Source organism: Roseibium sp. (genome assembly GCF_965232425.1).
GTDB lineage: Bacteria > Pseudomonadota > Alphaproteobacteria > Rhizobiales > Stappiaceae > Roseibium.
On sequence record NZ_OZ246971.1, the window covers coordinates 5,682,118 to 5,738,956 of the forward strand.

The 56,839-nt window shown below is 59.0% G+C and carries 54 protein-coding genes, 1 tRNA gene and 1 pseudogene (2 of these 56 running past the window's edge); 36 read left to right on the top strand and 20 right to left on the bottom strand.

Features of this window, described 5'->3' with window-relative positions; all coding sequences use genetic code 11:
• The 4 genes from ACO08A_RS25970 to ACO08A_RS25985 all read left to right on the top strand — a co-directional run.
• On the top strand, positions 1–510 hold the 3' portion of the coding sequence (locus ACO08A_RS25970) for a hypothetical protein (RefSeq protein ID WP_422038740.1). It extends 87 nt beyond the left edge of the window; the window shows 510 of its 597 coding nt (coding positions 88–597); the start codon falls outside the window, past its left edge; it ends in the stop codon at positions 508–510.
• Positions 511–796: 286 nt separating this feature from the next.
• Positions 797–2,095, top strand: a complete 1,299-nt coding sequence (locus tag ACO08A_RS25975; RefSeq protein WP_422038741.1) for an NAD(P)/FAD-dependent oxidoreductase — start codon at positions 797–799, stop codon at positions 2,093–2,095.
• Between the two features lie 20 nt (positions 2,096–2,115).
• A complete protein-coding gene (locus tag ACO08A_RS25980) occupies positions 2,116–2,937 on the top strand; it encodes a DUF1365 domain-containing protein (protein ID WP_422038742.1) in 822 nt (273 codons plus the stop codon).
• A gap of 19 nt (positions 2,938–2,956) precedes the next feature.
• Complete coding sequence (locus tag ACO08A_RS25985) at positions 2,957–4,186, top strand: class I SAM-dependent methyltransferase (RefSeq protein WP_422038743.1); 1,230 nt, start codon at positions 2,957–2,959, stop codon at positions 4,184–4,186.
• A gap of 23 nt (positions 4,187–4,209) precedes the next feature.
• Here ACO08A_RS25985 and ACO08A_RS25990 read toward each other — a convergent pair whose 3' ends face one another.
• Together ACO08A_RS25990 and ACO08A_RS25995 are read right to left on the bottom strand one after the other, a co-directional pair.
• Positions 4,210–5,052 carry an SDR family NAD(P)-dependent oxidoreductase gene (locus ACO08A_RS25990; protein ID WP_422038744.1) on the bottom strand — a complete coding sequence of 281 codons (843 nt, stop codon included), beginning with the start codon at positions 5,050–5,052 and terminating at the stop codon, positions 4,210–4,212.
• Between the two features lie 58 nt (positions 5,053–5,110).
• Complete coding sequence (locus ACO08A_RS25995) at positions 5,111–5,755, bottom strand: ChrR family anti-sigma-E factor (RefSeq protein WP_422038745.1); 645 nt, start codon at positions 5,753–5,755, stop codon at positions 5,111–5,113.
• A gap of 315 nt (positions 5,756–6,070) precedes the next feature.
• Here ACO08A_RS25995 and ACO08A_RS26000 point away from each other — a divergent pair, with 315 nt between their 5' ends.
• From ACO08A_RS26000 to sseA, 6 genes are all read left to right on the top strand, one after another.
• Positions 6,071–7,105 carry a cysteine synthase A gene (locus ACO08A_RS26000; RefSeq protein WP_422038746.1) on the top strand — a complete coding sequence of 345 codons (1,035 nt, stop codon included), beginning with the start codon at positions 6,071–6,073 and terminating at the stop codon, positions 7,103–7,105.
• Positions 7,106–7,131: 26 nt separating this feature from the next.
• A complete protein-coding gene (cls, locus tag ACO08A_RS26005) occupies positions 7,132–8,646 on the top strand; it encodes a cardiolipin synthase (protein ID WP_422038747.1) in 1,515 nt (504 codons plus the stop codon).
• A 453-nt stretch (positions 8,647–9,099) separates the two neighbouring features.
• The gene (locus ACO08A_RS26010) at positions 9,100–9,999 is read left to right on the top strand and encodes an NAD(P)/FAD-dependent oxidoreductase (protein ID WP_422038748.1); all 900 of its coding nucleotides are present in this window, start codon (positions 9,100–9,102) and stop codon (positions 9,997–9,999) included.
• A gap of 115 nt (positions 10,000–10,114) precedes the next feature.
• Complete coding sequence (locus tag ACO08A_RS26015; RefSeq protein ID WP_422038749.1) at positions 10,115–10,831, top strand: alanyl-tRNA editing protein; 717 nt, start codon at positions 10,115–10,117, stop codon at positions 10,829–10,831.
• A 22-nt stretch (positions 10,832–10,853) separates the two neighbouring features.
• Positions 10,854–11,327: a GFA family protein gene (locus ACO08A_RS26020; protein ID WP_422038750.1), complete on the top strand. Its 474-nt coding sequence runs from the start codon at positions 10,854–10,856 to the stop codon at positions 11,325–11,327.
• Between the two features lie 9 nt (positions 11,328–11,336).
• Positions 11,337–12,182 (top strand): 3-mercaptopyruvate sulfurtransferase, encoded by an 846-nt coding sequence (sseA, locus tag ACO08A_RS26025; protein WP_422038751.1) that lies wholly within the window; start codon positions 11,337–11,339, stop codon positions 12,180–12,182.
• A 110-nt stretch (positions 12,183–12,292) separates the two neighbouring features.
• Here sseA and ACO08A_RS26030 read toward each other — a convergent pair whose 3' ends face one another.
• From ACO08A_RS26030 to ACO08A_RS26045, 4 genes are all read right to left on the bottom strand, one after another.
• Positions 12,293–13,096 (bottom strand): amino acid ABC transporter ATP-binding protein, encoded by an 804-nt coding sequence (locus ACO08A_RS26030; protein WP_421982893.1) that lies wholly within the window; start codon positions 13,094–13,096, stop codon positions 12,293–12,295.
• 66 nt (positions 13,097–13,162) lie between these two features.
• Positions 13,163–14,314, bottom strand: a complete 1,152-nt coding sequence (locus ACO08A_RS26035) for an amino acid ABC transporter permease (protein WP_422038752.1) — start codon at positions 14,312–14,314, stop codon at positions 13,163–13,165.
• A 12-nt stretch (positions 14,315–14,326) separates the two neighbouring features.
• Positions 14,327–15,532: an amino acid ABC transporter permease gene (locus ACO08A_RS26040; protein WP_422041819.1), complete on the bottom strand. Its 1,206-nt coding sequence runs from the start codon at positions 15,530–15,532 to the stop codon at positions 14,327–14,329.
• Positions 15,533–15,760: 228 nt separating this feature from the next.
• Positions 15,761–16,780, bottom strand: coding sequence for an amino acid ABC transporter substrate-binding protein (locus ACO08A_RS26045; protein ID WP_421982891.1), 1,020 nt, complete (start codon positions 16,778–16,780; stop codon positions 15,761–15,763).
• A gap of 465 nt (positions 16,781–17,245) precedes the next feature.
• Between ACO08A_RS26045 and metC the strand changes: the two genes are divergently transcribed.
• Complete coding sequence (metC, locus tag ACO08A_RS26050) at positions 17,246–18,424, top strand: cystathionine beta-lyase (RefSeq protein WP_422038753.1); 1,179 nt, start codon at positions 17,246–17,248, stop codon at positions 18,422–18,424.
• Between the two features lie 74 nt (positions 18,425–18,498).
• Here the strand turns inward: metC and ACO08A_RS26055 are convergent, their stop codons facing one another.
• From ACO08A_RS26055 to ACO08A_RS26070, 4 genes are all read right to left on the bottom strand, one after another.
• The gene (locus ACO08A_RS26055) at positions 18,499–18,813 is read right to left on the bottom strand and encodes a lipid-A-disaccharide synthase N-terminal domain-containing protein (RefSeq protein ID WP_306145069.1); all 315 of its coding nucleotides are present in this window, start codon (positions 18,811–18,813) and stop codon (positions 18,499–18,501) included.
• A 62-nt stretch (positions 18,814–18,875) separates the two neighbouring features.
• Positions 18,876–19,637, bottom strand: a complete 762-nt coding sequence (locus ACO08A_RS26060) for a glycosyltransferase family 2 protein (protein WP_422038754.1) — start codon at positions 19,635–19,637, stop codon at positions 18,876–18,878.
• On the bottom strand, positions 19,637–20,545 hold the full coding sequence (locus tag ACO08A_RS26065; protein WP_422038755.1) for a phosphatase PAP2 family protein: 909 nt from the start codon (positions 20,543–20,545) through the stop codon (positions 19,637–19,639). Before ACO08A_RS26065 ends, ACO08A_RS26060 begins: the two co-directional genes overlap by 1 nt.
• On the bottom strand, positions 20,529–22,385 hold the full coding sequence (locus ACO08A_RS26070) for an ArnT family glycosyltransferase (RefSeq protein ID WP_422038756.1): 1,857 nt from the start codon (positions 22,383–22,385) through the stop codon (positions 20,529–20,531). The genes ACO08A_RS26065 and ACO08A_RS26070 overlap by 17 nt, the downstream gene beginning before the upstream one ends.
• A 178-nt stretch (positions 22,386–22,563) precedes the next feature.
• Here ACO08A_RS26070 and ACO08A_RS26075 point away from each other — a divergent pair, with 178 nt between their 5' ends.
• Positions 22,564–23,403: a phosphodiesterase gene (locus ACO08A_RS26075; protein WP_422038757.1), complete on the top strand. Its 840-nt coding sequence runs from the start codon at positions 22,564–22,566 to the stop codon at positions 23,401–23,403.
• The gene (locus ACO08A_RS26080; RefSeq protein ID WP_422038758.1) at positions 23,400–23,948 is read left to right on the top strand and encodes a CAP domain-containing protein; all 549 of its coding nucleotides are present in this window, start codon (positions 23,400–23,402) and stop codon (positions 23,946–23,948) included. The genes ACO08A_RS26075 and ACO08A_RS26080 overlap by 4 nt, the downstream gene beginning before the upstream one ends.
• Before the next feature lie 453 nt (positions 23,949–24,401).
• Here ACO08A_RS26080 and ACO08A_RS26085 read toward each other — a convergent pair whose 3' ends face one another.
• A complete protein-coding gene (locus ACO08A_RS26085; RefSeq protein ID WP_422038759.1) occupies positions 24,402–25,787 on the bottom strand; it encodes a YcaO-like family protein in 1,386 nt (461 codons plus the stop codon).
• 386 nt (positions 25,788–26,173) lie between these two features.
• Between ACO08A_RS26085 and ACO08A_RS26090 the strand changes: the two genes are divergently transcribed.
• On the top strand, positions 26,174–26,353 hold the full coding sequence (locus ACO08A_RS26090) for a hypothetical protein (RefSeq protein WP_422038761.1): 180 nt from the start codon (positions 26,174–26,176) through the stop codon (positions 26,351–26,353).
• 65 nt (positions 26,354–26,418) lie between these two features.
• Complete coding sequence (locus tag ACO08A_RS26095; protein ID WP_422038762.1) at positions 26,419–26,718, top strand: hypothetical protein; 300 nt, start codon at positions 26,419–26,421, stop codon at positions 26,716–26,718.
• Here ACO08A_RS26095 and ACO08A_RS26100 read toward each other — a convergent pair.
• A complete protein-coding gene (locus ACO08A_RS26100) occupies positions 26,710–28,044 on the bottom strand; it encodes a tetratricopeptide repeat protein (RefSeq protein ID WP_422041850.1) in 1,335 nt (444 codons plus the stop codon). The two genes, ACO08A_RS26095 and ACO08A_RS26100, sit on opposite strands and share 9 nt — an antisense overlap.
• A gap of 9 nt (positions 28,045–28,053) precedes the next feature.
• Positions 28,054–28,704 (bottom strand): annotated as a pseudogene (locus ACO08A_RS26105) (AfsR/SARP family transcriptional regulator); the annotation flags it as partial.
• A 180-nt stretch (positions 28,705–28,884) separates the two neighbouring features.
• Between ACO08A_RS26105 and ACO08A_RS26110 the strand changes: the two are divergent.
• From ACO08A_RS26110 to ACO08A_RS26125, 4 genes are all read left to right on the top strand, one after another.
• Complete coding sequence (locus ACO08A_RS26110; RefSeq protein WP_306145079.1) at positions 28,885–29,133, top strand: hypothetical protein; 249 nt, start codon at positions 28,885–28,887, stop codon at positions 29,131–29,133.
• 1,023 nt (positions 29,134–30,156) lie between these two features.
• A complete protein-coding gene (locus ACO08A_RS26115; protein WP_422038763.1) occupies positions 30,157–31,908 on the top strand; it encodes a B12-binding domain-containing radical SAM protein in 1,752 nt (583 codons plus the stop codon).
• A gap of 473 nt (positions 31,909–32,381) precedes the next feature.
• Positions 32,382–34,502, top strand: coding sequence for an autotransporter domain-containing protein (locus ACO08A_RS26120; protein WP_422038764.1), 2,121 nt, complete (start codon positions 32,382–32,384; stop codon positions 34,500–34,502).
• Positions 34,503–34,724: 222 nt separating this feature from the next.
• Positions 34,725–35,276, top strand: coding sequence for a hypothetical protein (locus tag ACO08A_RS26125; RefSeq protein WP_422038765.1), 552 nt, complete (start codon positions 34,725–34,727; stop codon positions 35,274–35,276).
• Positions 35,277–35,620: 344 nt separating this feature from the next.
• Here the strand turns inward: ACO08A_RS26125 and ACO08A_RS26130 are convergent.
• Positions 35,621–35,697: transfer RNA gene (locus ACO08A_RS26130), tRNA-Arg, on the bottom strand.
• Between the two features lie 142 nt (positions 35,698–35,839).
• Complete coding sequence (locus tag ACO08A_RS26135) at positions 35,840–36,145, bottom strand: ETC complex I subunit (protein ID WP_319387289.1); 306 nt, start codon at positions 36,143–36,145, stop codon at positions 35,840–35,842.
• A 323-nt stretch (positions 36,146–36,468) separates the two neighbouring features.
• Between ACO08A_RS26135 and ACO08A_RS26140 the strand changes: the two genes are divergently transcribed.
• The gene (locus tag ACO08A_RS26140) at positions 36,469–36,702 is read left to right on the top strand and encodes a hypothetical protein (RefSeq protein WP_422038766.1); all 234 of its coding nucleotides are present in this window, start codon (positions 36,469–36,471) and stop codon (positions 36,700–36,702) included.
• 44 nt (positions 36,703–36,746) lie between these two features.
• Here ACO08A_RS26140 and ACO08A_RS26145 read toward each other — a convergent pair whose 3' ends face one another.
• Both ACO08A_RS26145 and ACO08A_RS26150 read right to left on the bottom strand, forming a co-directional pair.
• The gene (locus tag ACO08A_RS26145) at positions 36,747–37,787 is read right to left on the bottom strand and encodes a PLP-dependent cysteine synthase family protein (RefSeq protein WP_422038767.1); all 1,041 of its coding nucleotides are present in this window, start codon (positions 37,785–37,787) and stop codon (positions 36,747–36,749) included.
• A gap of 217 nt (positions 37,788–38,004) precedes the next feature.
• The gene (locus ACO08A_RS26150; RefSeq protein WP_422038768.1) at positions 38,005–38,802 is read right to left on the bottom strand and encodes a hypothetical protein; all 798 of its coding nucleotides are present in this window, start codon (positions 38,800–38,802) and stop codon (positions 38,005–38,007) included.
• Positions 38,803–39,342: 540 nt separating this feature from the next.
• On the opposite strand from ACO08A_RS26150, the gene ACO08A_RS26155 reads away from it, so the two are divergent.
• Entirely contained in the window at positions 39,343–40,143 is an 801-nt protein-coding gene (locus tag ACO08A_RS26155; RefSeq protein ID WP_422038769.1) for a creatininase family protein, read from the top strand.
• Here the strand turns inward: ACO08A_RS26155 and ACO08A_RS26160 are convergent.
• The gene (locus ACO08A_RS26160) at positions 40,120–41,091 is read right to left on the bottom strand and encodes a LysR substrate-binding domain-containing protein (protein WP_422038770.1); all 972 of its coding nucleotides are present in this window, start codon (positions 41,089–41,091) and stop codon (positions 40,120–40,122) included. The genes ACO08A_RS26155 and ACO08A_RS26160 overlap by 24 nt on opposite strands.
• Before the next feature lie 172 nt (positions 41,092–41,263).
• Between ACO08A_RS26160 and ACO08A_RS26165 the strand changes: the two genes are divergently transcribed.
• The 6 genes from ACO08A_RS26165 to ACO08A_RS26190 all read left to right on the top strand — a co-directional run bounded on the left by ACO08A_RS26165 (position 41,264) and on the right by ACO08A_RS26190 (position 47,398).
• Positions 41,264–42,274, top strand: coding sequence for an ABC transporter substrate-binding protein (locus ACO08A_RS26165; protein ID WP_422038771.1), 1,011 nt, complete (start codon positions 41,264–41,266; stop codon positions 42,272–42,274).
• 152 nt (positions 42,275–42,426) lie between these two features.
• The gene (locus ACO08A_RS26170) at positions 42,427–43,188 is read left to right on the top strand and encodes an ABC transporter ATP-binding protein (protein ID WP_422041820.1); all 762 of its coding nucleotides are present in this window, start codon (positions 42,427–42,429) and stop codon (positions 43,186–43,188) included.
• The gene (locus ACO08A_RS26175; RefSeq protein ID WP_422038772.1) at positions 43,185–44,099 is read left to right on the top strand and encodes an ABC transporter permease; all 915 of its coding nucleotides are present in this window, start codon (positions 43,185–43,187) and stop codon (positions 44,097–44,099) included. The genes ACO08A_RS26170 and ACO08A_RS26175 overlap by 4 nt, the downstream gene beginning before the upstream one ends.
• Positions 44,099–45,403 carry a cytosine deaminase gene (locus tag ACO08A_RS26180; protein WP_422038773.1) on the top strand — a complete coding sequence of 435 codons (1,305 nt, stop codon included), beginning with the start codon at positions 44,099–44,101 and terminating at the stop codon, positions 45,401–45,403. The genes ACO08A_RS26175 and ACO08A_RS26180 overlap by 1 nt, the downstream gene beginning before the upstream one ends.
• 2 nt (positions 45,404–45,405) lie before the next feature.
• Complete coding sequence (locus ACO08A_RS26185) at positions 45,406–46,812, top strand: FAD-binding oxidoreductase (RefSeq protein ID WP_422038774.1); 1,407 nt, start codon at positions 45,406–45,408, stop codon at positions 46,810–46,812.
• Between the two features lie 4 nt (positions 46,813–46,816).
• Entirely contained in the window at positions 46,817–47,398 is a 582-nt protein-coding gene (locus ACO08A_RS26190; RefSeq protein ID WP_422038775.1) for an NAD(P)H-dependent oxidoreductase, read from the top strand.
• 48 nt (positions 47,399–47,446) lie between these two features.
• On the opposite strand, the gene ACO08A_RS26195 is transcribed toward ACO08A_RS26190, so the two are convergent.
• Positions 47,447–47,851, bottom strand: a complete 405-nt coding sequence (locus ACO08A_RS26195; RefSeq protein ID WP_422041821.1) for a RidA family protein — start codon at positions 47,849–47,851, stop codon at positions 47,447–47,449.
• Between the two features lie 221 nt (positions 47,852–48,072).
• On the opposite strand from ACO08A_RS26195, the gene ACO08A_RS26200 reads away from it, so the two are divergent.
• The gene (locus ACO08A_RS26200; protein ID WP_422038776.1) at positions 48,073–48,501 is read left to right on the top strand and encodes a hypothetical protein; all 429 of its coding nucleotides are present in this window, start codon (positions 48,073–48,075) and stop codon (positions 48,499–48,501) included.
• Between the two features lie 123 nt (positions 48,502–48,624).
• On the opposite strand, the gene ACO08A_RS26205 is transcribed toward ACO08A_RS26200, so the two are convergent.
• Entirely contained in the window at positions 48,625–49,575 is a 951-nt protein-coding gene (locus ACO08A_RS26205; RefSeq protein WP_421982867.1) for a LysR family transcriptional regulator, read from the bottom strand.
• Between the two features lie 98 nt (positions 49,576–49,673).
• Between ACO08A_RS26205 and ACO08A_RS26210 the strand changes: the two genes are divergently transcribed.
• The 8 genes in view from ACO08A_RS26210 to ACO08A_RS26245 are tightly spaced (at most 52 nt apart) and all read left to right on the top strand, a layout consistent with a single transcriptional unit that may run on beyond the window.
• Positions 49,674–50,549: a dioxygenase gene (locus ACO08A_RS26210; protein ID WP_422038778.1), complete on the top strand. Its 876-nt coding sequence runs from the start codon at positions 49,674–49,676 to the stop codon at positions 50,547–50,549.
• Entirely contained in the window at positions 50,546–51,607 is a 1,062-nt protein-coding gene (locus ACO08A_RS26215; protein ID WP_422038779.1) for a maleylacetate reductase, read from the top strand. The genes ACO08A_RS26210 and ACO08A_RS26215 overlap by 4 nt, the downstream gene beginning before the upstream one ends.
• A gap of 24 nt (positions 51,608–51,631) precedes the next feature.
• Positions 51,632–52,912, top strand: a complete 1,281-nt coding sequence (locus ACO08A_RS26220) for an ABC transporter substrate-binding protein (RefSeq protein ID WP_422038780.1) — start codon at positions 51,632–51,634, stop codon at positions 52,910–52,912.
• 52 nt (positions 52,913–52,964) lie between these two features.
• Positions 52,965–53,684 (top strand): ABC transporter ATP-binding protein, encoded by a 720-nt coding sequence (locus ACO08A_RS26225; RefSeq protein ID WP_422038781.1) that lies wholly within the window; start codon positions 52,965–52,967, stop codon positions 53,682–53,684.
• On the top strand, positions 53,684–54,391 hold the full coding sequence (locus tag ACO08A_RS26230; RefSeq protein WP_422038782.1) for an ABC transporter ATP-binding protein: 708 nt from the start codon (positions 53,684–53,686) through the stop codon (positions 54,389–54,391). The genes ACO08A_RS26225 and ACO08A_RS26230 overlap by 1 nt, the downstream gene beginning before the upstream one ends.
• Complete coding sequence (locus ACO08A_RS26235) at positions 54,388–55,251, top strand: branched-chain amino acid ABC transporter permease (RefSeq protein ID WP_422038783.1); 864 nt, start codon at positions 54,388–54,390, stop codon at positions 55,249–55,251. The genes ACO08A_RS26230 and ACO08A_RS26235 overlap by 4 nt, the downstream gene beginning before the upstream one ends.
• 11 nt (positions 55,252–55,262) lie before the next feature.
• Positions 55,263–56,336, top strand: a complete 1,074-nt coding sequence (locus ACO08A_RS26240; protein ID WP_422038785.1) for a branched-chain amino acid ABC transporter permease — start codon at positions 55,263–55,265, stop codon at positions 56,334–56,336.
• 1 nt (position 56,337) lies between these two features.
• A protein-coding gene (locus tag ACO08A_RS26245; RefSeq protein WP_422038786.1) for a VOC family protein crosses the window boundary here: on the top strand, positions 56,338–56,839 show its 5' portion. Its footprint extends 77 nt past the window's final position; the window shows 502 of its 579 coding nt (coding positions 1–502); its start codon is at positions 56,338–56,340; its stop codon lies beyond the right edge, outside the window.

The following is a 56,839-nucleotide window of genomic DNA, read 5'->3' on the forward strand; positions in this document are numbered from 1 at the left end:
GAGACCATCACCCTGCCGGAGGACCGCCTTGCGGTAACCGTTGCGTCTGCGACGGTTGACCAGAAGGATCCGCTGGAGAGTGAACTGACCATCTGGGTTGGTGAAATCGAACTCGACGGCAAGAACACCGTGTGGGTGGAACTCATCGATTCCTACGGAGAAGTTATTTACGATTCCGAGGTCAATCAGAACGAGACGCATCTGCTGCCGGACGGGCGTGCTGTTGTCGTGCGTTCGATGGATCAGGAGACCGTGGTTGCCGGCAAGGACGAGTCGCGTCTCGTTACCGAAGGCGCTCTCATGGTGACCCGCAGGGTTGTCAATGAAGGCGCGGACGCAACGACCGTCGAACTGATCGAAACCGAAAACGAACCGGTCGAGCGCGGAACGATGTTGCAGGTCGCAGACTTCGGCCAATCGGTCTGGAACAACATTGTCGCGTTCTTCGATGCCGCCAGAACCCGCGTGGAGATTGCCTGGAACTGGCTGGTTGATACGCTGCAGGCCTGACCGGACTATTTCTTTTTTTCGTGACGAAATTCACGGGCCCGCTTTCCGAGCGGGCCCGTTTTGCGTCTGCCAATGGCGCGCTGTTGCGTACAAGCGAACCGGCCCGGCATGTTTCGCATGACGCCCCGGCATCACCATCCGGTTTTGCCGGGCAAAAATAATTATTAATTTCATCGCTCTGCGTGATCCGAGCTGATTTCTGCGCCGTAACTCCTTTTACAAAAGCAATAAAATCTCGCCTGGCCGCAAGTCCTTGCGGACTGCCCAGACTCGAAAAGGAATGAACATGCGGATTGCCGTCATCGGCTCCGGGATCTCCGGAAACAGTGCTGCTTGGGCCCTCAGTGAACAGCACGACATCGTGCTTTACGAAAAACGAAACCGGGCCGGAGGCCATAGCGCGACAGCCGACATTGACTACGACGGAACGCCGATTTCGGTGGACACCGGCTTCATCGTTTACAATGAGCGCAACTATCCGAACTTTACCGCGCTGTTGAACCACCTCAACGTTGCCACCGAAGCAAGCGACATGAGCTTTGCGCTTTCGGCCGACAATGGCAGTCTCGAATGGTCCGGCGACTCGGTCAACACGGTGTTTGCGCAACGCTCAAACCTGTTGTCGCCGCGGTTCCTTTTCATGCTGAAGGACATGTTCCGCTTCAACAAGCGGTCCGTTGTGGATCTGCACGCAGGCAGGCTGACCGGAGAAACCCTCGGGGGCTACCTGGAAAAGAACAGGTATTCACCAGGGTTCATAAATGACTATCTGCTCGCGATGGGGGCCGCGATCTGGTCAACCCCGATCAACGAGATGCGTTCCTATCCCGCAGAAAGCTTCGTCGCGTTTTTCGAAAATCACCGCCTTCTGTCCTTCGAACCCACACTTTGGCGGACGATCTCAGGCGGAAGCAGGAACTACGTCAACAGGCTGCTCGCCCCTCTGGCCGGAAAGATCAGGCTCGCGGCGCCCGTCGTCGAAATCACGCGAAAGAACCAGAAAGTCCTGGTGAAGGACGCGAGCGGCCACAGCGATGTCTTCGACCACGTTATCCTGGCAAGCCACACCGATCAAAGCCTTGCCATGCTCGGAGACCCGAGCCCGCAGGAACGGGAGATCCTCGGCGCTATCAGATATCGTCCGAATGAAGTCTACCTTCACCGCGACGAACGCCTGATGCCTAAGCGGAAAAAGGTCTGGTCATCGTGGAATTACATGTCCGACCGCGATGCGGGCGAAACACGTGACGTGACGGTCAGCTACTGGATGAACCGGCTCCAGAACATCGACCGCAGCAAACCCGTGTTCGTGACCCTCAATCCTTTCGAAGCGCCCTCCGAGGACAAGACGTTTGCAAAATACATCTATGATCATCCGCAGTTCGACGCCGCGGCACTGCGTGCCAAGAAACGCATGGAAGAAATCCAGGGTGTGAACAACACCTGGTATTGCGGTGCATGGAACGGTCATGGTTTCCACGAGGACGGCCTCGCATCGGGCCTTGCCGTGGCAAAGCGGCTCGGAGCGCAGCTGCCATGGGAGAAGGCACCGACTGAAACGGCGTATCTGGAAGCGGCGGAATGACCCGGCAAAACCGGAATACCATGAGCGATAACGGCGAAGCGCCGGACGGTCCGGCGTCCATTTACTCCGGTCAGGTAATGCACCACCGCATGAAGCCTGCAGAACACAGGTTCAGCTACTCCGTGTTCTCACTGCTGCTTGATCTCGACCAGCTCGGAAAGGCCCGCAAACTTTCCCGCTTCTTTTCCGTGAACCGGTTCAATCTCCTCTCGTTTCACGAGAAGGATCACGGCAAGCGCGACGGCTCCGATCTCAGGCGGCATATCGATAGCTTGCTCGGCAAGAAGTCGGTCAAAAGGCCCTCCAGGGTGCTGCTTCTCGCGTATCCGCGGCTGCTCGGCTACGGGTTCAATCCGCTGAGCGTCTATTATGCATATGACGACGACGATCAACTGACGGCAATCGTCTACGAGGTGCGCAATACGTTTGGCGGGCTGCACACCTACGTCCTGCCGATCGAAACCGGTCAGATGAGCAATGCAGGCGTGCGACAGAGCCAGTCCAAGGAGTTTTACGTTTCGCCGTTCATCAGCATGGAGCAGCACTACCATTTTCGCATGCTGCCGCCCGGCGATGCGGTCAGGGTCAGGATTCTCGAAACGGACGCCAAAGGACCACTTTTGTCTGCGACTTTTTCCGGGTCCGGTACGCCGCTGACATCCCGTGCGATTTTCAGGGAATGCGTCCGCGTCCCCTTCCTCTCGGCGAAGGTGATTTTGGCAATCCATTGGGAAGCCTTTAAAATCTGGCTCAAGCGTGTACCATTCCATCCCCGGCCCGTTGACCGTTCAAGTCAGGGCCGGTTGGGAGAGCGGCCGGTTTCACTGGCTTCGGACAAGTGACATTTCAAGAGGTTTTGCGATGAGTGAGCCTGTTGCACTAACCAGACATAATCTGCGTAAACAACTCAAGGGCGCCCCTCGCCTCGCGCGCATGGCTGCCAGCCTTGCCTTGCGAATCCGCTACGGGTCGCTGGAAATCAGTTTTCCCGACGGCAGGAAATTCAGCATCCAGGGCCGCGAGGACGGACCTCACGGCGTGCTCGACATTCACGACTGGCGGTTCTTCCGCATGGTGGTCAAGGCGGGTGATGTCGGGGTCGGCGAAGCCTTCATGGCCGGTTACTGGTCGTCGCCGGATGTAACGACGTTCCTGGAAGTGTTCTGCATCAACCAGGAGTCGACCCTTGAGGCGATCCAGGGTCGGCCGCTGACCCGTATCCTGCTTTCGGTCCGGCATTGGCTCAACGCCAACACGCGCCGGGGGTCGAAACGGAACATTTCTGCGCATTACGATCTCGGGAACGCCTTCTACAAGGAATGGCTTGATCCCTCGATGACCTATTCGTCGGCGATCTACAGCAACGAAACCAACAACCTGGAACAGGCTCAGGCCGAAAAATATGCGTCGCTGGTGAAGCAGACCGGCATCGAGCCTGGCCATTCCGTTCTCGAGATCGGATGCGGCTGGGGCGGTTTCGCTGAACACGTGGCAAAGACGGTCGGCGCGCATGTCAAGGCGCTGACGATTTCCCGGGAACAATACGATTATGCGCGCGAGCGCATCTTCAACGCCGGTCTCAACGAAAAGGTCGACGTGGTGTTTCAGGACTACCGCGACGAGCGCGGTGTGTACGACCGGATCGCATCAATCGAGATGTTCGAGGCCGTCGGGGAGAAATACTGGACAACCTATTTCAGCCAGCTCTCCAACTGTCTCAAGCCGGGCGGCAAGGCCGGGCTTCAGATCATCACGATACAGGATACGATGTTCGAAGACTATAGGCGCGGCACCGATTTCATCCAGCGCTACATATTTCCAGGTGGCATGCTGCCGCCGCCCGGCAGGCTCGTCGACATCGGAAAGTCGCTGGGTCTGGACCTCGCCGAACAGAAGATCTTTGGACAGGACTATGCGCGAACGCTCGCCGAGTGGCGGCAGCGGTTCCGCCAGGCGTGGCCACAGATCCGGCCGATGGGATTCGACGAGCGCTTCAAACGTCTGTGGGAGTTCTATCTTCACTATTGTGAAGCCGGATTCCGCGCCGGAAATATCGACGTGCGCCAGATGGTCTACGTCAAGGCTTCCTGATCAGTCGGGCAGCCCAGAAATTCTCAGGCCGGCTCTTCAGCCGGCCTTTTACTTTCCAAGCGTGTGCGCTTTTTCTTGTTCCACCCGGTCGATCTGGACACAAGGGCGAAATAGGCGCGGTAGGGCAGCATCCTGAGTACCTTCAGTTGCCTGACAAAGGCCCCTGGAAACGCGATTTCGAATTTCCAAGGGTGCTGAAGACCCTTGATGATTTCCCCTGCAGCCTCTTCTCGCGTGATCAGATGCGGCATCGGAAACGGATTGGACTTGGTGGCCGGCGTATCGACAAAACCGGGATTGACCAACTGAATGCGAATGCCGGCCCGGTCGAGATCGAACTTCAGCGACTCGGCCATATTGATCAGACCTGCCTTCGACGCGCCGTAGGCGGCTGATGTCGGCAAACCGCTATATCCCGCGACCGAGGACACGATCGCGATCTGCCCGCGGGACCTCAGTTTCATCGCCTCGATCGCCGGCAGCAGCACATTGACCGTGCCCATCAGGTTGACGTCAAAACTCTTGCGAAATGCATCGACATCCGCGTCCAGGCCATCCTGCGGAAGATAAATGCCCGCATTTGCCACGAGAAGTGCGACGCCCCCCAAATCTCTCTCGATCGAGCGGCAATGCTCCGCCATCAGCGACGTGTCTGTTACGTCGCCGGGATAGGCAACAATCTCTCCAGGGAGGTCCCGTGCAGCTGCGCTCAGCCCTTCCAGCGCATCCTTGGAGCGCGCCGTGGCGGCAACGCGCCAGCCTTCTTTCGCCAGTGCGAGGGAAAGTGCATAGCCGATGCCGGAGCTTGCTCCCGTTATCCAGGCAGCTCCGTGTGTGGGGTGTGCAACGAATTGTGTCTGAGGCAATACGATCTCCTTGGCCTGTACTGATTATACGCACAGGCCCCGGAGTGCGGATTTGTGATTACCGCATAAAAGGTGCAAACCAGCGGCCGACCGGTCCGGTCAGCTCAAGACGCCCTGCGGTCACCGCAAAGCAAATGCAGTCTTCGCCTTCGTCGGCAATCGGCTTGTGATCGACATCGCCATCGGCAAAGGCAAGATCGCCGGACACGAAGTGCCCGTCTTCGTCAGTGAACCCGCCCTGCAGGACAAGTGTCAGTTCCGTGCCGTGGTGCGTGTGCGAGGGCATGGCCCGGCCAGCGCGCACCCAGATCAAGCTGCTCGCGCAACCGTCGATTTCGCCGAACTTGCACTCTTTCACGCCCGGAAGCAGCGTTTTCCAGGGCAACCCTTCCATCGACCGTCCGACAATGCTCTGCAGTGAATGCGGGACATTGCTGCCGCTCTGCACCAAAGGCGTATTATCGTTCGAAAGAGGAGCGTCGTCACTGAAGATTGCCGAAAGCATGGAGTCCCGGTCGTCGAATGCAACCGGATCGGCGTCACTCAAGCTGACACCACCGAGGCTTTCCAGCGACGAGACATAGCCCCGGTTCTGGTCGCTCAGTTCCAGATGCGCTCCGACAAGCGCCTGCGCCGGGTAGGACAGCGTACCGGCCGCATAGCCAGCAAGCAGTTCGTCCATTCCGGTCACGTTCTTTTCCATTTCCGCTCTCATTTAACTCCAAGCACCCGATTAGCTTTACTGCCGGTACGTAGTGCAACGTTGTCCGGATCATGTTCTACACCAAAAATATTCCAATTTAAAATTTCATCCAGTGGTTTTGCAGAACAACTCCATGCTCACTTTCAATGGATTAGCGGAAAATCCATCGCAAAACGGTTGCCGGTGCTGGCATTCGAAGGCCAAGCACTTAAATTGCAAACTTGATCCTGGATGCTGCTGCCTTTAGCGTCCCGGTCCTATGAATACCATTTGGCCTTTTCCCGCTCGATGGCCAGATCAGCCAGGAATGAAAAAATGACAGTGTCCGCTTCCGTTGTCGACGCGATTGGCAATACCCCCCTGATTCGCCTGAAAGCCCTCTCGGAGGAAACAGGCTGTGAAATTCTTGGCAAGGCCGAATTCATGAACCCTGGACAGTCCGTGAAGGACAGACCGGCGCGGCAAATGATCCTTGAAGCCGAAGCACGGGGCGATCTGAAGCCGGGTGGCGTGATCGTCGAAGGAACCGCAGGCAATACCGGGATCGGCATTGCCCTTGTCGCCGGCGCGCGCGGTTACAGGACAGTGATCGTCATTCCGGAAACACAGAGCCAGGAAAAGAAAGACATGCTGCGTCTGTGCGGCGCAGAGCTTGTTGAGGTTCCCGCAAAACCTTTCAGGGATCCCAACAACTACCAGCATGTCGCCCGCCGTCTGGCCGAGGAAATGGCCAAGAGCGAGCCCAACGGGGTCATTTTCGCCGATCAGTGGAACAATCTCGATAACAAGAAGGCGCACTACGTCACCACCGGGCCGGAAATCATGGCTCAGACCGGTGGCCGTGTGGATGCCTTTATCTGCGCCGTCGGCTCCGGCGGCACACTGTCTGGCGTTTCCCAGTACCTTCAGGAAAACAAGCCTGGTGTCGTCATCGGCTGCGCCGATCCGCGTGGTGCAGCGATGCAATCGCTCTTCACCACGGGGGAAGCCGTCGCGTCCGAGGGGGGATCCATCTCCGAGGGAATCGGGCTTGGCCGCAAGACACCGATCGTTCAGGACGTGAAGGTAGATTACGCCTACACGATCGCCGACGAAGATGCGCTCCCGCTGGTTTTTGACCTGGCCGAAAATGAAGGCCTGCTTCTTGGCGGCTCAAGCGCGATCAATCTCGCCGGCGCCCGGCGGCTGGCGAAGGAAATCGGTCCCGGAAAAACAATCGTGACCATCCTTTGCGATCACGGAACCAGGTACCATTCAAAACTCTACAATCCGGATTTTCTCAGATCGAAGAATCTGCCGGTGCCCGATTGGCTCGAAAAGCAGACAACACTTCAGGCTCCGTTCGAGTGAGCCCGAACAACATGGTTTGAAATTCCATGGGGCAGGATGACCCGACCCTTGCGCAGGACGGCGCAGACGCACAGGCCGTGATCCAGGACGCCGTCACCGATGTCGGCATTCTCGACATGATGGCGAACAATCTCGGTCTCGTTGCCGCCTTCGTGGTGCTCATGTACGCCACCGCCATTATCTGCGCCGTCCGCGAAGTCATGAATTCAACGACCTCGCAAGGGTCCGTTGCCTGGCTGCTGTCGCTGTTTTTCCTGCCCTACCTGACCGTTCCGCTCTATTTCGTCTTCGGCTGGAGGTCGTTTTCGGACTACGCGAAGATACAGGCATCGCTGGGACGTGCCGAAAGAGCACGACGCGCGGACGAACTCGGGCTTACGGATCACGAGGAAACCCGGGACTGGCCCGTGCTGACACGTGTCGCCGGCGTCCCGTTTCTCGCCGGAAACACATCGGAGCTGCTGATCGACGGCGATGCGACCTTTTCCGCGATCAAGGATGCGATTGCGGCCGCCGAAAGCAGCATCTTCTTTCAGTTCTTCGCCATTCACGACGACAAACTCGGGCGCGAAATGGCGGACGCGCTGATCTCGCGTGCCAGGGATGGCGTCAGGGTTCAGTTTCTTTATGACGACGTCGGCAGCCATTCGCTGTCCAGAGCCTTTCTCAATCGCCTCAAGGATGCCGGGGTCGAGGTGTGCGGTTTCAACGAAAACCACAAGTTCCTGCGGCTTCTCGGTCCGATGCGGCTGAACTACCGCAATCACCGGAAGCTGGTCGTCATCGATTTCCGTACCGCATTCGTGGGCGGCCACAACGTCGCCGATCAGTATGTCGGACGCGATCGCTGGTTCGGTCACTGGCGCGACACCCATGTGAAGGTGGAAGGCCCTGCGGCGGTTGCCTGCGCGCTGTCATTCGTTGAGGACTGGCTGTGGGCAAGCGGCGAGCGCATCGACCTGCCGCAGGTTCGCGACATTCCGATGCCGGGCGACGAGTCGGTTCTGGTCATGCCGACCGGACCTGCGGACAAACTCGAGGAGTGCGCCATCGCGTTCGTTGAGGCCGCTGCGCGTGCGAAGGAGCGGCTGTGGATCACGACACCCTATCTCGTTCCGTCGCTCGACGTGCAGACGGCACTTGCAGCCGCGGCCATGCGCGGCGTCGACGTGCGTATCCTGCTGCCCGAGAAACGGGACCACTGGACAGTGTGGCTCGCAACCCATGCTTACGAAGACACGCTCGTTCAGCGCGGCGTGAAGGTCTACCGGTACACGGACGGTTTCCTGCACCAGAAAGTAACCTTGCTCGACAATGACCTGGTCTCGATCGGAACGGTGAATTTCGACAACCGGTCCTTCCAGATCAATTTCGAACTGACCCTGTGGTTCACGCATGAGCGGATGATCCACAACGTCGAGGCGATGCTGGAGGCGGATTTCGAGAAGGCAAGACTGACATGGCCGGACGCATTCCGCTCCAGAAGCTACGTCTTCCGCGTTTTCGCCCAGGGTGCCCGGCTGTTGTCTCCGATCCTCTAGGGTCCCGCCCGAGGTCTCACGCCGTTCGCCCGGGGTGATGATGATGGGACAATGGGTTCTTCAACCAAATCCCTCAGTCAAGCAAGTTTCGCCAATCCGGGCCTCATCCTGAGGAAGGCCAAAGGCCTGTCTCGAAGGATGGGCGTCATTTGCTGAGTGCGCGGCCCATCCTTCGAGACAGCGCCAAGGCGCTTCCTCAGGATGAAGTTTTCTTCTGCACACGGGTCATCCCGGCCGAGCGCAGCGCATGCCGGATGATCGAACGTATATTTCGTTGCGGTCACGATCCCCATCTGCATTCTTATGATCAGGAAAGCAGTCGCTTTTGCCGGTGTTCGCAGGCAGTCACGCTTGTCCGGGTGTACCGTCGGCCGGATGCCTGCGGGTGCCACGCAGGTCCCGCGCTGAAGCTTTTCGTCGTCGGGCCAAACAGCCGAGCCAAGAGGAACATGCATGGAAAAGAAACAAGTGGCCATCATCGGCGGCGGACCGGCGGGCCTCGCGGCGGCACTGACGCTGTCACGCTCCATGATGACATCGATCGTCTTCGATGCTCCGACCCCCGCCAGAAACGCGGCCTCGCCTTTCGTGGCCGCTTTGCCGGGGTTGGACAAAAGCGCGCCAGGTGACGTCCGGAAAGAGATTCGTGACGATATCGGCTCCTATCCCTATGCCGTCATCGAGGACGTTGGCATCAGCAAATTGAAGCGTGCGCCGGACGGTTTCGAGCTGCTGCGCCATGACGGATCATCCATCCGGGCAAAGAAGGTCCTTCTGGCAACCGGAATGATCGACATCCTGCCCGATCTGCCGGGACTGGAGACCTGCTGGGGCCAAAGCGTCATCAACTGTCCGTTCTGCCACGGGATCGAATGGAAAGACGCGCGCTGGGGTATCTTCGCGCATCGCGCCGAGGTGCTCGATGCCGCGGAGATCTACCGCAACTGGACGCCGAACCTCACCTATTTCATTGCCCCCGGGCTATCGCCGAGTCCGGACAGGCGTCAGCAGATCCGGGACCTCGGCGCCGAAATCATCGATGGACTGCCGCATCGGCTGGTTTCGGAAAACGGCAACCTGCAACGCGCGGAACTTCCAGGCGGTGCGACGACGGACCTGAATTGCCTGCTGGTGTTTCCCCATCAACGTCAGACCAGTCTGGTGGCCGCGCTGGATCTGACAATGACGGATGCGGGCTACGTGGCCGTCGACGACGGATTTCGCACGTCAGAGCCCGATATCTACGCCGCCGGGGACCTCACCTATCCGGGGCACCAGAATACGCCGACCGCCCTGCACATGGGCAACATGGCGGCCGCGACCATCGTCATGGACCATTGCTTCGGCACGTGATTTCAGATCCGCAACAAAGGTCGACGGATCACGTCCGGGTCTATAGGCTGCGGGACTGTTTCACCCTTCCAGCGGGCTGCTCACCGGCCCGTAACACGATGCCCCGGAGACGACCATGACCACGCCCCTGTTTCGTGACGACGCCTACCTGCGCACGTGCGAAGCAAAGGTGACGGGCGTCAACGAGCGCGGCGGCCTCCTGCTCGATCGAACCGTCTTCTACGCCACCGGCGGCGGCCAGCCCGGCGACAGCGGGCACCTTGAGCTTGCCGACGGCACACAGATCGAGATCGCGACGACCGTCTATGACGCCGACCGGGTTTCCATTGTCCATGTACCTTCGGAGGGCCAATCCCTGCCTGAACCGGGCAGCGAGGTGATTGCGCATGTCGATTGGGCGCGGCGCTACAGGATGATGCGAGTCCACACGGCGCTGCACTTGCTCTCCGTCGCCCTGCCCTTTCCCGTCACTGGCGGCCAGATCGGCGACAAGGAAGGTCGTCTTGATTTCGATATGGGCGACGAAACAGTTGACAAGGACAGCTTGCACAAGGTGCTCAACGAGCTTGCGGCCGGCGATCACGAGGTCAGTACCGAGTGGATCACCGACGAAGAACTCGACGCCAATCCGGCGCTCGTCAAAACCATGTCCGTCAAACCGCCCAGAGGGTCCGGCAGGGTCAGGCTGGTCCGGATCGGAAAGGATGTCGACCTTCAACCGTGCGGCGGTACCCACGTTTCCAGAACCTCGGAAATCGGGGAACTTTCGATCGGCAAAACCGAGAAGAAAGGCAAACAGAACAGAAGGGTTCGCATAGGTCTTGCGGACTGAAGGGCATAGAGGAGGCAAGATCATGCACCTTTCCGGCAGTTGTCATTGCAAGGCGATCCGGTTTGAGCTGGAGAGCAAGACCCCCTACCCCTACATGCGTTGTTATTGTTCCATCTGCCGCAAGGTTGGCGGCAGTGCCGGTTATGCCATAAACCTCATGGGCGATGCGGACAGTCTGAAGACGACAGGAACTGAGGCGAAAGCCGTTTATCACGCAGAGATCGACGGTACACAGAGCCCTGCCGAACGGCACTTCTGCACGCGATGCGGGACGCATCTCTGGGTCTGGGATCCACGCTGGCCGGATCTGGTTCATCCGCATGCCGGTGTCATCGACACCCCCTTGCCAAAGCCGCCTGAAACCGTCCATATCATGCTTGACTACAAGCCCGATTGGATCGAGGTGCCGCTCGGCATCGGGCACGTCCACTTCAAGAATTATCCCGATTTGTCCATCGAGGAATGGCACAAATCCAAAGGGCTCTACCAGAGTTGAGGAGTTTCAATGTCCGACCACCCGCTTGTTTCGACCCAATGGCTGGCCGATCATCTCGACTCCCCGGATCTGGTGGTCGTCAACGCCTGGATGCCACCGGTCACGCATCCTGATGCGCCGCCGGTTTACCCGAACGCGCACATCCCCGGTGCGGTATTTTTCGACGTCAACGAAATCTGCGACAAGGACAGCGACCTGCCGCACATGCTGCCTGCGCCGCATGTGTTCTCCTCTGCCATGCGCAAGCTCGGGATCGGCGACGGGCAGACGATCGTCGTCTATGACGATTTCGGTTTCTATTCCGCACCACGGGTCTGGTGGACCCTGCGCACGATGGGTGCCGACAGCGTCTATGTGCTGGATGGCGGCTTTCCGAAGTGGCGCGCAGAAAACAGGCCCTTCACGGACGACGTTCCGCGCAAGCCGCAAAGCCACTTCACGTCCCGGCTCAATCATGGCGCGGTCGCCAATCTGGCGCAGGTCAGGCGTTCGAGCGAGACAGGAGACCGACAGTTGCTGGATGCCAGGTCCGCAGATCGCTTCGCCGGTACCGCACCCGAGCCCAGAGCGGGACTGCGTCAGGGCCATATGCCGAATGCACTCAATCTTCCCTTCACGCAGCTGATCAAAGAAGACGGAACATTTCGCGCACGCGCCGACCTCGAAGCGATCTACAAGGACGCCGGTGTCGATCTGCAGAAACCGATTACCACGACCTGCGGCTCAGGCGTGACGGCCGCGATCCTCACCCTGGGACTGACCGTCCTAGGCGTCCGGGATGTCAGCGTCTACGACGGCTCCTGGACCGAATGGGGCGGCCGCGACGACACGCAGGTCGTGACCGGGGAACCATGACGGCCGTCAGACGAACGCCGTCCGGCGGACGCTCCACGAGAAAGCAGAAAAGGCCCTGGAACGCATGTTCCAGGGCCTTTTCTGTTGTTTGTTGTTGGTGACGCAGCTGATCAGTGATGCAGAATCTGGCTCAGGAAGAGCTTCGTGCGCTCGTGCTGCGGGTTCACGAAGAAGTCTTCCGGTTCGTTCTGTTCAACGATCTGGCCGGCATCCATGAAGATCACGCGGTTTGCGACCTTGCGGGCAAAGCCCATCTCGTGGGTGACGCAGAGCATGGTCATGCCTTCCTCGGCAAGACCGACCATCACGTCGAGAACTTCCTTGATCATTTCCGGGTCGAGGGCCGATGTCGGCTCATCGAACAGCATGATCTTGGGGTTCATGCACAAGGAGCGCGCAATCGCAACGCGTTGCTGCTGACCGCCGGAAAGCTGACCCGGGTATTTCAGGGCCTGCTCGGGGATCTTCACGCGCTCAAGGTAGTGCATCGCGATATCTTCGGCTTCCTTCTTCGGCATCTTGCGCACCCAGATCGGTGCCAGTGTGCAGTTTTCCAGAATCGTCAGATGCGGGAACAGGTTGAAGTGCTGAAAGCACATGCCGACTTCGCGGCGGATTTCGTCAATCTTCTTCAGATCGTTCGTCAACTCGATACCGTCAACAAGGATCTGGCCGGCCTGGTGTTCTTCCAGCCGATTGATGCAGCGGATCATCGTCGATTTGCCGGATCCCGAAGGTCCGCAGATAACGATCCGCTCACCACGCATCACCTTCAGATTGATGTCGCGGAGGACGTGGAAGTCGCCGTACCACTTGTTCATGTTGTTGATTTCGATCGCAACATCCGTGTCGGACACTTGCATTTTCGAACGGTCGGCGGAGAGCTCTTCCGCGTTTACTGCATTTTCACTCATGGGTTCACTCCAAAATTTCGAAGGACCGGAGCGCTGCGGCCGTCCGCGCGCTCCGGCTGCAGTTCGTTAGCGTTTGTGTCCGGTATGAAGCTTGTTCTCCATGAAGATGGAGTATCGCGACATTCCGAAACAGAACACGAAGAATACGATCGCCGCAAACAGATACCCGGTGTGGCCCTGACTTGGCGTTGACCAGGTGGGATCCGTGAAGGACGACTGGATCTGGCCGAGAAGATCGAACATGCCGACGATCAGCACCAGAGTGGTATCCTTGAACAACCCGATGAAGGTGTTGACGATGCCCGGGATCACGAGTTTCAGCGCCTGAGGCAGAATGATGAGATACATCATCGGCCAGAACCGCAAACCCAGCGCCATTGCACCTTCATACTGTCCTTTTGGAATGGCCTGCAGACCACCGCGCACGACTTCCGCCATGTACGCTGCGGAGAACAGCGTCACGCCGATCAGAACACGCAGCAACTTGTCGAACGTCACGCCTTCGGGAAGGAACAGAGGAAGCATCACGGACGACATGAACAGCACCGTGATGAGCGGCACGCCGCGCCAGAACTCGATGAAGATGATCGAGACCAGCTTGATGATCGGCATCTGGGACCGCCGGCCGAGCGCCAGTGCAATGCCCAGTGGCAGGGATGCGACGATCCCGGTCACCGCGATCACAAGCGTGACAAGCAGACCGCCCCAAACCGCGGTTTCAACGATCGGCAGCACGACCGTGTCGCCGATGACGAGACCGGTGAGCAGGAAGTACGCCACGATCGGGAACACCACCAGGAACAGGATCGCGTTGGTTCGCTTGAATGGTGCGCTCGGGATGGCAAGTGGCACCAGGAGCAGAGCGAAGAGCGCATAGACGATATCGACGCGCCATGTCTCGGCGGACGGGTACCGGCCATAGATGAATTGCGGGAAATATGCCTCGACATATGCCCAGCAAGCGCCCCCGTGACCGCCGTCCTGCGGCAGGCAGGCCTCACGGTTGTCCCCCGTCCAGACCGCGTCAATGAACGCGAACTGGATAAAGGGTGCGATGATCCAGTAAGCGAGCAGGATACCGATAAACGTCAGGATCGTGTTGAATACTGAGGAGAACAGGTTCTTGCGCATCCATCCGATAGCACCGGTGGTGGACACCGGCGCCGGCAATGTCGGTGCTTCTTCCGTTCTCATCTGAAAGATATCAGTGTTAGCCATGATGTGCGCTCCCTATCTTTCCACGAGCGCCATGCGCTGGTTGTACCAGTTCATGAAGGCCGATGTGATCAGGCTGAGAGACAGATAGACCGCCATCCAGATACCGATGATTTCGATTGCCTGACCGGTCTGGTTGAGCACGGTGCCTCCCACCGACACCAGGTCGGGAAACGCGATCGCGACCGCGAGCGACGAGTTCTTGGTCAGGTTCAGGTACTGACTTGTCAGCGGCGGAATGATCACGCGCATTGCCTGCGGGATGATCACCAGGCGCAGGGTCGGTCCCTGGCGCAGACCGAGGGCATGCGATGCCTCCGTCTGTCCATGGCTGACCGCCTGGATACCCGCGCGAACGATTTCCGCAATGAAGGCAGCGGTATAGATCGCCAGCGCAGCCGTCAGAGCGAGAAATTCCGGAATGAGGTTCATCCCGACACCCAGTTCGAAGCCTCTGCGCAGTGCCGGTCCCGTCTCAACGAAGTTCGGGTGTTCCAACGTCATCGGCATGCCGGTAACGAAATAGGTGATCACAGGCAGGCCGATGATCAGACCGAGACCGGTCCAGAAAACCGGGAACTGCTGACCTGTTTCCTCCTGACGCTTGCGTGCCCAACGGGACACGAAGACGGAGGCGACGATCGCGATGATCAGCGCATAACCGATGAATTCCGCACCTGGCTCCCAGATGGGTTTCGGACCGCGCAAGCCTGCGATGTTCAGATGGAAGGTGTCGAAGAGCGACCACTTTTCCCGCTTGCCGGGAACTGCGCGCAGAACCGCGAAATACCAGAAGAAGATCTGCAGAAGCAGCGGAACGTTCCTGACCAGCTCGACATAGCAATAGGCGATGCGGCTGATGACCCAGTTGTTCGAAAGCCGCGCGATACCGACAAGGAAGCCGATGATCGTCGCGATGAAAATGCCGACGACCGCAACCAGAACCGTATTCAGGAAACCTACGAAGATGGCTTGTCCATAACTCGACGTTTCCGTGTATGGTACAAGCGACTGAATAATGCCGAAGCCGGCAGTATTCTCAAGAAATCCCCAACCCGAGGCAATGTTCTGCCGTTCCAGGTTGGCGATAGTGTTCGTCACGATGATGTATCCGAAGGTCAGCAGCAGCACTATCAGAAGGATCTGATAGAAGTATCCGCGGACTTTTGGATCGTTCATCAGCGAAGCACGCGCCGGCGCCCCCGCCGAGTCCTGCTCCATTACTGACATAGAACCTCGCCCAAGTTCACGAAAAGAGCCCGGCCTGTCGCCTCGCCTCTTTCACGTTTTATCTGCTTCTGCAACACGCTGGTGCGTGCTCCCTATCGGCTTATGAAGCAGGTGTTCCCCCACGCGTTCACCGGTTATCCGGTTTGTGATGCGCGGATTTGTTTTATTGAGGGTCCCGGCAAATTGCCGGAACCCCTTTTTCCTCACAAGGAATGAGGATTAGCGTACCGGCGGAGCGTAGAGGAAACCGCCATCGCTCCACAGTGCGTTCACGCCGCGGGAAATACCGAGCGGAGTGTCCGGACCGACGTTGGCGTTGAAGCTTTCTTCGTAGTTGCCGACGTTCTTGATGACGTTGTACGCCCAGTCGTTGGACAGGCCGATGCCTTCACCGAAAGCACCTTCAACGCCCAGCAGACGCTTGACCGAAGGATTGTCGGAGCCCTTCATGTCATCGACGTTTGCGGAGGTCACGCCCATTTCTTCGGCGTTGATCATCGCGTTGAGAGTCCATTTAGCGATGTTGAACCACTCATCGTCGCCCTGGCGGACAACCGGACCAAGAGGCTCTTTGGAAATGATTTCCGGCAGAACCATGTGATCGCCCGGGTTGGTCAGCTTCAGACGCTGTGCATACAGGCCGGAGGCGTCCGTGGTGTAAACGTCGCAACGACCGGCATCATAGGCAGCCACAACTTCGTCGGCCTTTTCGAAGGCGACGATTTCGTACTGCATGTTGTTTGCACGGAAGTAGTCGGCAACGTTCAGCTCGGTCGTCGTACCGGTGTTGGTGCAGACAGAAGCGCCGGACAGCTCAAGCGCGGATGTCACGCCGAGATCCTTGCGGACCATGAAGCCCTGACCGTCGTAGTAGTTCACGCCAGCGAAGTTCAGGCCAAGCTGGGTGTCACGGGACATCGTCCAGGTGGTGTTGCGCGACAGAACGTCGACTTCACCGGATTGCAGAGCCGTGAAGCGCTCCTTGGCGGACAGCGGAGTGAATTTTACAGCGGAAGCGTCGCCGAATACTGCTGCGGCCATAGCGCGGCAGAGATCAACGTCGAGACCGGTCCAGTTCCCCTGAGCATCCGGATTGGAGAAGCCCGGCAGACCCTGGCTCACACCGCACTGGATGAAGCCTTTCGCCTTGACATCTTCCAAGGTTGTCGCACCCGCAGCTGTCGAAGCAGCGACGCCCATTGCAGCGCCGAGAACGAGTGGAAGGATTTTATTGGACATGGATATGCAGCCTTTTTTGTTACCCATACTTTTTTTTAGTGTTGGAACTCAGCGGGAGGCCTCCTCTGCGTCTCGTTTGCGGACGAGCGCTTGCCACAGCGCGGCTTCCTCCAGATTTCTCCCGTTCCACCCAACGCGCCCATACGATGGCATTTGGCTGTTCGGGTCAAGTACTTGCTGTCATTATCTCGTCAAATTTCGCAACAGAACGTCCAAATGGGGCGGCCGAGTATGCACAAATAGCGAACATGGCTATTTCGAAATCATTCAATGCTCAAAAAGAGTTCATCCCGATTTTCTCCCGCGCCGCACAGCGTTAACCTTAAAACAAGGTTATCAATAGACCCGACGGCCAAACGGCCATCCAGGCACCCCGTTGACAGGTGCCGGACGTGGCTGGAATAAGCCTTCCTTAGCGGGTACAACCCCGAGATCACTCCCCCTCAAATCCGAAATCTTTCGCTCATGTCTGACATCGATCCCAAAACACCCATCAAAACCGACACGAAGCTCGCGCATGCGGGGCGCGATCCCGCCAGTTTCCATGGTTTCGTGAACCCTCCGGTCGTGCACGCATCGACCGTGCTGTTTCCAGATGTCGAAACCATGCGTCCGGGCGGGCAGAAATACACGTATGCAAGACGCGGCAATCCCACGACCGATTCCCTAGAAGAGGCGGTCAAGGAGCTAGAAGGTGCTGAAGGCGTCCTTCTCGCCAACTCAGGACTGAATGCCGTGTCCCTGGCCGTGCTGTCCTGCGTCAAATCGGGGGACCACATTCTGATCACCGATACCGCCTATCATCCGACGCGGCATTTCGCCGATAAAGTGCTGCCGAAATTCGGTGTTGAGGTCGACTACTACGATCCGGCGCTCGGTGCAGACATCGCAGCACTGTTCAAGCCCAATACAGCCGCGGTCTTTACCGAAGCCCCGGGGTCTCTCACCTTCGAAATGCAGGACATTCCCGCGATCGCCCAGGCGGCGCACGCGGCCGGGGCGTTGGTGCTCATGGACAACACCTGGGCGACACCGCTTTTCTGTAAGCCGCTTGCGCTCGGGGTGGACCTGTCGATCCAGGCCGGTACCAAGTACATTGTCGGCCATTCGGATGCGATGCTGGGTACAATCGCGGCCAGTGAACGTGCGTGGGAAGGCCTACATGAACTGCACGGTGCCATGGGCTGTCACGTAGCGCCGGATGACGTCTATCTCGGACTTCGCGGTCTTCGCACGCTGTCCGTGCGTCTCGAGCGGCATCAACGCAACACGCTCGACGTCCTGGCCTGGCTGCAGGACCAACCCGTTGTCGCCCAGGTCAGATATCCGGGACTGGACACCGATCCCGGCCATGCGATCTGGAAACGCGATTTCAGCGGCGCTTCAGGCCTCTGCGCCTTCGACTTCGTCGCCGGAACCACACGCGATCAGGCAAACACTTTCCTGAACGCGCTCAAGATCTTCGGGCTCGGGTATTCCTGGGGCGGGTTCGAAAGTCTCGCCATTCCGGTCAAGCTCAAGGGATCGCGCTCCGTGACACCGGTCGACGAGAGCCGGTGTTCGATCCGCCTTCATATCGGCCTGGAGGATCCCGAGGATCTCATCAACGATCTGAGCAAGGCCCTCGATAAGGCCTTCGGATAACGCTCCTGGCTGCGTCCGCCGGCAAGGCGGCCGCTCCGCGCCTGATCCGAACGGGCTGATTCAGCCGACTGGTCTCAGATGGTGGGGTCTTCGCGCTTTTCCTTGAAGATCAGCCACAGGTTTCTGAAGTAGATGATCAGACCAAGCCCCTGCCCGGCGATGAAGACCGGGTCCTGGCGCTGAATTGCGTAGATCAGCAGCAGCGAGCCGCCGGCGACGGAAAAGAACCAGAAGGCGACCGGGACAATCGACCGACCGACGCGTTCCGACGCGATCCATTGTATGACGAACCGCATCATGAACATGGCCTGGGCGAAGAAACCCAGGATGATCCAGAAATCGAATTGCTCGACGAAAACAGCGTAGATCCAGTCGTAAAGAGCACTCATTGGCAGGTCCAATTGGTCCGGTCGGGAATGAAACCCGTCATGTTTGATGTTTCAGAAACCGGTCACGTCAGTGGCCGGACGGACGGCACTTTCTTGCGCCGGCGCCTGAGCCACCAGACGCCGAACAAATCAAGCACACCGACCAGCGCGCGGTCAAAAATCCCGTATTTCGATGACCCGTGGCGTCGCTGCCTGTCCTGAACGTCGATGTGCACGACATCAAAACCTTCCCGGATGACAAGAGCGGGCAAGAACCGGTGCCAACTGTCGAAGTAGGGCAATTGCAGGAAGACATCGCGGCGCAGCGCTTTCAGGCCGCAGCCGCTGTCCCGCGTCTTGTCCTTCAGGATCGCACCGCGGATCTTGTTGGCGAATTTCGACGCGTAGCGCTTCGCCAGGCTTGCCTTGCGGCCGAGCCGCTGTCCTGCAGCAAGCGCCGTCGACGCGCCCGCCTGTTCGAGCGCGTCGACAAGCTGCGGAATATAGGCGGGATCGTTTTCACCGTCTCCGTCGATCGTGGCGACAACATTGCCGCGGGCGTAGTGCAGGCCGGTTCTGACGGCGCAACTCTGTCCGCAGGAGGTCTGATGCCGCACAGGCCTAAGCCAGTCGTGCGTTGCCGCGTAATCCTGCAGCACGATATCGGTTCCGTCGGAGGACCCGTCGTCGACGACAATCACTTCAAAACTGCGTCCCTGGAGCGCTGCCTCTATCTCGTCGAGAAGGATCGGAAGGTTCTGCGCTTCGTCCTTGGCGGGAACGACCACGGTCACGGCAAGGGTCCCCGTCTCTTCCGCCAGACCTTCAATAAAACTCTTTGGCATCAAGTTGTCCGATCTGTCTCTTCCAGCCGCAAGGGTTCGACCGGCACCCTATGCAAACCGCGTTGGCCGCGCAGGACCCTCCAGACCGCACGCACGCACGCGCGCGCTGACCTGGCATTCATGTTCGGCTCGATCTTTCCCGCGGACGAAAGGTGGAACCCGACCCTGCGGCGCGCCATGGCCCTGACGGTAAAGAAGGTAAAGGTCACGCCCAGAAGTGTTCCGGCGATGACATCGCTCGGATAGTGCGCACCAACCATGACGCGGCTGAAGGCAAGCCAGAACGCGGCAACCACGATCAGCCAGCGATAGGCCGGGAAGATGAAGGCAAGCGCCGTGGCAAGTGCCGCCACCGTCGTCGAGTGGCCGGACGGGAAACTTGTATAGGTGCCGTCGAATGCCAGAAAGTCGAAACGCACCGGCCCGACCTGTTCATAGAGCTTCGGCCGCGCCCGTCCCAGAGACCACTTGAAGGCGATCGCGAGAAGACCCGTTGCAGCCACGGAATAGAAAATGAACGCGGCATAGGTAAAGAGCGACCCGATCGCCATGCGTATCCGGAAGGCGTAGCGGCCGGCGTCCTGCGCCAGCAGAAAAAGACATGTCAGGCCCGTCGAGATCAGGATCCAGTCCGCTTTGCCGAAGTCCGTGAACGCCCGGAACGCGTTTCTGTATTCGTTCGGCAGGGAGCGCAGCCAGGGATAGGTCGGCACGTCAAACACGACGACCGCAATCCCGACAGTCAGCAGGAGAATGGCGAAGATATCCTGTGGCCGTTGCCCGGGCGGCAGAGGATCCAGGCTATGGCGCGCCCGTTCTCTGCGGCCGGAGAACAGCATCTGTGCCCGGCGAATGTTCCCGCGCATGCGCGCCAGTATCCGCCAGACGTTGTTACTGCTGTTCGACATTGCCGTTTTCTTCTGCACCCGTTGTCGCGCCGGCTTTCTGATATAGAGCTATATCAACGTCGTCGCCGCCATTGATGTTGAGGCCGTCTACCCTCTTTCGGACCTCGGGCACAAGACCAATCTCCTTGGCCGCCTGCAAAAACGCGGTTTCTTCCCTGCTTTCGATCGCGGCAACGCGGCATGCGCCGCCACCGTCCGGCGATGCTTCGGCAAGAAACTCCGCGGCGCCTTTGGGTGAAATGATGCGCGTGCCCGTCCCTTCCAGGAAAATGAAGCTCGGTTCGTGAAACCCCGAGGTGACGACTTCCCTGCTGGCGCTGCAGCCGGGTATCTCGTCGATTGCGGCAACAAGGCGCGGGCTGACCCAGATAGGGGTCAGGGCGGGACCAACGAAGCCCCAGAACCCGATCGCGATGCAGACAGCACTTAGCGTTGCCGCCGGAAAGGCGTGAAGCGCAATCCCCTTGCTCAGCCTGGATGCGGCCGCAACACCGAAAACCGCGCCGATCGCCATGATGACGGCCCCCGGTGGCGACGGCCAGACTCCCAACACGAACGGCCCTGCAAACGATATCACGGCAAGACCGACTGGTGGAAGCGCCAGCAAAACCACGCCCACCCGCTTCATCCACTTGCCGGCCGCCTCCCCGGCGCCTTCCATGAGAGCAGCAGCCACAGGCAACGCGAGCGCCGGCAGGATCGGCAAGGTGTAGTGCGGCAACTTCGTGGCCACCAATTCAAAAACGACCCAGGTCGGAACGAACCAGGCCAACGAGAACACCACAAGCGGGCTTGAGCGTTCTTTCCAGATCAACGGAAGCGAAATCAGGAAAAACGCCGGCAGCGGCCAGAAGATGCCGAACATGGCGCCCAGATGGGTCAACGGCGGAGCACCGTGTCCTTCCTGACCCTGCCCGACCTTGCCGAGAAGGTCCCGGCCGATCGCCTCGGTGAAGAACGTTCCGTCCGTCGCAATCCAGATGGCGACGAACCAGGGCGAAACGAGCAGCAGGAACCAAAAGAAACCGAGCAGCGGAGACGCGGCCTTGAACCATTTCACCTTCCTGCCTGCGATCATGAGCCCCGCGACGGTAAAGCCCACAACCATCAGTCCGACCGGCCCCTTGATCAACACGCCCGCGGCGAGCGCGGTCCAGAACAGGAAGCTCAACCCCCACATGCGCTGATCGGCGTCCCTGAGCCAGATCCGCGCAAGCGCGCCTTGTGCGACGATGACCGTCGCAAACAGCATTGCGTCGGTTTTTGCGAGCCGGGCTTCGACACCGACGATGATCGCAAGCGCCACGAAGCCGCCGACGAGCAATGACCCGGAAGGACCGAGAAAGGCACGGGCCATCCAGAAGGACGCAAGTACGCTGAGCACGGCGCCGATGATCGACGGCAGCCGGTAGACCCAGAGCGGCGCATCGACGCCATGTCCGGTCAGTTTCACGGCAGCGGCCTGCAGCCAGTAAATGCCAACCGGCTTCTTGTGACGCGCCTGCTCCTGGAACCGGATATCGATGTAATCCTCCGTCTCAAGCATCTGCTTGGTCGCCTGGGTGTAGCGCGGTTCATCGCGGTCAAGCGGAGGCACCGTCCATTGGCCCGGCACGAACAAGAGGAGCGACAGGAGCAAAAGAAGAAAGGGTGCTGTCAGGTCATGACCGAACACCTTGAGCCAGAACGGCTTGCGCAGCGTCCCGGACTGTGTGGCGGCGTCGTTCTGCGCGGAGACGTTTTCGTCTGCAGCTCCCGGATCGGTCCGGGGAGCGCCGGTACCTTGATCTCCAGCCGTTTCAGCTTTGACTTGTGTGTGAACCTTCGTATTGTCGCTCATACCTGCCACAAATGCCGTTTGCCAAAATTCTGACGTGTGCGGAAAACCGCCTGCGCGCTTCCGACACTGAGCTTCTCCTACATGAGCTTTCGGAAAAGGGAAACAAGTGCTTGCTCTCATCAAGAGCTAAGCTATCGTTCCGGAGGTTTCTTGACAGCTCCGATTCCCGGGATTCCAGATGACCCATATTGCACAGATAACTGATTTGCACCTTCGTCCGAGAGGTCTGGCCTGCTACAGGGTCTCCGATACCAACATGATGGCGGAACGCGCCGTGAGGTCGCTGCTTGCGTATTCACCCGGGCTGGATGCGGTCATCATGACGGGTGATCTCACGGACCGCGATGATCCGCGCGAGTACGCCGTTGCCCGTGCGCTGCTCGAGCGCTTCGATATCCCGGTCTTTCTGATGCCGGGCAATCACGACAGCAGCGACGGCATGCGCCGGGAGATGGCGGGCTTTCCGGGCATCGGCGAAACCAGTGACGGCAAGATCCATTACGCGGCGATGGTCAACGACGTCCGTATCATCGCATTGGACACGCACTTGCCGGGCCGCCCTCACGGACAACTCGGCCATGAGCAGCTCTCGTGGCTGCAAGAAACGCTTTCCGGAAATGACGCACCGACGATGATCGCGTTGCACCACCCTCCCGCACTGTCCGGAATCGCGCACATGGACGCGATGGGTCTTCTCGATGCACCGGCGCTGGCAGAAGTGATCGCGCCGCATCCCCAGGTTCAAAGACTGCTGTGCGGTCACCTGCACCGGCCGATCATCGCCGAATTCGCCGGCAAGATCATGACACTTGCCCCCAGCACCGGCCATCAGGTCGAACTCGACCTGTCACCGGACGGAGCGGCCATGTTCCGCTTCGAACCGCCAGCCTATTTCGTACACTACCACAGCGAAAAGACCGGTCTCGTAACCCACATGGCCTATGTCGAGAACTTTCCCGGCCCCTATCACTTTTTCGCCGATGAAGGCGTTTCCTGGCCGGGAGACGAACCCAGATGAGAGCCCTGGACGTGTTCGCTCCCGGACTGAAACTCCTCTTGATCCTCGCCCTTGCGGTTTCACTCAATGCATGTGGCGTCCTGCCGGGCGGCGGGGAGCTCGAAGACGACGTAGTGCTGACAGATCAGCCTGTCGACAAGAGCCAGCTGCTGTCCCTGATCAACACCTACAGACGCCAGAACAACCTGCCCGCATTGAAACATGATCCCGTCTTGGACGAGGTCTCGCAAAAAATGGCACGCCACATCGCTGAGCGCGACAGCATGGACACGTGGCAGCACAGTTCCTTCGGCCTGTCGCAGAGGCTGAGCAAGGCCAACTACGGAAACTATGCGGGCGCGGAAAATCTCGGTGCCGGGTATGCGGACCTGCCAGCTGCGTTCAGAGGCTGGCAAGGGTCCCAGGGCCACAACAAGAACCTGCTCAATCCCTACGTCACGCGCGTCGGTGTTGCCCGAACAAACAGGAATACCGGCAAGTGGCGTAATTTCTGGGTTCTGACGCTGGCACGGCCGACATCAGACGGGCGCCCCGCTGTCAGGTAAAAAATGGGCGGGAACTTCCCGCCCAGTCTCTTCCAGAGATCGAATGACCCAGTCATCATCCGAACATGACAATAAAACATGAGTTTTATTGTCATGTTTAGGTAGCGCGGTTCGGCGACCGTGTCAAACGTGGACCTCCTCTAATGCTGCCCGATGGTCCGGCCCCTAACCCGATATGGATCTCGCGAGGCGACCCCAGTCAGTGAACTTGTAATTCCGGCTGAGGCGAAACGGAAGGCCGGAACCCGGTAGCCACACGATTCTCTTTCTCTTTTTGTCTGTTGCCACACGGGGTACTGATTCCCGGTTTCGCCGCATACGCGGCAAATCAGGACGACAAATCCGGCAAACAATCCTGCAACCCAACTTGACGCTGGACGATCATCATTGTTTCTCAGAGACATAAGTTCGACAGTTCTTTCCAAACGGGACAGCAGCAGACCTCGTCCGGTATCAGAACGGAAACGGACGGGTCTCGAATTCGGATTCGGTGGCCGGATGATCGCGCAAGCCGCGTTCGACGACACCCTGATACAGTCTGTCTTTGCCGAAACGCGGCTCCCAGCTGCACAGATCCGGGGAAATCAATTTGATGCAAGGGATCTCCAGGTCGGATCGGGTCGCATCGAATTCCCAAATGTCGATGCCCTTGGCGGTGCAGCTGTCGAGAAGGTCGCCATATGCGAAGATGGTTTCCGGGTCTGGCGGCGCGCTTGAACCGTCCGCCCTCAAAAGAAAATCGTCGAAAACCGACCTGTCCCGCGCATACGAGAGATGTTTCGGCAGCTTCTGCGGTTCACGCGTTCCGGCGTCTTGAGGCCCATAGGCCCTCTCCATCAGGTCCAAGGCATTTTTTGATTGAAGCATCTCGGTGACCGCCGATTTGCACGTTGAAGCGAGATCCCAGCCGGCAGCGGAACCGAAAGCCGTCCTGCGACCGTCGGCTTCACAAGAGACGGCCAGTGCGATATGAACCTGAAGGTCGGTTGCAACCGAGTAGAGTCCCCAAAATCTCTGGCTTTCATCGAGATGCGCGGACACCTGTTGCGGCAAAACAGAAGAAACTAGCCCCTTTTTGATCCTTGTTATCCCCAGGCGGTTGTACCATGCCTGAGCAACCGCATCTCGCTCGACCAACTCGAGAAGCGCACGTTGCCGCGCACCGTCACGATCTCGCCAAACCGCAGCGCCCACCGTCGAGGCGAACCCTCCCGGACGGCCTGTGATCAGCTCGAATTCACCGAACAGAACACTTGCGCTCGGACAGGAAGCAGGCACCCCATCCCTCAATCGCCGCACGTTTACCGCCCTTGTGGAGAATTGCTCCAGATCGGGAACATCGGGAGCCGCGCCCTCCTCCTGCCCCCCGACCTGACGCGCAACAACCTTCTGCTGCCGCGCGCTGTACCCGAGCACCTTCGTTATTTCGATCTGTGATTGCAATGTTAAGTCTATTTCAACTCTGGAATCCAGCTCTCCCAGAGAACAAAGACTCAATCGCTCAGACAGTTCGCCCAAACAACTTAAAGCTGCACCAGAAGATGTATCCGATTGACCGCCCGCGGGTATCGTCGTTACCGCCGCACTGCGCCGCATCGCCGGATCACGCGCCAACTTTACCGTACCGGTGCAAAATTTAACAGGACAGCCCCTTACCTGCATCGGACCCAGCCGGACGTCGAAACGGGACAATACCGGTACGAACAAATCGAGGTCGGGATCGACTTGAAATCGTCCGGATCCGGACGCATCGCCGGCACGAGATGCAAGACCTGAGCGTACGAGGTCCGACCAGCAATGATCGGGCAATTCGATCTCGGTTGGCACTTTCCCTGCCATCGGCATCCACCCCCGTTCCGGTTCACTCGAACTTGGCGCCAGCGCCCAGCCTAACGCACACACTCTACCTTAAATTGTATTTCATGTAAAAAAACATCGTTTCTATTGAAGTACTTTTTTTATTGGCTCTATATTTTTAGTTGAAAGCAGCAAATAGACAGTAAAACCAATTTGTTTTGGTTTTTTACGTCGCTTTTTCTTGCTCTCAGATTGACATTGTGACCATCCAACTACCCACCGTGTCAAAATTCAACTTTAAATACAGGAGCTTCACCATGCACGCTACTCTCACCTCCCGCAAAGAAGTGGAAGTTGGAGCGAAACTCGGCGCCATCATTCAAGATGCTACAGCGCGCAAACAGCTTATTGAAAGCCCGGAAGCTGTGTTGAGCGAGATCGGAGCCAATTCCGACGTCCAGATCCATGCCGACACGGCTGACCTGGTTCACCTTGTCATTCCGGCAGAAGTTGATCAGGCCCGCGTTGCAGCCGGCGATGAGGCCTATTTCGAAGAACTTGGCCTGGCAGCGCTGGGCAGCTGTTTCTATGAGGATCTCCCCGAGTAAGAGACCCGGACAAAAAGCCGCCCGCAGGTCTGCTGCGGGCGGCTTTTTCAATCGGAGGACAGAGATTGGCTAGATTTCCGCATTACAAAAGCAACGCAAAGGCCTTGGGAAAACTGATTGCCGCCGCGGCCACGGACCCAGCGCTTCAGGACTCTTTCCGCAAAGACCCAAAGTCTTTTCTGGAGAAAATCGGACTACCTAAACAGACCACGGAACTCATGCGTTTCAGTGTTGTTTGCGAAGCCGACACAAACCAAAAGGCCGTCGCGCTTCCCTACCGGCTGAATGCCGACAAACTGGAAAGAAAAGACGCGGATTATCTCGGTGCACTCTCGAACCTGTTTCCGCAGACCGCGTTAAACTGAGTACTCGCCCTTGAAAATGAACCGCTGAACAAGTTCGGCACCCTTGTCGTAGTTGGCGCGCACCCTTTCATTTTGAAAAAAGTTCACGCGCCGGCGCCAGTCCTCAGGGTCCTGAAATTCACCCGGCGAGTTTCGCAGAAGCGACAGCCTGTGTTCGCTGTAGCGTTCAAGGGTCTTGATCGCCTCCTCGCGGCGTCCGGAACATACCAGCGCGGCGACGCGCGTCGTCAAACCCTTGACGCTGACCCCGGTGCCTCTTTCGATCTGCTGCACTGCGCCTTCGTAGTCTTCCGCGGCAAAATAGATATTGGCCAGATACTCGTAAAACACGCGCGGCACGAATGCGAAAAGATCGAAGGCCTTTTCAGCCGTCAGCCTGGCTTCGTCGACATCGCCCGAGAACGCCAGTCCTTCGGCAACGGACATCAGGTTCGCGGGATCTGCAGAACTGAGACGGCCCGCGTTGTAAAACGCACGTCTTGCTTCCTCGGGCATGTTGGAGAGAATGAGCGCCCAACCGTAAACCCGCTGGTTCACCGCCTGCCAGGGATCGAGGACGATGGCCTGCTCGGCCGTGTTCAGCAACTCGCCGAAATTCTCCGTCGTCGCGCGGTCATGAAGCGGAAAATGCAGCGCCTGCTTCATGATGATCGACGCCTTGCCGGCATAGGTCCTGGAAAACTGCTTGTTTGTCCTTTGCATGTCGTTGAGAAGATGCATCGCCTTTTCATCGGAATGCGGCGTGAAGTCCCACAACAACGCTTCCACCTGGCACCATCGCGCGAAGATCGATGTGTTCGCAGGATTGCGCAACCGTTCCGTGGCATGCGAGTGCACGCGGCTGACAATATGGCTGGCGGCCGGTGAAATGCCGTTCCAGAAAGAAAGATCCACGATTTCGTTGAAAACGATCTGACCGCTGCCGCGATCCTCGAACTGCACAACGACCTTGCCCGAGCGGTCGTCGTACCTGAACCGCATCAGGTAGCTTCCGAGTTCATGCCCTTCGACCAGGGTCGCCGACGGGGCGTTTTCCTCTCCGAAATATTCCGTCTGGTAGAGATCGAAGGACCTGAACGACGACAATCCGGAAACGATTTCCTCCCGAAGGTAGATGGCGTCATTCAGGCCGGACTTGGAAAGGGATGCCGAAACGACCGAAATCTCGGGCAGCCTGACGATGTTGTCGGAATTCGAGAGCGCTGTCGTCAGCGGCCGCACCTCGCCCGGGCGCTTGAACTCGCGTGTGTGCCAGCTGTCTTCGTCATCCTCCTTCAGGAGCGCACGCGTTTCCTCATCGGGTTCGGCATCCAGATGAATGCGCATCTCGCGTTCGCAGGCCTTGAATTGCTGCCTTGCCCGCTCTCCCTGGCCGAGCGCGATGTAAAGACTGATCAGGACACGATGTGCCGGCTCGAACGCCGGATCCATTTTCAACAGGAAACGGGCACCGGCTTCGACCTGATCTCCCCCGTCTGCGGTGGAAATCTGGTTGAGGTGCCTGAACGCAGCCGTAACCACTTCGGAGCGAATACGTTCGCGTTCGACTTGAAGCCAATCGGAAAATTCTGGATCAATGTCCTCAAAACCCGCGAGAAAATCTCCTCGCCAAAGCTCTTCTGCGGCCTGAAAATCCTTCGCGCTGCCTCTTTCAAGGTGCGTGGAAAGAAGCGCCAGATCGGACGAAAACTCCGACTGATCAAGCTTGACGTCATTGCTGGTAGCGTGAACGACATCGTGACCAACCGCCTGCTCCGCGGTCTTCAACTGACGCAGCGCCTGGCGCAGGGATTGCATCGCTTTCGGCCGTTCTGCATTGCTCCACAGAAGGTCCGCAAGCGTTTCTCTGGGCGCGTTCATACCACTGACGCGGCTCAAATAGCCCATTATCGCCAGAGCCTTACGAGTCTTGACCGCAGCGGGCTCGCCATTTTTGCTTAGGAGCAACGGCCGTCCAAGGCATGCAAAGCATGACGCGTTTGCCATTCATTCCCCGTATTTCCATCACGCATTGTCGTTTGTTTTAACACTCGCGAGCGAATGTCTCACAACCTGATATACAACAATACTTTATCACGCTAGTATCACGCTGCAACAGCATGCTTCTCGTGGATGGTTACGGCAGCTTCGCTGCGAACGGAAATTCGAATACTGGTGGGTATAACAATGTCAAAGACAGTTAGTAAGTCTGAACGCATTTCAAATGAGCAGGAACCCGCGGTTGAAGCGATCAAACGGATGATCCGCTACACCAAGAAAGAGGCCGACAAGGACGGTCGTACTTTCTGCTCTTATTGCCTGGATATGGCACTTCAGTCGCTTGAAGACGGGTCTGAAGAGCTTGATATGATTCTGAAGACGAAAATCACGCCGTTGATGGTCGGACAGCCTAACTCGGAACAGCGGAAGTCCTGAAGACCGTCACTGATCTGAAACGTTTGCTGGAAACACCGGTTCGCTCCGAGCGATCCGGTGTTCCATCCACAAGCGCGTAACCGAAAGCAGCGACTTTTCCGGTTTTGCGGGCGCGAATTCAGGCAAGCCAACCGCACCCATGGCGGGACAGCCATTCAAGACGCGACAAGACGCGCAACTCTTCCCCTTCACAGATATCGGATTTTTCGGAAACTGCCACGAATGCGGCGGACCCGTTGTGCCTGCCCTGCATCCGGCGATGCCGTGTTTTCGCAGACATCGACACAGAAAAAGGACGCTGGCCTAAACCAGCGCCCCCCTGCGTTAAAGGAAGATTTTGCTTTGACAATAAGCGCTGAGCAGTCACCGCTTGTCAAAACTCTCCACTTTTACACTGACTTGGCTTCTCTGGAGAACCCAAGCCCACGAACGCGAAAACACAAGGTTTCCAGTCCGCGCCGATCAAACGGATTACCCGCCGTTACCGGTCTACCGGGACGCCCTTCGCTTCACGTGAATGCGTCCGGCGTTCCCCATGTGGCGCCCAGAAATAGCCCGAACCCATCAGATGGCCTCGCACCAACCCTGGCATGGGCTACCGGTCGTTGGGCCTTGACTGCGTTTGCCAATCCGCTCTCAGCACCGAACCAGTAGTGATATAATAGTGCCCAAACTACTTTCGACTGTCCAGTACTCTTCATGTATTTCAACAGATTACGCTAAGTCTGTTGAAAACTTGTTGATAAAAGAACCAGAATTATACTGCGACGCACAAGACTCGCCCCAATCACTTCTGAAATCAAAAGTAAATTCTGTTTTGCACCGCAAATTAGCGCCTGTCCTTGCAAACAGCTCGCAACCGTCACGCTGCCGGCAGCAGATTTCAAAAAGTGTTCCTGCCCTCCAAAAACCACCCAACAATTATTCCCTTGCGGCAGATCGCCTGTTCCGCAAAGATAAACCCGCGTGCTTGAGGTCGCGGAAACACTGCCAAACCGATTTGCAATGAGAGTCCGGAGATTCATGTCCAAGCGCTTTGCAATCCTGCTGATCAAACCTTCACATTACGATGATGAGGGTTACGTAATTCAGTGGGTGCGCGCACCGATCCCTTCGAACTCGCTGGCCTCCGTTTACGGCCTCATCAAGGACTGTGCGGAGAGACGGACACTCGGTGACGATGTGGCGATCGAAATCGAAGTGATCGACGAAACCAACACCAAGGTGGACGTCGCCAAACTGGCCAGATCCCTGAAACAGGCCGACGGCTGTCTTGTCGGGCTGGTGGGTGTCCAGACAAACCAGTTTCCCCGGGCAGTCGATATCGCGAGGGAATTCATCGCAGAAGGAATTCCGGTTGCCGCGGGCGGATTTCACGCCGCAGGCAGTATATCCATGCTCCCGGAGGTACCTCCCGAGATTGTCAAGGCACAGGAGATGGGTCTCAGCATGTACGCGGGGGAAGCCGAAGGGCGCATGGACGCGCTGCTTGCCGATGCCTGGGCCGGACAGCTCAAGCCGCTCTACAACTTCATGAAGGATCTGCCTCACCTTGAGGGCGCAATTCAGCCGATCCTGCCGGCAGACGCCGTTCGCAAGATGGCAGGCGCCTATACCAGCTTCGACGCGGGGCGCGGCTGCCCTTTCCAATGCTCGTTCTGTACGATCATCAATGTCCAGGGACGCAAGTCGCGCTTCAGAACGCCCGATGATGTCGAGGCGATCATCCGGGCCAATGCGGCGCAGAAAATTCGCCGGTTCTTCATAACGGACGACGATTTTGCCCGGAACAAGAACTGGGAAGCGATCCTGGACCGTCTGATCTGGCTTCGCGAGGAGGAAGGGCTGAAGTTCAAGCTGGTGCTGCAGGTCGATACGCTTTGCTACCGCCTCCCCGGCTTCATTGAAAAGGCGGCCCGGGCAGGCTGTGCCCGCGTCTTCATCGGGCTGGAAAACATCGATCCCGATGCCCTGACCGCGGCCAAGAAACGCCAGAACAAGATCTGGGAATACCGCAAGATGCTCCAGGCCTGGAAGGATGCCGGCGTGATCACCTATGCCGGATACATACTCGGGTTCCCGGACGACACGCCGGACAAGATCCGGCGCAACATTGAAATCATCAAGAAGGAGCTTCCGCTCGATCTGATCGAGTTTTTCTACCTGACACCCCTGCCCGGCTCAGAGGATCACAAGGTGCTTTCGTCCAAGGATGTCTGGATGGATCCGGACTTCAACAAGTATGACCTCAATCACCGCGTCACCCATCACCCGATCATGAGCGATGCGGACTGGGAGAAAGTCTATTTCGACAGCTGGAAGCAGTTCTACACGCCTGAACATGTGGAAACGGTGCTTCGGCGGGATGCCGCGCGCGGCGCCAGAACCAAGGCGCTTTATTCATCGATGATCCATTTCCTCGGAGCGATCCTGATCGAGAAGGTTCACCCGCTTGAATGCGGCATCGTCAGGCGCAAGCATCGCGACCAGCGCAGATACGGAATGAAGCTCGAGAACCCGCTCGTGTTTTATCCCAAACGCGCCGTGGAGGCGGTCTGGGTCGCATTTTCCTGGGCACGCCTTTTTCTCAAGTTCCGGCCCGCCATGAAGCGCGTGCTGGCCGACGAGAACCGCAAATCCTACACGGATCTGGCGCTCACCCCGACAAGCGCAGCCGAAGAGCAGGACATGGAACTCATCCAGGTGTTCAAGGAAGCTATTCCCAACACGCACGGAGCACCTGAAGTGGCAAAAAAGGCGGCCGCGATGAAATAGCGGCTGCAGGGTTTGCATTGCCGACCGGCCCAGAAAAACGGGCGCTGCGATCGATGACCTGTTCTGCGAAAATCATGCGGGCATGATGGGCATTGCCGTCAATCCAGACTTCGCCAACAAACGCCGGACATACGCTTACGCCACGTCCAGGATGCGCGACCCCACACGAACAGACTGATGCCCTTGTGACCGCCGAATACAAACCTGTCCCATCGTTCAAAGCACCGAACGGCTGCAGGCTTTCAACGCGCCATTGCGGAAGGGAACATCGCTTCAACATGTATCCAAAGAATTGGCAGGCAAATCTTGAGGATTGTGTTTCCCGGCACATGCAGCGGCGTCCGGCCGGCATGCGGATAGGTGTCCCGTTTTCTGTCGTTTTCTTGGTGTAATTTGAGTTTTTAGTTTCCTCCAATGAATCAGGTGCTAAACAAGAAACGTGTGGGGGACGTCCGATTCGCGAGACGTCCGGAATGCCAAGTTTTCCCCGTCGGCTTCTGCCGACCATCCTTTCCGCCTGTCCACTTTTCCTTGTGCTGGCATCCCATGCCCGTTCCCAGGACCTCATCATTGACGGCCCGGTCACCGATACGCAGGTGATCGACGGTGTTCCCTATGACACGATCATCGTTACCGGTGACGGCAGCGTCACCGTCGACGGCTCCCTGCAGAACGGTGTCTACAGCACAGCAGCCCGGAACAGGATCATCAACGACGGCAGTGTCACGACGACCGGGTTCAGCGCGATTGCCATCTTCAACAACGGCGCCGACACGACAATCGTCAACAGCGGCAACATTCGGACAACGCAAAACCAGTCACAGGCGATCGTCAATGGGGCCGACGACACCGCGATCACCAACAACGGTGATATCTGGAGCACCGGGAACGGTGCGGACGGGATACTCAACATCTCCGGAGACCGCGCCAGCATCATCAACAGCGGTGATATCCGGACATTTGGGACGGGCGCATACGGGATTGTCAGCACCGGCACCAGCGGAGACTACGCAGACTACGCCACGATCATCAACGGTGGCGATATCCGGACCGCCGGGAGTGGTGCGGACGGGATTGTCAACGACAACGGAACATACGCAACGATTTCAAACAGCGGCGCTATCCGAACATCCGGAAACGGTGCGGACGGGATTGCCAACGATGAAGGAACCCATGTCTCTATCACCAATACCGGTCATATCTGGACGCGTGGACTTGATGCCGACGGGATATCAAACAACGACGGAACGACTGTCACTATCACCAACAGCGGCGCAATCATAAGCGAGACCAGTGATGCCATCTTTGTTCGTGCCTTGTCCTTTGCAACCACTGTCAATCTCAACGCGCCTTCCTTTCTCGGCGGTGCCATCACCTTCGAATCCGAGACGACGCTGAACATCAACACCGGAGCTTCGCATTCGGTGCTTTGGCAGCTGCCGGTAACCAATGTCGCGGGCGGCACCCCCAACTTCTCCGGCCCTGTCCCCTGGTTCCATGACAGCACAACCGGCCAGTTCGCCACCTTCGACCCGACCGGGCTGACTGCCAGCTTCAACCAGATGGCCATCACCGCCAAGATGCTCGGGCGTCTCGGGCGCTACGGCCTCCGGCAGGCGGGCCGGGGCGGATCTGTTAGTGCTCAGTCGTCTGCACTCACCTATGGCGAAGGTGGGACGCAAAGCTCCGGGGCCTTCGACGTGCTGCTGGCCACCAATTCCGCGCCGGAAACAGCTTTTGGACTCAAGACCGGCTCCTTCTGGCTCACCGGGTTCGGCGGCGAAGCCAATCATGACGGCGATGACGTCACTCTCGACTACAGCATCGATCAAGTCGGCGCGGCCCTCGGTTATGCCTGGAACCAGTCGCGCGACATGCGCCTTGGTTTCATGGCAGGCTACATGAACGGCTCCATCACTGCGGAAAGCACCTGGACGGATTCCCAGGATATCACCAGCAACGGCGTCTTTGCCGGGGTCCATGGCGACCGGCGCTTCGGACGCGTTACCCTCGGGCTCGGCCTTTCCGGCGGCTGGCAGACCAGTGACAGCAGCCGCTTCGTCAACGACAACACCGCCCTCACCGGCGGTCTCACGCTTGGCGAAAGCACCGCCGACGCCTCCTATGACAGCTGGTTCGTGACCCCGGAAGCCGCACTCTTCGCTGACATAGCGCTTGGGCGAGCCGGCATCGTGCTGACACCCTCCATACGCGGGCGCTATGCGCTGCAGCAGACGGGCAGCTACACAGAAACCGGCTCTGCCGCCAATGCCACGGTGGACAGCCATACGTTCGGGGTTGCGGAAGGTGACTTTGAACTGGCGGTCTCCAGAAGCCTCGGCTTGGCAACCTTGAGCGGGCGTGCAGGATATCTAGTGCGCAGTTCCACCGGCGACGACGATGTGCCGGTCACGCTGCTCGGCATCACCAATTCCATCGGCCTCGGCGAAACCGACCGCTCCGCTGCCTATCTCGGTGCGGGGCTGGACTTGAACCTCGGCCCGCAGGCCAGCTTCACCCTCGACGGTCAGGGCTATCTGTCCGATGACGTTGACGCACTGGAGGGCATGGCCCGCCTCTCGATCCGTTTCTGATGAGAATTGTGTGCCCCGCAACGTGCACCGTCCCGGACCTGATCCAGGACCTGCCGAGCACCTTACCGGGGGCCCCGGCGCAGGGCCGGGGCGGCGAACAAAGACGCCAGCTGTATCGCTTGAAAGCGGCCGCACCCGCGGCACGACGTTTCTATTGTGAAACACGCGATCTCTCTCAAGATGTAATTTTCACAACAACAATCAAAACAGGAGGAAAGACCCTTGCGCCACATTCTGATCACCCTGCTGCTCGCTCTGATCGCGTTGCCGGCGTTTGCCGATATCGAAGCGCCGCAAGGCCATGTGCTCGTGACGCTGGGTGGCGCTGTAACCGAAACCAACCTGCCCGCAAGAAGCGAAACCGATGGCGGTCTCCTCGGGTTCCACGACATCAGCTATGACAAGGCGGTCGGCTTCGACGCAGCCATGCTGAATGCAATGGAACAGGTCGAGATCACGGTCCTTTATGGTCCGAAAGACAAACAGCGGGAAATCTCCTTCTCCGGACCGCTGCTGTCCGAAGTCATGGAAACCGCGGGTGCGGGCGGCAAAACCGCGTGGCCGCTGGCCATGGACGGCTACCAGGCGGAAATCTCGTGGCAGAGCATCGACACGCATCGACCCATTCTGGCAACCCATTCGAACGGTGTCCCGATGGGGATCGGCGGCTTCGGGCCAACGATGATCGTGTTTCCGCCTGTCGAAGATGAAAACCTGACGGAAGAACATGCCCGCCAGCAGGTCTGGGCGATCGCCTATATCGGGATCGAGTGATTGATTGCCTTTGCGTTGAGACGTCCGAAGGCAAATGCAGCAAAGCCGCTTGTATCGGTTTGCCCCAGAGAAACTGGCTCCAGGAACCCGAACCTTCGCCGCGGTTGGCAGGTTGACGCCTTGAAAGCCTGTCCTCATCCAGAGGAGGACCGACCGGTCCGTCTCGAAGGAGCAGCGGCACATTCGGAGCCGCGTGGCCCATCCCCCGAGGCTCCGCTGCGCTCCGCACCTCAGGATGAGGACGGATTGCCCCGCTTTAGAAACTGCCTGGTTCTGCGTTGAAAGGTGGTTCGACGCAGAACCTCGGCACAAGAAACCGAATTTTCAAAACGAGATCAGGAAGGTGGCGACCCCGGCAGGATTCGAACCTGCGACCATTCGCTTAGAAGGCGAGTGCTCTATCCAGCTGAGCTACGGGGCCTGAAATCAAACCAGCCGGGAGGCCGGTTGGACTACGTCTTAAAAACTGTTTTCGCAATCATGTCGATGCGGGTTTCGAGGTTTCAACAGGCAATCCTCGAACCGTCCAGCATCCGGGGACACGAGTTGCGCGGTCCGACGATTCAGTGGGTCCAGGGCGCGACCCGGTTGAACTTGAAATTGTCGGCATAGGCCGCGCCGCGCACCTTGCGTTCCTGCGCCTTTTCCACCCGGTGGGCGATGCCGTGGCGCTTGGCGTAGGCAACCGCCTCTTCCTGCGTGTCGAAATAAAGCTTCACCTGCTGCTTCATGTCGGACGACGACGTGTAGCCCATCAGCGGTTCAACGGATTTGGCGACCTCCGGTTCATAGTCCAGGACCCAACGCTGGGTCTTTGCCTTGCCGGACTGCATCGCGGTTTTTGCCGGACGATAGATGCGCGCAACCATGTCAACGTTCCCTGATCCGATGGTCGATGGTTCAACCTTCCGAAAAGCTTTTTCCCGTCTTTCACCTGGAAGTCAACACCGTTCTGTCACTCATGCCTTACAGTGACGTAAACGACGCGGGGTCAGAACAACGGCGTTCGTTGCGTAAACTTTCTGAATATTGACCCCATGGTGAGATGACAGGGACACGTAACTTGTGTTAATAGCTACTTTAGCGTGAAGGGAAAAAGTGTTCCTTTGATCCCCAAGCTTCTCGCGCTCAATAAGAATGCCGGCTGGAACGGTCGGCGCAGAACACAACATCCAGGCTACAGAGTGGGCGCATGCATCATCAGTTTCACAAGACGCTCGGGGCCTACGTTCCCGAACACGTCACCCCATCATCGACGTCGCCGCTCAAACTGAAGTCAGCCGTCGACAAGGCGAACCTTGGTGAAATGTGGGACATGATCCTGACGCTTGATTACGGCGTCTCCAACGTGAACGAGTTGCCGCACGACAGGCGCGACGAGTTTCTCAACGTGATGTCTCTCCTGCTCCAGGCCTTCGACCGCTAGGTGATGGACCCAGGAAGCCTCAAACCGGGCCTGAGCGTCCGGCCCTACCCCCATTCGCCGAGCGCGTCCGAATATGTGCTGATGTCGCCGATATGCTCGGCCACCCAGTCCGGATTGTAATAGGTATCCAGATAGCGTTCGCCGCTGTCGCACATCAGCGTCACGACTGAACCGCGCTCACCGCGTTCCATGATGTCGCGGGCAGCCTTCAAGGCCCCCCAGAGGTTTGTACCCGTCGACCCGCCGGCCCGTCTTCCGATACGCTTTTCCAGCCACAGGATGGTTGCAACGCTTGCCGCGTCCGGCACCTTGAGCATGGAATCGATCACGTCGGGTTGAAACGAAGCTTCCACCTGCGGCCGCCCGATGCCCTCGATCCGGCTGGACCTGGCCGAGGTGAGACTGCGGTCGCCGGACATGTAGCTTTCGTAGAAGACGGAATAATCCGGGTCGACGACCATCAGTTCCGTTTCGTGGCCCTTGTAGCGGATATAGCGACCGAGCGTTGCCGAGGTGCCACCGGTGCCGGCGCTCATGACGAACAGTCTCGGCACGGGATGAGGCTCGAACTCCATCTGCCGGTAGATGCTCTCCGCAATGTTGTTGTTTCCACGCCAGTCCGTTGCCCGTTCCGCAAAGGCGAACTGATCCATGAAAAATCCACCGATCGAGCGGGCGAGCTCCACCGATGCCCCGTGCATTTCCGGTGCCGACGCGACGTAGTGGACCTTGCCGCCGTAAAGCTCGATCAGCCGGATCTTGCTGTGTGCGGTGCTTTCTGGAACGACCGCAATGAAGGGAACACCGATCATCCTGGCGAAATAGGCTTCCGACACGGCCGTACTGCCCGATGATGCCTCGACAACAGTGGTGCCTTCCCTGATCTTGCCGTTGCAGAGCGCGTAAAGAAACAGCGATCGCGCAAGCCGGTGTTTGAGACTGCCCGTCGGGTGCGTGCTTTCGTCCTTCAGGTAGAGATCCACACCTTCCAGGCGGGGTATCTGCAGCTTGAAAAGATGCGTGTCCGCTGACCGATGTGCATCTGCGGTAATCTTTCCGACGGCCTTGGCAACCCAATGATCCATGCGGCCTCCCTTCCCATGATCCGACAGCCTTCCATTTCAGGCAGGATCTGACAAGAGCACACGTTTTTCTGCGTGTTGTTCACATTCTTTGATGCGCCAAGCACCAGATTGAAACTGGCGACGGACCGGCTTCAACCCGACAAAAATCCCGGGCACGCTGGCCCGGGATCAAGATCGGTACGATCGGGTGCCGCAGGACAGCGGCGTTCAACAGGTCTTACTCGGCTGCAAGCAGATCATCAGTTGCCTTTCTGCGCATTTCGTAACTCATGAGCTGGCTGAGATCGCTCGGACCTCCGACCTCGGTGACGAGGTCCGAACCGGAGAGCGCATTGCAGAACGGCCCGGCAAACCCGTTCGCCGACCGCGGGGACATGCAAGAAATGACGCGTGCGTTGGCATGTTCGGATGCAATGCGCCGGTGGACGCGCAACGTGGACATTGTCACCGGCGTGACCAGCAGGCTGGTATCGCTGTCCTGATGAACGTCGTGATCGGGAAACTTCGACTGGAGTTCGTTGACGATGACCGGTAACTCGCGATGTTCGTTTTCCCAGTTCAGGTAGGTGCCCAGTTGTCCGATCGATGCCTTTGTCCCGGCGAGGCAGACCCTCAGCGTGGCCGGACCGTTTTCGATGAGAGGTGCATCCTTGGCCGGATAAGCGCTGTTTTGAACAACCTTCACGAGATACTCGTAAAGATCATCCGAAAACGTATGTTCAACACGCTCGACCACCTCGTCACCGCTCCAAAGCTCTGCGCCGGAGGACGCAAACACGCCCCTGAACGCCTTTCTGACGCTGGTCGGCAGCCGCGCCATCAGTTCGTTGTAGGTCACGCTCGTCAAAAGGTAACATGGCCGCGAGTTCGCAAAGGTGCGAAGATAAACCGCAAAATCATGATCAATCTGGCAGCAGGTGCCGGGGACCAGCGCTGCCAGGTCAAACACGAAGACATCTTCAGCGTTTGACAAGGAGCGGCTGTCAAAAGACGTAAACTCGGCGTGGGAAAGCATAAGTAAACTCCTCCGGTTCATTCCTGAGGACTGGTTTGCAATTCCCTTGCCAAAATCTCAGCGGATTTCGACTGTAGTTTTTTCTTATATCTTTCAATAATTTAAACGTAAAAAATCCCACGCATTGTAAACAATTGCATTAACGGGAAACCTTAACGGGCAAAGCAATTCTCAAAATCGAACATTCCAATATTGAAACAGTTCCCGTTACGGCACTTCATTTAACTATAGCTATTAACAACTGCTCTTTTTTGGTCAAACATCTTTGCTTGAGCAGGCAAGGCGCAATAGTCGGGATCAGGCGGGCATCCGAGCAAGGAGTTTCGCCCGGGGATTGAACCCGGCGCAGGCCTGAAAATGTCTGCCACGTCTCGGGAGCAGTCGGGCTTACGGGTCTGGACCGGAGCACGAACGCCATGACAATGGACCTCCACCGTCCGCAAAAAGGCAGCATCCCGTGGACATAATGATGCTTCTCATGCCGCACCGATTTTCCTACGCCAATCAGGGAACGTGTTTTTGTGATTTGAGGAAACGCAGATGGCAAAGTGTTTTTACTGGAATGAACTGAACACGTCCGACTTTGCCGATCTGGATCCCGAACGTGTCATCGCGATCCTTCCGACCGCCTCGACCGAACAGCACGGACCGCATTTGCCGATCTCGACGGATGTCTCGATCGCGCGCGGCATGCTGGAGGAAATGCGCCGGCAAATGCCCGAAGACCTTGATGTTCTCGTGTTGCCGGTACAGGAAATCGGCAAGGCCAACGAACACAAATATGGTCCGGGCACGCTTTCGCTCGGAGCCGACCTGTTGATCCCCGTTTGGACGGCGATCGGCGAAAAGGTCAACGAGGCGGGCGTGCGGAAAATGGTCATCGTGAATTCGCACGGCGGCAATACGGACATTATCAGCATTGTTTCCAGGGAACTTCGCGTGCGCTTCGACATGGCCGTTCTGGTGACGCACTGGAGCCGGTTCGGACACCCGGCGGGACTGATTTCGGAGCACGAGTCCCGTTTCGGCATTCATGGCGGCGATGTCGAAACCTCGCTGATGCTGCATTTCCGTCCCGATCTTGTCCGGATGGAAAACGCCGAAAACTTCCGGTCCAGAGCCGAGGACATGAAAGCCGCCTCGAAGTACATTCAGCCGACACCGCCGCATGCGCTGGCCTGGATTGCGCACGACCTCAATCCGGCCGGTGTGGTCGGTGATGCCTCCAATGCGACGGCCGACAAGGGGTCGGCCATCTGCGCGCACCAGGTGTCCGGCTTCATCGACATGCTGAACGACTTCGCCGCGTATCCGCTGTCAGGTCTTTATCGGCCCGAATGATCCCCTTTGTGCCGGCAGATTGCCATCTTTCTGCAGGTCCGCGACCAGTGCGCCGAGTTCCTTCAGCAGAAACTCGATGAAGAGGCTTGTCGACGCATCCACCGAGGCCCTCGCCCGGGTGAAAAGCTTCATCGGCTGGTGATGGGTTTGCATGGCGGCGAGCGGACGGAACACCAGTTCGCCGCGCCGGCACTCGGCAACCACATCAAGCGGATTCAGCAGGCTTATGCCTATCCCCCGGCGGACCAGCTGCCGCACGGTCTCCGATGAATTCGTTTCCAGGACCGGCTCGACGGGCACCGGGACCGAGGACAGGACAAGATTGATGACATCCCTCAGACTTGTTCCCGATTGCGCCAGCACCATGCGCTCCTGCACAAGGTCCACGAGATCGACGGGGCCGGTGCCGGCCGCGAGCCTGTGCTCCGGCGGCACGACCGCACCGATGGGAATATCGAACGTTGCAAGGGTACGGATGCCCGGCATCGCCGCGATGTTGAAACCAAGGCCAATGTCCACGTCGCCTGTCAGGACCGGATTGACCGTGGTGGTTCCCCCATCGCTGCGCAGCTTGATATGAACCCTCGGGTTCTGTTCGATGAACTGTCCGATAATCTCCGGCAGCGGCCCTGAAGCGAGTCCCACGGTCGTGACCAGCGAAATGCGCCCGGCCTGCGGCATCTTGAGTGCCCTGATGCGGGTTTCGAGTTTCGAAAAATCCTTCAGGACGTCGCGCACGTGCTCAATGCACAGTTCCCCGGCGGCCGTGAGGCGAAGGCCCCGCGGGAGCCGCTCAAACAGCGGCACTCCGAATTCTTCCTCCAGCGCAAGGATTTGGCGGTTGATCGCGGAAGACGAGACATTGAGGCGATCCGCGGCTTTGCGGATCGACCCCGACCGGGCGATCTCGTCAAGATACTGAAGTTTGCGGGAATGTAACTGCGTCAACGACCGCCTCCTTTTTGTGCATGAAGCACAAATGATCACCACCCGAAATACGTGATGACTAATAGTCATCACTGCAGGCGAATTTTGATGCTTTTCAACGCGCACTTCAAGGGCTCAAATATTATCGAAAAGTACGGTTACGCGGCAGATTTGCTTAATTGGAGGGTATGAAATGACCGTTTTCCCGTCTGCAAGGACGCTTCTTGCAACTGTTCTCTTGGCCGGAACCGCGACTGCGCCGGCCCTCGCCCTGGACGAGGTCACCTACGGCACCAACTGGCTGGCTCAGGCGGAGCACGGTGGCTTCTATCAGGCGGTCGCCGATGGCACCTACGAGAAATACGGCCTGAAGGTCACCATTGCACCCGGTGGCCCGCAGGCAGCAAATGACGCCCTCCTGATCTCCGGCAAGATCGATTTTTACATGGGCGGCACGCTCAAGGGGTTCGACTATGTCAAGGAAGGCATTCCGCTGGTCAACGTCGCCAGCATGTTCCAGAAGGATCCCCAGATCCTGACCGCTCACCCCGATCAGGGCATTGAAAAGTTCACCGACCTGACGAAGCTCGACACCATCTTCATGGGCAAGGACGGGTACGTTACCTACTTCGAATGGATGAAGAAGAATTTCGACGGCTTCACCGACGCGCAATACAAGCCCTACACGTTCAATCCGGCGCCGTTCATCGTCGATCCGAAATCAGGTCAGCAGGGCTACCTGACCTCCGAGCCATACGAAATCGAGAAACAGGCCGGCTGGGCGCCGAAGGTGTTCCTTCTGGCTGACGAGGGCTGGACGCCCTATTCCACGATGATCACCACATCCAAGGCCCTGGTCGACGAGAACCCTGACCTGGTTCAGCGTTTCGTCGATGCGTCCATCGAAGGCTGGTACAACTATCTTTATGGCGACAATGCCGCCGCAAACGAGCTGATCAAGAAAGACAACCCGGAAATGACCGACGGGCAGCTCGCGTATTCCCTCGCCAAGATGAAGGAATACGGTATCGTCGATTCAGGCGACACGCTTGAAAAAGGCATCGGCTGCATGACCGATGCGCATTTCGAGGCGTTTTTCGACACGCTTGCCTCGATCGAGGTTGTCGATCCGACCCTTGACTACAAGCAGTCATATACCGTTGAGTTCGTCTGTAAGGGTGTTGGTCTCGACCTGAAAAAGTAAGGTCGAACCGGCGTTTTTTCCGCCCCGCGTGACGACGTGCGGGGCGGCGCTCACACTTTCCAGAGTTCAAGATGGTCATAGCCGAACAAGGCAGCTCAGAAACGCACCTGCAACCGACCGCCGACGTCAAAGCCTCTCGCTCCCTTGTCGAGATGACGAATGTCACCAAGGTCTTCTCAAACGGCACCGTTGCCCTTTCGGACATGACGATGACGGTCATGCCGGGCGAATTCATAAGCCTGCTCGGCCCGTCCGGCTGCGGAAAATCGACCGCCCTCAGGATCATCGCCGGGCTTGGCGGCATCTCTGAGGGGATCATCGACTGGCCGAGTTTCAGGATCAACGCGCGCGGTCTTCCGGACGGCGACATCAGTTTCGTGTTTCAGGAACCGACCCTGATGCCATGGCAGACCGTCTTCGGGAATGTCTACCTGCCGATGCGCCTCAAGGGCATTTCCAGGAAAGCCGCGAACGACCGCATCATGTCCGCGCTGGAAAGCGTCGGGCTTGCCGATTTCCACGAGGCCTATCCGAGGGAACTCTCCGGCGGCATGAAAATGCGGGTTTCGATTGCGCGTGCTCTCGTTACGGAACCCAAGCTTCTTCTCATGGACGAGCCTTTTGCCGCACTCGACGAGATTACCCGCCAGAAACTCAACGACGACGTTCTGGCGCTTTGGAAATCGACGGGGATAACGGTCGTTTTCGTGACGCATTCGGTGTTTGAATCCGCCTACCTCGCCAACCGGATCGTTGTCATGAAGGCCAGGCCGGGCCGCGTCGATTCCGATTTTCCGCTTCACACAAGTCTGGAGCGGGACAGTCACTACCGGACCTCGGAGGAGTACCGTCAGGCCTGCTCCGAAGTCTCTGCAAGATTGTCCGAAGCGATGGGGGGCGAGGAACACGCATGACAGTCCCGGTCGAAAAGGTTCAGGTGAGCACCGAAAACAGGGACGGTATGGACAGCCTGTCCGCCAGTTCCGCGCGGCCTGGCGCCGTTCAGTTGCCGACAAAGGAAACCGCGGCCGCGCAAAAGCGCCGGGAGCGCCTTCTCACGATCTGCATACCGCTATGCGTGATCGCGTCGCTGATTGTCCTCTGGCATGTGGTCGTGACCGTCAACGAGATCCCGCACTACATCCTGCCCGGGCCGTGGCTGGTCGTGAACGCGCTGGTATCCGACTGGCATATCCTGCTGCCCGCGCTCTGGGTGACGACCAAGATCACGCTCATGTCGCTGGCGCTTGCACTGATCGGCGGCGGCGGGATGGCGATCCTGCTCGTCCAGTCGCGCTGGATCGAAACGGCGCTCTATCCGATCATGGTCATCCTGCAGGTCACACCGATCATCGCGATCGCGCCGCTGATCCTGATCTATGCCCCGACAACGCAGTCCGCGCTTCTGATCTGCGCCTTCGTGGTCGCGTTTTTCCCGATCCTCTCCAACATGGTTCAGGGGCTGAAGAGCGTCGACCACAATCTGCTCAATCTCTATGAACTCTACGGCGCGACCCGCTGGCAGACGCTGATCTATCTGAAACTGCCCTCGTGCCTGCCCTACTTCATGACCGGGCTCAGGATCGGTGGCGGACTGGCGCTGATCGCTGCGGTGGTGGCCGAGTTTGCCGCCGGCTCCGCCGGGGCGGGTTCGGGTCTTGCCTTCCGGCTCCTGGAATCCCAGTTCCGGCTCAACATTTCACGGCTGTTCGCAGCCCTCTTCCTTCTTGCCAGCCTCGGCGTCCTGATATTTGCACTCACCTCGTTCATTTCCTGGTGGACCCTGCATCGCTGGCATGAAAGCAGCCTGAAACGGGAAAACTGATGCAATTCGACCTTCCCACAGGAAACCGGTTTGCCCTGCGCTCCGCGACGCTTCCGGGCGTGCTTTCGCCGGAGGCCATCGGCGCGGTGAAGGACGGGCTGTGCGCAGCCGATCTTGTCATCTCCGACGGCAGGATCGAAGCCGTTCTGAAAGCCGGTTCCGCACCGGCAAATATCGACGGCGTCGACCTGGAAGACCGGATGGTCTGGCCCTGCTTCACCGACATGCACACGCATATCGACAAGGGCCATATCTGGGACCGGCAACCCAATTCGAGCGGCGATTTCGAGGGTGCCCTGACGGCGGTGCGGGCGGACCGGGAAGCCAACTGGCACGCGAAGGATGTCGAAACCCGCATGGATTTCTCCCTGCGCTGTGCCTATGCACATGGGACAAACCTGCTCCGAACCCATATCGACAGCCTGGCGCCGCAGCACCGGATCTCGTTCGAGGTCTTTTCGGATATGCGGACGCGCTGGAGCGATCGCATCAAGCTTCAGGCCGTTGCCCTCTTTCCGATCGACGCAATCGACGACGAGGTTTATTTCTCCGACCTCGTGAACGTCGTCGCGGCACATGGCGGCCTGCTCGGTGGTGTCACCTATCCGATGCCCGATCTCGACAGCCGTCTCGACCGGCTGTTTCAGGCAGCGTCCGGAAAGGGACTGGATATCGACCTCCACGTCGACGAAACGCAGGACGCCAGCGTGCTCACCCTCGCCGCCATCGCGGATGCAAAGCTGCGCAACGGCTTCGAAGGCGCGGTCACGGTCGGACACTGCTGTTCGCTTGCAAGACAGGACGAGGATACGGCCGCAGCAACCATCGCAAAGGTCAAGCGGGCCGGCCTTTCCGTTGTTTCCCTGCCGATGTGCAACATGTATCTGCAAGACCGGCATTCGGGCCGGACCCCGCGATCGCGCGGGATCACCTTGTTGCATGAACTCATGGCGGCGGACATACCCGTCGCGGTCGCTTCCGACAACACCCGCGATCCGTTCTATGCCTACGGAGATCTCGACATGGTGGAGGTCTTTCGCGAGGCTGTCAGGATCGCCCATCTCGACCACCCGCTCGATGATGCGGCCAAACTCGTGACCCGTGTACCGGCGGATATCCTTCAGGAACCGGGTGCCGGCCGGATTGCCAAGGGCCGCGCAGCCGATCTGGTTCTTTTCAACGCAAGAACCTGGAGCGAATTTCTGTCCCGTCCGCAAGCGGACCGCATCGTGATGCGGAATGGCATGGGCATCGACCGCCGCCTGCCGGACTATCGTGAACTTGACCCACTGATGAGAGGCTGACGATGGCCGACTACGAAAAGATCAAGGCTGAGCTCGATGGTGTGGCGGTGGAAGACAATCCGCGCCTCGTGCAGGCGAAAAGCCGGGACTTCTACTGGTATTCCCCGGTTCTGAAACGCCAGCTCGACAACGTGACCGGGGATTTGCTGGTCTCACCTAAGAACGAGGGCGAGGTCATCCGGGTCCTGAAAACCGCCTTTGCACACGGCGTTCCGGTAACACCGCGGGGAACAGGTACGGGCAATTACGGTCAGGCCATGCCACTCTCCGGCGGGATTGTGCTCGACATGTCGCGCATGGACGAGGTCAAGGAAATTGCTCCGGGGCGCGTTGTGTGCGGACCGGGGATCGTGATGGCCAAGCTGGATGCGCAGACACGTGATCATTCCGGCCAGGAACTGCGCTTTCATCCCTCAACGGCGCAGACGGCAACGATCGGCGGGTTTATTGCCGGCGGATCCGGAGGGGTGGGTTCGGTGCACTGGGGCGGCCTGCGCGACCTCGGCAACATCCTCCGCCTGCGTATCGTCACGATGGAGGCCGAACCGCGCGTGATCGAGCTTTCGACCTGGGATCTGCAGAAGGTCAGCCACGCCTACGGCACCAACGGCATCATCACCGAGGTCGAGATGCCCCTGACCACGGCATACGACTGGGTCGACGTGATCGTCGGCCACGACACTTTCATGGATGCCGTCGTTTTCTCCGACAGGCTCGCGCGCAGCAACGGCCTTCTCCTCAAGGAAGTCGCTCCAATCGCAGCGCCCATTCCCTTTGACTATTTCACCCGCCACAAACCCTGGCTGAAGGAAGGCGAAGCGGTGACCGTACTCATGGTCGCGCCGCAGTCCATGTCTGCTGTCCTGGCGCTTGCCGAGCGCATGAAGGGAAGTCTTCGGTTCCGTTCCGACGAAGTGGAGAGCATGAAGGGCATTCCGCACGCCTACGAGCTCGCCTGGAACCACACCACGTTGCGCGCGCTCAAGTTCGACAGCTCCTTCACCTACCTGCAGACGCAGTATCCAAGCCCCAACCACGTGGAACTCGTGCAAAAAACGACGGAAATGTTTCCCGGCGAGATCTTCGGGCACCTGGAATTCCTGCGGTTCGACGGTCAGGTTCAGTGCTCCGGCCTGCCGCTGATCCGATTCACCACGGAAGAGCGACTGGACGAGATCATCCGCCTGCACGAGGAAAACGGGTGCGCGGTCTTCAATCCGCACAGGTATACGCTGGAAGAAGGCGGCATGAAGCGCACGGACCAGGTGCAACTGGACTTCAAGAAGGAAACCGACCCGAAGGGCCTGCTCAATCCGGGCAAGATGATCGCCTGGGAAAATCCGGATTTCGACTTCAATGCCGGCGGAACCTATCTCTTCCCCGGGCTTCAATCTTTCACCGAGGCGTGAGCGAATGCGTGTTCTGGTTCTGCATTCCCACCCGCAGGAGGCAAGCTTCGGCCGCGCCCTCTTTCACAAGACCTGCGAAAGCCTGGAAAAGGGCGGCCATGAAGTCGATCGCTGCAATCTCTATGACGAAGGCTTCGACCCGGTCCTGTCCGCCCATGACCGGGACATCTACCACACGGTTCCGGACAACAGGGAACTCGTCGACGGCTATTGCGAGCGGCTGCAGGCCTGCGAGGCGCTCGTCCTGTGTACGCCGGTCTGGAATTTCGGCTTTCCGGCGATCCTGAAGGGGTATTTCGACCGGGTCTGGCTGCCCGGCGTTTCCTTCGACCTGGAGGACGGCAAGCTGACGCCGACACTGCGCCATATCCGGAAACTCGGGGCTGTGATGACCTATGGCGGCAGCCGGTGGCGCGCGCTGCTCGTCGGCGATCCGCCGCGCAAGATCGTCAAGCGCGTGATCCGCGCCCAGATCAAGATTGGTGCGCCGGTCAAATATCTCGCGCACTACGACATGAACAACTGCACGCCGGAAACGACCTCGGCCTTCCTGAACAAGGTCGGCGCGGAAATGGAACGTTTCTGACGCCGACCGTGTCTGCACATTTGGTTACGAGTCGGCCGCGGACCTCTTTCAGAGGATCTTCGCGGCCGTGACCTCGACTTCCACCAGGAACTCCGCGCGCGTAAAGCCGCCAACGACAAGCAGCGTCGAAACAGGCTTGATCGAACCGGTGTACCGGTCCCTCACCGCCATGTAGTCGGCGAAGTCTTCGCGCCGCGTGACGAACCCCGAGATCCGGATCACGTCCTCAAAGCTCATGTCCGCTTCGCGCAGGATCGCGCCGATTGCTTCGAAGCAGATCTCGGCCTGCCCGGTCACGTCCGCCGGGATTGTGTCATCCGGCCTGATGCCGAGCTGTCCGGACGTCACCAGGAGGCTTGCACCCGGAGGCACATGAAGGCCGTGATTATAGGCTCCGAAGGGCGCGCGCACCGACGGCGGATTGAAGGTTGTTTTTCCCGGATCGCTGGACATGGACTGGACGACTCGTTTGTTGGAGTTGGCGGACCGGTATCGATCCAGTCTACTCATATCATTTTCATGCCTGAAAAACGGGTCAACCACTGGCTAATAATGATATTTTACGCCCACCCCTGCAGACACTATCAATAATTGCATCACTTAGTTTGACAATTTCCACGTGTCATATATTCTCATAATCTACCCTCGTGTGTTCCCATCACGAGGATTGTCCCATGCCAAGATTTCCGCTGATTGCCGCCGTCGCGGCCCTGTCTGTCATGCCTGCAACCACGGCAATGGCCCATGACGGCAAAAAACTGCATGTTCACAACAACACCAGTTACGACTTTACCGACGGATACGTGAGCAGCCAGCATCATGTAACGATCACCAACCTCCCTGAATCAATCCCGGCCGGGGACAGTCGCGAGATCGATGTCCAGGTTGAACACAGCTCATGGAAGGCAGACATCCATTGGATCATCAACAGCCAGGTCGGAACAACCGTTGCAATCAAATACGAGCTGGACGGGAACTATGAGACGCCCACATGTCACACAGACGTGCCCGAGGGAATTCACTCGGACCATTACAACTGCAACTCCGAAAACGTGAAGTTCTATTTTTGCGACTCATCCTCCAAGTCGGAATGCGACAAGTAGGTGAACCAAGCGCCGGTCAGGCAATAGAGAGACGCAGCTTTCCCTTTTGCCTGAACGGACCCGTTTCTCGGGATTTTGAAGTTCACTCGAAGATCTGCCCAGCAAGGAAGTTGGCACCCACCGTCAACCGCCCCAGACAACGGCATCTTCATGCCGCTTGATCAGGTGCCGCAGGTTTTCGAAGCTTTTGGCGACGTGCTGTGCATATTTGTCGACGGCAGGCAGATAGGGGGCGTCCGCAAGGCGCAGGATCCCGAGGGCCCGGTCCGGGTGCGGGATCTGGAACGGAAGCGCCGTCATCGTCCGTTCCTTCCGGTAGGCAAAGACAACACTATGCGGCAGCACCGTCAGGGCATTGGTGCGGGTCATGTAATTGATGACGCTGGCGAGCGACCCCCCTGAATACCGGACCTTGATCTCGGTGGCTCCGAGCGACAGCAGGATCGAATGAAGGTCGGCGTAGAGCGGGCTGCCGGGTGGCGGGGCGATCCAGGGATATTCGAGCAGCTCCTGCGCCCCGGTTCTGCGATTGCCCAGGAGCGGATGCAAGGCGCTGCAGGCAACGACATTCCGGCCGGGCAGGATTTCCTCGAAGACCAGACCGGATCCCTCCCCCAGAATATCGATCGGACAGATCGCCAGATCGATCCTGTCCGCATGAACGGCTTCTCGCAGATCCCGGACATAGCCGTAGCTCTGGTCGACCCGGATCTCCGGATAGCTGTTCTGGAAGTCGGCCGTCATGCTGGAAATGAGTGCGTCCATGAAAAACGGCGTTCCGCCGACCCGCACGGTCCCCGCTTTGCCTTCCTGAAAGTTCAGAACCGTTTCCGACGCCTTGCGGGAGGCCGCCAGCATCACCATGCCCTGATCGGCAAGGGCCTGCGCTAGCGGGGTTGGCAGCAACGGACGTTGCCCTTTCTGAAAGAGCGGTTCCCCGAGGCGTTTTTCCAGTGAAGAGAGCGTGCGGGAGACCGCCGGCTGGGTCATGCCGAGCAGTTCCGCTCCTTCCGTCACGCTGCCGGTCTGAACGACTGCAGCCAGTTGGATCAAATGTCGCTCATCCAGTTTCATAGCAATTTGTTATAAACTTGAGTTCGAAAATCATCAACCGCACTGTTACCGCCCGATAGTCTTCCCGAAAGGTCAGGAATTGACCGTTGGGAGGAACCATGGCCGGCATGTCCGAGATCGCCTATTTCAAGACGGAAACGTCCGACCGGCTCTTTGCCGACAGGCTTGACACGACTTCGGATGAGCGGCTTGCCCTGGTGCTCAGCAAGGTCGCCGAACACCTGCATGCGATAGTCCGCGAGACCCGTCCGAGCCTGAACGACTGGCGCGCGGCTATCGAGTTTCTGACGGAAGTCGGCCACCTGTGCGACGACCGGCGTCAGGAATGGGTGCTGGTATCCGACCTCCTCGGCATGTCCACACTCGTCGACGCGCTGAATTCCGACCGTCCCGGAAAGGCAACGCCGAACACCATGCGGGGCCCCTTCTACCGGCCGGACGTTCCGCTCATGCGCCACGGCGCGAACATATCGCTCGACGGTGCGGGAACGCCCGTTGACGTCACTCTCCACCTCAAGGACCTGGACGACCGGCCTGTTGCCGGGGCGCATGTCGAAACCTGGCAGGCCAATGCGCAGGGCTACTACGAGAACCAGCAGCCTGACCTGCAGCCGGAACACAATCTGCGCGGCCATTTCGTTTCGGACGATCACGGCCGCGTTTCCTATCGCAGCATTCGCCCGTCCGGCTACGAAGTGCCGAAGGACGGCCCGCTCGGAGACCTGCTCGCAAAACTCGGCGCACCGCTTTGCCGGCCCGCGCATGTCTATTTCCAGGTGATCGCAGACGGTTTCGAGACGCTGACGACGCAGATCTTCGACGGCGAGGATCCCAATCTCGGCAAAGACCCGCTTTTCAGCGTCAAGCCCGGTCTCGTCGGCTGCTTCAGGGAAGCCCGGCCGGGCACGGACGCGGCGCTTGAGCTGGAGATTGACTTCCACCTGAACCCGGCCAGACAGGAGCTTGATGCATGACCCGCGCCTTCACCTACAGAGGCAGCGCTGCCCATATTGTTTTCGGCCCCGGCAAGCGCGCCGAAACGGGGGCATGGGTGGAAAAACTCGGCTGCCGCAAGGCGCTGGTGCTGTCCACGCCGCATCAGGCAAACGACGCGGAAAAGCTCGCCGGAGACCTTGGTGCACTTGCCGTGGGCGTGTTTGCCAAGGCGGCCATGCACACGCCGGTCGACGTTACGGACGAAGCGATGGAGCTTGTGAAGGCGTCGGGCGCGGACAGTGTCGTTGCCCTCGGCGGCGGGTCCACGACCGGGCTCGGAAAGGCAATCGCCTACCGCACCGACCTGCCCCAGATCGTCATTCCGACAACCTATGCCGGATCGGAAGTGACGCCGATCCTCGGCCAGACCGAAGGCGGCCGCAAAACGACCGTGCGCGGCGACAGCATTCTGCCGGAGGTGGTGATCTACGACCCCGACCTGACCACGGGTCTGCCGCTTTCAATGACAATCACCAGCGGCCTGAACGCGATGGCGCATGCTGCCGAGGCCCTTTACGCGCAGGACCGCAACCCCGTTTCCAGCCTGATGGCGGCCGAAGGTCTGGCCGCCTTCAGCGAGGCTCTGCCTTTGCTCAAGGCAGACCCGGCAGATACCGAGGCCCGCTCCGCAGCGCTCTATGGTGCGTGGCTCTGCGGCACGGTCCTCGGTACTGTCGGCATGGCGCTTCACCACAAGATCTGCCACACGCTCGGCGGCAGTTTCGACACGCCGCATGCGGAAACGCACGCCATCATGCTTCCGCACACAGTCGGTTTCAACGCCGCTGTCGTTCCGGAACAAATGCAGCCGATTGCCGACCTTTTCGGCGCGACGCCGGGCGCAGGCCTCTTCGATTTCTCGTCGAAAATCGGCGCGCCGCTGGCGCTCAGGGACCTTGGCCTCAGCGAAGCGGACCTTGATCGCGCCGCCGATATCGCAACCGAAAATCCGTACTGGAACCCGCGCCCGATCGACCGCGCGTCCATCCGTCATCTGCTGCAGGACGCCTGGGAAGGGTCGCGCCCCGCAGTCTGACCACCTGGTCTGGGAGGAACCAACATGTTGAATAGACGCACATTTCTGAAATCGACCGCGGCAACGGCCGCTCTTGCAGGCTCATCCGGCCTCGCCCTGCCTGCGCGTGCGCAGGGGACGCCAATCAAGCTCGGCTATGTGAGCCCGCAAACCGGCCCCCTCGCCGCCTTTGCCGAAGCCGACAATTTCATCATCAGCGGTTTCAACGCGGCCGCGAAGGCCGAAGGTCTCAATATCGAGGTGATCGTCAAGGACAGCCAGTCCAACCCGAACCGGGCTGCCGAAGTCGCCCGCGAACTGATCATCGACGATGAAATCAACCTGATGCTGGTGGCCTCCACCCCGGAAACCACCAACCCGGTCACGACCACGTGCGAAAGCGAGGAAATCCCCTGCATCTCGACAGTCGCGCCGTGGCAACCCTGGTTCATCGGCCAACAGGGCAATCCCGGCGACCCGGGAAGCTGGGAACCGTTCTACTACTCCTATCATTTCTTCTGGGGCCTTGAGGATGTCATCGCGGTCTTCACCAACATGTGGGGGCAGCTCGACACCAACAAGCAGGTCGGCGGCCTGTTTCCGAATGACGGCGACGGCAATGCCTGGGGCGACCCGAATGTGGGCTTTCCCCCCGTGCTTGAAAAACTCGGCTACGGCCTGACCGACCCCGGCCGCTACCAGAACCTGACCGACGATTTCACGGCGCAGATCAATGCTTTCAAGCAGGCGAACGCGGACATCGTGACAGGCGTGATGATCCCGCCGGATTTCACCACGTTCTGGACGCAGGCCAAGCAGCAGGGCTTCACACCGAAAGTCGCCTCGATCGGCAAGGCCATCCTGTTCCCGCAGGCCGTCGAAGCGCTCGGCGATGCCGGCAACAACCTGTCGTCGGAAGTCTGGTGGAGCCCGACGCATCCGTTCTCGTCCTCGCTCACGGGCGAAAGCTCGGGCCAGCTCGCATCCGGCTTCACCGAAACCACCGGACGGCCCTGGACACAGCCGATCGGCTTTGTCCATGCGCTGTTCGAACTGGCGGCCGATGTGATGAAGCGCGCCAACGATCCGACGGACGCCGACGAGGTTTCGGAAGTGATCGCTGCAACGAAACTCGACACCATCGTCGGTCCGATCGCCTGGGATGGAAAGGGCCTGCCGCCCTTTGCTCAGAAGAACGTTGCCAAGACACCGCTGGTCGGCGGTCAGTGGCGGCTGAAAGATGGGGGTGGCTACGACCTCGTCATTACCGACAACCAGACCGCACCGGACATTCCGACCGGCGGAAAGATGGAACCGATCACCTGAGTTCTGACAGGCGCGGACCTCGTGTCAGCGCCGAGCTTGAGGGAGAGAGCCAATGACGATCCTGGCGCTGGACAATGTGTCGAAAGCCTTTGGCGCGCTGCGCGTTTCGCAACACATCACGTTTGATCTTGCTGAAGGCGAGGCATTGGGTGTGATCGGACCGAACGGCGCCGGCAAATCGACCCTGTTCAACCTCATTACCGGCAATCTGCCGGTCGATGAGGGCCGGATCACGTTTCTCGGCCGGGACGTGACCCATGTCCCGCCGATGGAGCGGTGTCTCAGCGGACTGGGACGCACGTTCCAGATCCCGCAGCCTTTCGAGAAGCTGACGGTTTTTGAAAACCTCATCGTTGCCGGAGCCTTCGGCAACCGGTTGCCGGAAAGCGCAGTATCCGACGAATGCGCGGACATCCTCGTTGAAACGGGCTTGATCGGCAAGGCGAACGAGGTCGCCGGCAGGCTCAGCCTGCTGGAGCGCAAGCGCCTGGAGCTGGCCCGCGCCATGGCAACCCGGCCCAAGGTGCTGCTGCTCGATGAGATCGCCGGCGGGCTGACCGAAGGCGAATGCCATGCGCTTGTCGCGACCATCCAGAGGATCCACTCGGGCGGCATGTCGATCATCTGGATCGAGCACGTCCTCCACGCCCTTACATCGGTGGCCGAACGTCTTCTTGTGCTCGACTTCGGCAAAGTGATCGGTATCGGTGAGCCGGACGCCATCATGAACTCGCAGGAAGTGCGGGAAATCTATCTCGGGATCGATGTGTGATGGCGCTTCTTCAGACCGACAATCTGACCGCCCACTACGGTGACTTCCAGGCGCTGTTCGGGGTCGATATCCGGCTCGAACAAGGCGAGACGGTGGCGATCATCGGCGCAAACGGGGCCGGCAAGACCACGCTGATGCGCTCCATCTCCGGCGTTCTGACCAACCAGCCCGAAGCGATCATGTTCGAGAACGGCCGGATCGGTTCCAGGCACGCGGCGGATATCGTCAAAAAAGGCATCGCCATGGTGCCCGAAGGACGCAAATTGTTCCCGTCGCTGAGCGTTGAGGAAAACCTGCTGATTGGCGCATACGGCCGCAAAGGCGCCGGCGTCTGGACCCTTGAGACCGTCTACGAGATGTTCCCGGTCCTGAAGGAGCGCCGGCTCAATCCAGGAACCGCCCTTTCCGGCGGACAGCAGCAGATGGTGGCGATCGGACGGGCGCTGATGTCCAATCCGCGCGTGCTCCTGTGCGATGAAATCAGCCTCGGCCTTGCACCGGTGATCATCAAGGACATCTACGCCGCGCTTCCGAAAATCAAGGAAGCCGGAACTTCCATCGTCGTGGTGGAGCAGGACATCGGCCAGGCACTGAAAGTTGCCGACCGCGTCTACTGCATGATGGAGGGGCGGATCACGCTCGAAGGGGCTCCGTCCGACCTCAGCCGCGACGCAATCCACAACGCCTATTTCGGAGCTTCCGCATGATCTGGGTTGACACAATCGTCCAGGGGGTTCTGCTTGGCGGGCTCTATGCCCTCTTCGCCGCCGGACTCAGCCTTGTCTTCGGGATCATGCGGCTGGTGAACCTGGCCCACGGCGATCTTATCGTCATGGCCGCCTACCTGATCCTTGTGCTGGTGACGCTGCTTGGCATCGACCCGTTTCTCGCAGCCCTGATCTCTGCTCCGCTGCTGTTCGGCATCGGCTGGTTGCTGCAGATGCATGTTCTCAACCGGACGCTCGGACCCGACATCCTGCCGCCTTTACTCGTTACCTTCGGTCTGTCGATCGTGATTCAGAACGCTCTCCTGGAAGGCTTTTCCGCCGACAGCCAGCGCTTGTCCGTCGGCCCGCTGGAAACCGCATCGCTCGCACTCGGTCCCGTCAATGTTGGCGTCATGCCGCTGCTCACCTTCCTGTCCGCGATCATCGTGATCATTGCGCTCAACCGGCTTTTCTACAGCACGTCGCTCGGCCGGGCCTTCCGGGCAACCTCGGATGACTCTGTTACCGCCAGCCTCATGGGGATCCGACCCCAGAACATCTTCGCAACCGCGACCGGGATCGCCATGGTCGTCGTGACCATTGCCGCGCTGTACCTGGGCACCCGCGCCAATTTCGACCCCACCATCGGCCCGGCTCGCCTCATCTACGCATTCGAGGCAGTGATCATCGGCGGCCTCGGATCGCTCTGGGGCACGCTCGCCGGCGGGATCATTATCGGCGTCGCGCAGACCCTCGGGGCCGCGATCAATCCGGAATGGCAGATCCTCGCCGGGCACGTCGCCTTCGTCTTCGTCCTGTTGTTCAGACCGCGCGGCCTGTTCCCGCGGGCCGTGGATTGAGGGGAGCTGCCATGACCACCTCAGCCCAACCCGCCTGGACCGTTGAAACCCGGACCCGCACGTCGACCATCTTTCTCGGTCTTGCCGCTGTCCTCGTGCTCGTCCTCGCCTTTGCCCCTTTCTATGCATCGCGCAGCCTTATCCAGGACCTGTTTTTCATCCTGACCATGCTGGTGCTGGCCCAGGGCTGGAACCTTCTGGCAGGTTATGCAGGTCTCGTCTCCGTCGGCCAGCAGGCCTTCGTCGGCATCGGCGCTTACGCCATGTTCGGTGGCGTCATCCTTCTGGACCTCGATCCGCTGGTCTCGATCCTGATCGGCGGGGTCGCAGCCGCCCTGCTGGCCATCCCGACCGCCTTCTTCACTTTCCGTCTGCAGGGGGCCTATTTCGCCATCGGCACCTGGGTCGTCGCTGAAATCGTCCGTCTTACGGTCGCGCAATGGAAAGCCCTCGGCGGCGGCACGGGCACGTCCCTGCCCCGCAGCGCGACCCGCGAGATGTTCGGCCTGGACTTCCTGAAGGACACGTTCGGCTTCAAGACCTCTGCTGCCACAGACGTCATCACCTTCTGGCTCGCCCTGGTGCTGGCGGTCGTGACGGTCGGAGTGGTCTACCGGCTGCTACGCTCCCGCCAGGGTCTCGGGCTCGCGGCCGTGCGCGACAACCAGAACGCCGCCCGTTCCGTCGGCGTAGATGCGCAGCGCCTGAAGACAATCGTCTATCTCAGCACAGCCTTCATTACGGGGCTCGCCGGCGCACTCATCTATGTCCAGAAGGCCCGGATTTCGCCGGATGCCGCCTTCTCGGTGCTGGACTGGACCGCCTACGTGATCTTCATCGTCGTCATCGGCGGCATCGGAACGATCGAGGGACCAATCATCGGCGTCCTCGTCTTCTTTGCCCTGCAGAATTCCCTGTCCGGCTATGGCTCCTGGTACCTGCTGGTCCTCGGTTTGCTGGGCATCGTCATCATGCTGTTCGCACCGCGTGGCCTCTGGGGTCTCTTCACCGACCGCACCGGCATCGAACTCTTTCCCATCCGCCGCCGTCTCTCCAGCGGCCCCACCGAAAACCCGGGAGGTTGACATGAAAAAGACACTCACAGCCCTGTTTCTGATCGCAAGCGGCTCCATGGCGACGGCCGATGGCCTGCCCGGCATGAAGGGTATGGACCATATCGGTTTCACCGTCCCCGACCTGGAAGAGGCTGTCACGTTCTTCACCGGCACGCTCGGCTGCAAGGCGTTCTATCCGCTCGGCCCGTTTTCGGGCGGCGACAGCACCTGGATGCAGGATCACCTGAACGTCGATCCGAAAGCGACCATTCCGGCCATGCGCCTCGTGCGCTGCGCGAACGGCGCCAACCTCGAAATCTTCCAGTACACCGCGCCGAACCAGGACAGCGAGCCGCCGCGCAACTCCGACATCGGCGGGCATCATCTCGCCTTCTACACCACCGACATGGATGGCGCGGTCGCCTACCTGCGGGACAAGGGCATCAAGGTGCTGGGAGCACCGACGAAGATGACCGACGGCCCGTCGGCCGGGGAAACCTGGGTCTATTTCCTCGCTCCCTGGGGCATGCAGC

Bases quoted from the DNA above. Each gene is read 5' to 3' on its own strand.
- ACO08A_RS25975 (WP_422038741.1), top strand. From the start codon at position 797: ATGCGGATTGCCGTCATCGGCTCCGGGATCTCCGGAAACAGTGCTGCT.
- ACO08A_RS25980 (WP_422038742.1), top strand. From the start codon at position 2,116: ATGAGCGATAACGGCGAAGCGCCGGACGGTCCGGCGTCCATTTACTCC.
- ACO08A_RS25985 (WP_422038743.1), top strand. From the start codon at position 2,957: ATGAGTGAGCCTGTTGCACTAACCAGACATAATCTGCGTAAACAACTC.
- ACO08A_RS25995 (WP_422038745.1), bottom strand. From the start codon at position 5,755: ATGGAAAAGAACGTGACCGGAATGGACGAACTGCTTGCTGGCTATGCG.
- ACO08A_RS26000 (WP_422038746.1), top strand. From the start codon at position 6,071: ATGACAGTGTCCGCTTCCGTTGTCGACGCGATTGGCAATACCCCCCTG.
- cls (WP_422038747.1), top strand. From the start codon at position 7,132: ATGGGGCAGGATGACCCGACCCTTGCGCAGGACGGCGCAGACGCACAG.
- ACO08A_RS26010 (WP_422038748.1), top strand. From the start codon at position 9,100: ATGGAAAAGAAACAAGTGGCCATCATCGGCGGCGGACCGGCGGGCCTC.
- ACO08A_RS26015 (WP_422038749.1), top strand. From the start codon at position 10,115: ATGACCACGCCCCTGTTTCGTGACGACGCCTACCTGCGCACGTGCGAA.
- ACO08A_RS26020 (WP_422038750.1), top strand. From the start codon at position 10,854: ATGCACCTTTCCGGCAGTTGTCATTGCAAGGCGATCCGGTTTGAGCTG.
- sseA (WP_422038751.1), top strand. From the start codon at position 11,337: ATGTCCGACCACCCGCTTGTTTCGACCCAATGGCTGGCCGATCATCTC.
- ACO08A_RS26030 (WP_421982893.1), bottom strand. From the start codon at position 13,096: ATGAGTGAAAATGCAGTAAACGCGGAAGAGCTCTCCGCCGACCGTTCG.
- ACO08A_RS26035 (WP_422038752.1), bottom strand. From the start codon at position 14,314: ATGGCTAACACTGATATCTTTCAGATGAGAACGGAAGAAGCACCGACA.
- ACO08A_RS26040 (WP_422041819.1), bottom strand. From the start codon at position 15,532: ATGGAGCAGGACTCGGCGGGGGCGCCGGCGCGTGCTTCGCTGATGAAC.
- ACO08A_RS26045 (WP_421982891.1), bottom strand. From the start codon at position 16,780: ATGTCCAATAAAATCCTTCCACTCGTTCTCGGCGCTGCAATGGGCGTC.
- metC (WP_422038753.1), top strand. From the start codon at position 17,246: ATGTCTGACATCGATCCCAAAACACCCATCAAAACCGACACGAAGCTC.
- ACO08A_RS26055 (WP_306145069.1), bottom strand. From the start codon at position 18,813: ATGAGTGCTCTTTACGACTGGATCTACGCTGTTTTCGTCGAGCAATTC.
- ACO08A_RS26060 (WP_422038754.1), bottom strand. From the start codon at position 19,637: ATGCCAAAGAGTTTTATTGAAGGTCTGGCGGAAGAGACGGGGACCCTT.
- ACO08A_RS26065 (WP_422038755.1), bottom strand. From the start codon at position 20,545: ATGTCGAACAGCAGTAACAACGTCTGGCGGATACTGGCGCGCATGCGC.
- ACO08A_RS26070 (WP_422038756.1), bottom strand. From the start codon at position 22,385: ATGAGCGACAATACGAAGGTTCACACACAAGTCAAAGCTGAAACGGCT.
- ACO08A_RS26075 (WP_422038757.1), top strand. From the start codon at position 22,564: ATGACCCATATTGCACAGATAACTGATTTGCACCTTCGTCCGAGAGGT.
- ACO08A_RS26080 (WP_422038758.1), top strand. From the start codon at position 23,400: ATGAGAGCCCTGGACGTGTTCGCTCCCGGACTGAAACTCCTCTTGATC.
- ACO08A_RS26085 (WP_422038759.1), bottom strand. From the start codon at position 25,787: ATGGCAGGGAAAGTGCCAACCGAGATCGAATTGCCCGATCATTGCTGG.
- ACO08A_RS26100 (WP_422041850.1), bottom strand. From the start codon at position 28,044: ATGCGCATTCATCTGGATGCCGAACCCGATGAGGAAACGCGTGCGCTC.
- ACO08A_RS26110 (WP_306145079.1), top strand. From the start codon at position 28,885: ATGTCAAAGACAGTTAGTAAGTCTGAACGCATTTCAAATGAGCAGGAA.
- ACO08A_RS26115 (WP_422038763.1), top strand. From the start codon at position 30,157: ATGTCCAAGCGCTTTGCAATCCTGCTGATCAAACCTTCACATTACGAT.
- ACO08A_RS26120 (WP_422038764.1), top strand. From the start codon at position 32,382: ATGCCAAGTTTTCCCCGTCGGCTTCTGCCGACCATCCTTTCCGCCTGT.
- ACO08A_RS26135 (WP_319387289.1), bottom strand. From the start codon at position 36,145: ATGGTTGCGCGCATCTATCGTCCGGCAAAAACCGCGATGCAGTCCGGC.
- ACO08A_RS26140 (WP_422038766.1), top strand. From the start codon at position 36,469: ATGCATCATCAGTTTCACAAGACGCTCGGGGCCTACGTTCCCGAACAC.
- ACO08A_RS26145 (WP_422038767.1), bottom strand. From the start codon at position 37,787: ATGGATCATTGGGTTGCCAAGGCCGTCGGAAAGATTACCGCAGATGCA.
- ACO08A_RS26150 (WP_422038768.1), bottom strand. From the start codon at position 38,802: ATGCTTTCCCACGCCGAGTTTACGTCTTTTGACAGCCGCTCCTTGTCA.
- ACO08A_RS26155 (WP_422038769.1), top strand. From the start codon at position 39,343: ATGGCAAAGTGTTTTTACTGGAATGAACTGAACACGTCCGACTTTGCC.
- ACO08A_RS26165 (WP_422038771.1), top strand. From the start codon at position 41,264: ATGACCGTTTTCCCGTCTGCAAGGACGCTTCTTGCAACTGTTCTCTTG.
- ACO08A_RS26170 (WP_422041820.1), top strand. From the start codon at position 42,427: ATGACGAATGTCACCAAGGTCTTCTCAAACGGCACCGTTGCCCTTTCG.
- ACO08A_RS26175 (WP_422038772.1), top strand. From the start codon at position 43,185: ATGACAGTCCCGGTCGAAAAGGTTCAGGTGAGCACCGAAAACAGGGAC.
- ACO08A_RS26180 (WP_422038773.1), top strand. From the start codon at position 44,099: ATGCAATTCGACCTTCCCACAGGAAACCGGTTTGCCCTGCGCTCCGCG.
- ACO08A_RS26185 (WP_422038774.1), top strand. From the start codon at position 45,406: ATGGCCGACTACGAAAAGATCAAGGCTGAGCTCGATGGTGTGGCGGTG.
- ACO08A_RS26190 (WP_422038775.1), top strand. From the start codon at position 46,817: ATGCGTGTTCTGGTTCTGCATTCCCACCCGCAGGAGGCAAGCTTCGGC.
- ACO08A_RS26195 (WP_422041821.1), bottom strand. From the start codon at position 47,851: ATGTCCAGCGATCCGGGAAAAACAACCTTCAATCCGCCGTCGGTGCGC.
- ACO08A_RS26200 (WP_422038776.1), top strand. From the start codon at position 48,073: ATGCCAAGATTTCCGCTGATTGCCGCCGTCGCGGCCCTGTCTGTCATG.
- ACO08A_RS26205 (WP_421982867.1), bottom strand. From the start codon at position 49,575: ATGAAACTGGATGAGCGACATTTGATCCAACTGGCTGCAGTCGTTCAG.
- ACO08A_RS26210 (WP_422038778.1), top strand. From the start codon at position 49,674: ATGGCCGGCATGTCCGAGATCGCCTATTTCAAGACGGAAACGTCCGAC.
- ACO08A_RS26215 (WP_422038779.1), top strand. From the start codon at position 50,546: ATGACCCGCGCCTTCACCTACAGAGGCAGCGCTGCCCATATTGTTTTC.
- ACO08A_RS26220 (WP_422038780.1), top strand. From the start codon at position 51,632: ATGTTGAATAGACGCACATTTCTGAAATCGACCGCGGCAACGGCCGCT.
- ACO08A_RS26225 (WP_422038781.1), top strand. From the start codon at position 52,965: ATGACGATCCTGGCGCTGGACAATGTGTCGAAAGCCTTTGGCGCGCTG.
- ACO08A_RS26230 (WP_422038782.1), top strand. From the start codon at position 53,684: ATGGCGCTTCTTCAGACCGACAATCTGACCGCCCACTACGGTGACTTC.
- ACO08A_RS26235 (WP_422038783.1), top strand. From the start codon at position 54,388: ATGATCTGGGTTGACACAATCGTCCAGGGGGTTCTGCTTGGCGGGCTC.
- ACO08A_RS26240 (WP_422038785.1), top strand. From the start codon at position 55,263: ATGACCACCTCAGCCCAACCCGCCTGGACCGTTGAAACCCGGACCCGC.